This is a genomic window from Streptomyces sp. NPDC055103, assembly GCF_053607625.1.
The window spans coordinates 68339-112400 of the sequence record NZ_JBSGTX010000021.1 but is presented as its reverse complement, the minus strand read 5'-3'; the positions used below and the strand labels follow the sequence as shown (position 1 = coordinate 112400).

39 protein-coding genes and 1 pseudogene are annotated in these 44062 nt (G+C 73.1%); 20 read left to right on the top strand and 20 right to left on the bottom strand.

Annotated features, from left to right (window positions below; all coding sequences use genetic code 11):
• Window positions 1–278: 278 nt before the first annotated feature.
• Both ACWFR1_RS16090 and ACWFR1_RS16085 read left to right on the top strand, forming a co-directional pair.
• Window positions 279–491 (top strand): annotated as a pseudogene (locus ACWFR1_RS16090) (S8 family serine peptidase); the annotation flags it as partial.
• A 65-nt stretch (window positions 492–556) separates the two neighbouring features.
• Entirely contained in the window at window positions 557–2026 is a 1470-nt protein-coding gene (locus ACWFR1_RS16085; RefSeq protein WP_453551283.1) for a hypothetical protein, read from the top strand.
• 411 nt (window positions 2027–2437) lie between these two features.
• Here ACWFR1_RS16085 and ACWFR1_RS16080 read toward each other — a convergent pair whose 3' ends face one another.
• The 8 genes from ACWFR1_RS16080 to ACWFR1_RS16045 form a co-directional block, all read right to left on the bottom strand.
• On the bottom strand, window positions 2438–3202 hold the full coding sequence (locus ACWFR1_RS16080) for a class F sortase (RefSeq protein ID WP_453551281.1): 765 nt from the start codon (window positions 3200–3202) through the stop codon (window positions 2438–2440).
• Window positions 3189–3821: a hypothetical protein gene (locus tag ACWFR1_RS16075; protein WP_453551279.1), complete on the bottom strand. Its 633-nt coding sequence runs from the start codon at window positions 3819–3821 to the stop codon at window positions 3189–3191. The genes ACWFR1_RS16080 and ACWFR1_RS16075 overlap by 14 nt, the downstream gene beginning before the upstream one ends.
• 188 nt (window positions 3822–4009) lie before the next feature.
• On the bottom strand, window positions 4010–5443 hold the full coding sequence (locus ACWFR1_RS16070; RefSeq protein ID WP_453551277.1) for a CitMHS family transporter: 1434 nt from the start codon (window positions 5441–5443) through the stop codon (window positions 4010–4012).
• 147 nt (window positions 5444–5590) lie between these two features.
• The gene (locus ACWFR1_RS16065) at window positions 5591–7876 is read right to left on the bottom strand and encodes a molybdopterin oxidoreductase family protein (RefSeq protein ID WP_453551274.1); all 2286 of its coding nucleotides are present in this window, start codon (window positions 7874–7876) and stop codon (window positions 5591–5593) included.
• 105 nt (window positions 7877–7981) lie between these two features.
• Complete coding sequence (locus tag ACWFR1_RS16060) at window positions 7982–8788, bottom strand: TetR family transcriptional regulator (protein WP_453551272.1); 807 nt, start codon at window positions 8786–8788, stop codon at window positions 7982–7984.
• Between the two features lie 19 nt (window positions 8789–8807).
• Window positions 8808–10121, bottom strand: a complete 1314-nt coding sequence (locus tag ACWFR1_RS16055) for a hypothetical protein (RefSeq protein ID WP_453551269.1) — start codon at window positions 10119–10121, stop codon at window positions 8808–8810.
• Entirely contained in the window at window positions 10118–10963 is an 846-nt protein-coding gene (locus tag ACWFR1_RS16050; RefSeq protein ID WP_453551266.1) for a hypothetical protein, read from the bottom strand. Before ACWFR1_RS16050 ends, ACWFR1_RS16055 begins: the two co-directional genes overlap by 4 nt.
• Complete coding sequence (locus ACWFR1_RS16045) at window positions 10960–13095, bottom strand: right-handed parallel beta-helix repeat-containing protein (protein ID WP_453551264.1); 2136 nt, start codon at window positions 13093–13095, stop codon at window positions 10960–10962. The genes ACWFR1_RS16050 and ACWFR1_RS16045 overlap by 4 nt, the downstream gene beginning before the upstream one ends.
• 165 nt (window positions 13096–13260) lie before the next feature.
• Here ACWFR1_RS16045 and hmgA point away from each other — a divergent pair, with 165 nt between their 5' ends.
• Genes hmgA through ACWFR1_RS16030 form a run of 3 tightly spaced genes read left to right on the top strand, consistent with a single transcriptional unit; the run spans window position 13261 to window position 16618 of the window.
• Window positions 13261–14574, top strand: a complete 1314-nt coding sequence (gene hmgA, locus ACWFR1_RS16040) for a homogentisate 1,2-dioxygenase (protein ID WP_453551261.1) — start codon at window positions 13261–13263, stop codon at window positions 14572–14574.
• 47 nt (window positions 14575–14621) lie between these two features.
• Window positions 14622–15371: a GntR family transcriptional regulator gene (locus tag ACWFR1_RS16035; RefSeq protein ID WP_453551259.1), complete on the top strand. Its 750-nt coding sequence runs from the start codon at window positions 14622–14624 to the stop codon at window positions 15369–15371.
• Between the two features lie 14 nt (window positions 15372–15385).
• Complete coding sequence (locus ACWFR1_RS16030) at window positions 15386–16618, top strand: type ISP restriction/modification enzyme (protein WP_453551257.1); 1233 nt, start codon at window positions 15386–15388, stop codon at window positions 16616–16618.
• Between the two features lie 64 nt (window positions 16619–16682).
• Here the strand turns inward: ACWFR1_RS16030 and ACWFR1_RS16025 are convergent, their stop codons facing one another.
• The gene (locus tag ACWFR1_RS16025) at window positions 16683–17414 is read right to left on the bottom strand and encodes a TetR/AcrR family transcriptional regulator (protein ID WP_453551254.1); all 732 of its coding nucleotides are present in this window, start codon (window positions 17412–17414) and stop codon (window positions 16683–16685) included.
• A gap of 62 nt (window positions 17415–17476) precedes the next feature.
• Between ACWFR1_RS16025 and ACWFR1_RS16020 the strand changes: the two genes are divergently transcribed.
• The 3 genes from ACWFR1_RS16020 to ACWFR1_RS16010 all read left to right on the top strand — a co-directional run bounded on the left by ACWFR1_RS16020 (window position 17477) and on the right by ACWFR1_RS16010 (window position 20459).
• Window positions 17477–18415 carry an ATP-binding cassette domain-containing protein gene (locus tag ACWFR1_RS16020; protein WP_453551252.1) on the top strand — a complete coding sequence of 313 codons (939 nt, stop codon included), beginning with the start codon at window positions 17477–17479 and terminating at the stop codon, window positions 18413–18415.
• Window positions 18412–19188 (top strand): ABC transporter permease, encoded by a 777-nt coding sequence (locus ACWFR1_RS16015; RefSeq protein ID WP_453551250.1) that lies wholly within the window; start codon window positions 18412–18414, stop codon window positions 19186–19188. The genes ACWFR1_RS16020 and ACWFR1_RS16015 overlap by 4 nt, the downstream gene beginning before the upstream one ends.
• Window positions 19189–19262: 74 nt before the next feature.
• Entirely contained in the window at window positions 19263–20459 is a 1197-nt protein-coding gene (locus ACWFR1_RS16010; RefSeq protein ID WP_453551247.1) for a CaiB/BaiF CoA transferase family protein, read from the top strand.
• A gap of 254 nt (window positions 20460–20713) precedes the next feature.
• On the opposite strand, the gene ACWFR1_RS16005 is transcribed toward ACWFR1_RS16010, so the two are convergent.
• The gene (locus ACWFR1_RS16005; protein WP_125749544.1) at window positions 20714–20986 is read right to left on the bottom strand and encodes a hypothetical protein; all 273 of its coding nucleotides are present in this window, start codon (window positions 20984–20986) and stop codon (window positions 20714–20716) included.
• Between the two features lie 313 nt (window positions 20987–21299).
• Here ACWFR1_RS16005 and ACWFR1_RS16000 point away from each other — a divergent pair, with 313 nt between their 5' ends.
• Window positions 21300–22325 (top strand): protein kinase domain-containing protein, encoded by a 1026-nt coding sequence (locus ACWFR1_RS16000; protein WP_453551244.1) that lies wholly within the window; start codon window positions 21300–21302, stop codon window positions 22323–22325.
• Here ACWFR1_RS16000 and ACWFR1_RS15995 read toward each other — a convergent pair.
• Window positions 22309–23115, bottom strand: coding sequence for an SGNH/GDSL hydrolase family protein (locus ACWFR1_RS15995; protein WP_453551242.1), 807 nt, complete (start codon window positions 23113–23115; stop codon window positions 22309–22311). The two genes, ACWFR1_RS16000 and ACWFR1_RS15995, sit on opposite strands and share 17 nt — an antisense overlap.
• A 650-nt stretch (window positions 23116–23765) precedes the next feature.
• On the opposite strand from ACWFR1_RS15995, the gene ACWFR1_RS15990 reads away from it, so the two are divergent.
• From ACWFR1_RS15990 to ACWFR1_RS15975, 4 genes are all read left to right on the top strand, one after another.
• Complete coding sequence (locus tag ACWFR1_RS15990; RefSeq protein WP_453551240.1) at window positions 23766–24596, top strand: glycosyltransferase family 2 protein; 831 nt, start codon at window positions 23766–23768, stop codon at window positions 24594–24596.
• Complete coding sequence (locus ACWFR1_RS15985) at window positions 24593–25774, top strand: glycosyltransferase family 2 protein (RefSeq protein ID WP_453551238.1); 1182 nt, start codon at window positions 24593–24595, stop codon at window positions 25772–25774. Before ACWFR1_RS15990 ends, ACWFR1_RS15985 begins: the two co-directional genes overlap by 4 nt.
• A gap of 149 nt (window positions 25775–25923) precedes the next feature.
• Window positions 25924–26688, top strand: a complete 765-nt coding sequence (locus tag ACWFR1_RS15980; protein WP_453551294.1) for a polysaccharide deacetylase family protein — start codon at window positions 25924–25926, stop codon at window positions 26686–26688.
• Window positions 26689–26762: 74 nt separating this feature from the next.
• Window positions 26763–27881, top strand: coding sequence for a DUF5925 domain-containing protein (locus ACWFR1_RS15975; RefSeq protein ID WP_453551235.1), 1119 nt, complete (start codon window positions 26763–26765; stop codon window positions 27879–27881).
• Window positions 27882–27900: 19 nt separating this feature from the next.
• On the opposite strand, the gene ACWFR1_RS15970 is transcribed toward ACWFR1_RS15975, so the two are convergent.
• Entirely contained in the window at window positions 27901–28275 is a 375-nt protein-coding gene (locus tag ACWFR1_RS15970) for a GntR family transcriptional regulator (protein ID WP_453551232.1), read from the bottom strand.
• A gap of 74 nt (window positions 28276–28349) precedes the next feature.
• Here ACWFR1_RS15970 and ACWFR1_RS15965 point away from each other — a divergent pair, with 74 nt between their 5' ends.
• Window positions 28350–29273, top strand: coding sequence for an N-acetyltransferase family protein (locus ACWFR1_RS15965; RefSeq protein ID WP_453551229.1), 924 nt, complete (start codon window positions 28350–28352; stop codon window positions 29271–29273).
• Window positions 29254–29736 carry a DUF402 domain-containing protein gene (locus ACWFR1_RS15960; protein WP_453551227.1) on the top strand — a complete coding sequence of 161 codons (483 nt, stop codon included), beginning with the start codon at window positions 29254–29256 and terminating at the stop codon, window positions 29734–29736. Before ACWFR1_RS15965 ends, ACWFR1_RS15960 begins: the two co-directional genes overlap by 20 nt.
• A gap of 94 nt (window positions 29737–29830) precedes the next feature.
• On the opposite strand, the gene ACWFR1_RS15955 is transcribed toward ACWFR1_RS15960, so the two are convergent.
• From ACWFR1_RS15955 to ACWFR1_RS15940, 4 genes are all read right to left on the bottom strand, one after another.
• Window positions 29831–30250, bottom strand: a complete 420-nt coding sequence (locus ACWFR1_RS15955; RefSeq protein ID WP_453551224.1) for a DUF6299 family protein — start codon at window positions 30248–30250, stop codon at window positions 29831–29833.
• A gap of 161 nt (window positions 30251–30411) precedes the next feature.
• The gene (locus tag ACWFR1_RS15950) at window positions 30412–31908 is read right to left on the bottom strand and encodes a tripartite tricarboxylate transporter permease (RefSeq protein ID WP_453551222.1); all 1497 of its coding nucleotides are present in this window, start codon (window positions 31906–31908) and stop codon (window positions 30412–30414) included.
• Window positions 31909–31911: 3 nt separating this feature from the next.
• Entirely contained in the window at window positions 31912–32418 is a 507-nt protein-coding gene (locus ACWFR1_RS15945) for a tripartite tricarboxylate transporter TctB family protein (RefSeq protein ID WP_453551219.1), read from the bottom strand.
• Entirely contained in the window at window positions 32415–33398 is a 984-nt protein-coding gene (locus ACWFR1_RS15940) for a Bug family tripartite tricarboxylate transporter substrate binding protein (protein ID WP_453551216.1), read from the bottom strand. The genes ACWFR1_RS15945 and ACWFR1_RS15940 overlap by 4 nt, the downstream gene beginning before the upstream one ends.
• 132 nt (window positions 33399–33530) lie before the next feature.
• On the opposite strand from ACWFR1_RS15940, the gene ACWFR1_RS15935 reads away from it, so the two are divergent.
• Complete coding sequence (locus ACWFR1_RS15935) at window positions 33531–34199, top strand: response regulator (protein ID WP_453551213.1); 669 nt, start codon at window positions 33531–33533, stop codon at window positions 34197–34199.
• Between the two features lie 238 nt (window positions 34200–34437).
• Window positions 34438–35451 carry a lytic polysaccharide monooxygenase gene (locus ACWFR1_RS15930; RefSeq protein ID WP_453551211.1) on the top strand — a complete coding sequence of 338 codons (1014 nt, stop codon included), beginning with the start codon at window positions 34438–34440 and terminating at the stop codon, window positions 35449–35451.
• 3 nt (window positions 35452–35454) lie between these two features.
• Here the strand turns inward: ACWFR1_RS15930 and ACWFR1_RS15925 are convergent, their stop codons facing one another.
• From ACWFR1_RS15925 to ACWFR1_RS15915, 3 genes are all read right to left on the bottom strand, one after another.
• A complete protein-coding gene (locus ACWFR1_RS15925; protein WP_453551209.1) occupies window positions 35455–36216 on the bottom strand; it encodes a D-Ala-D-Ala carboxypeptidase family metallohydrolase in 762 nt (253 codons plus the stop codon).
• Window positions 36217–36365: 149 nt separating this feature from the next.
• Window positions 36366–37244, bottom strand: a complete 879-nt coding sequence (locus ACWFR1_RS15920) for an esterase/lipase family protein (RefSeq protein WP_453551207.1) — start codon at window positions 37242–37244, stop codon at window positions 36366–36368.
• A gap of 191 nt (window positions 37245–37435) precedes the next feature.
• Window positions 37436–38395 (bottom strand): DNA polymerase Y family protein, encoded by a 960-nt coding sequence (locus ACWFR1_RS15915; protein WP_453551204.1) that lies wholly within the window; start codon window positions 38393–38395, stop codon window positions 37436–37438.
• A 66-nt stretch (window positions 38396–38461) separates the two neighbouring features.
• Here ACWFR1_RS15915 and ACWFR1_RS15910 point away from each other — a divergent pair, with 66 nt between their 5' ends.
• Together ACWFR1_RS15910 and ACWFR1_RS15905 are read left to right on the top strand one after the other, a co-directional pair.
• Window positions 38462–38671 carry a helix-turn-helix domain-containing protein gene (locus tag ACWFR1_RS15910; protein ID WP_026058749.1) on the top strand — a complete coding sequence of 70 codons (210 nt, stop codon included), beginning with the start codon at window positions 38462–38464 and terminating at the stop codon, window positions 38669–38671.
• Window positions 38671–39225: a Clp protease N-terminal domain-containing protein gene (locus tag ACWFR1_RS15905; RefSeq protein ID WP_453551201.1), complete on the top strand. Its 555-nt coding sequence runs from the start codon at window positions 38671–38673 to the stop codon at window positions 39223–39225. Before ACWFR1_RS15910 ends, ACWFR1_RS15905 begins: the two co-directional genes overlap by 1 nt.
• Before the next feature lie 32 nt (window positions 39226–39257).
• Here ACWFR1_RS15905 and ACWFR1_RS15900 read toward each other — a convergent pair whose 3' ends face one another.
• Window positions 39258–42731, bottom strand: a complete 3474-nt coding sequence (locus ACWFR1_RS15900; protein WP_453551199.1) for a DNA polymerase III subunit alpha — start codon at window positions 42729–42731, stop codon at window positions 39258–39260.
• Between the two features lie 182 nt (window positions 42732–42913).
• Here ACWFR1_RS15900 and ACWFR1_RS15895 point away from each other — a divergent pair, with 182 nt between their 5' ends.
• Window positions 42914–43951, top strand: coding sequence for a DUF3533 domain-containing protein (locus ACWFR1_RS15895; RefSeq protein ID WP_453551197.1), 1038 nt, complete (start codon window positions 42914–42916; stop codon window positions 43949–43951).
• Window positions 43952–44062 lie beyond the last annotated feature (111 nt).

Below are 44062 nucleotides of genomic sequence, written 5' to 3'. Positions count from 1 at the left end.
GTTCAGACGAAGGCCGCTTCCGTGTACGGCGGTTACCGAACCGAGTGATCAAGTACGACGCACCGTTCGACGCCACACGTTAAAGATCAAGCTAGCGTCCCCGACCGAGCCCGCCCCACCTCCCCGAGGGCCTTCCCCCCAGATCCGCACGGGACTGCGGGGCGCCGGTTTCCCCCGTACCAGCGTTGGAGGAGCCACCCACATGCACCTGCCCCGCTCGCCGATCCGGCGCGGAACCATCGCCTGGGCCACGTCCGCCGCCACCCTCACGGCCTCCCAACATCGACTCGGGTGTGCAGTTCGACCACCCGGCCCTGAAGGGCAACTACCGGGGCAACCTCGGCGACGGCACCTTCGACCACGACTACAAGTACGACCCGACCGGCCAGTGCGCCGCCGGAGCGCCCTGCGACAACAACGGCCACGGCACCCACACCATGGGCACGATCGTCGGCGCGGGCGGCATCGGCGTCGCCCCCGGCACCAGGATCCACTGGCCCGACTTCTGGCCCGTGCCGTACGGGACGGGGACGAGCGGCCCAGCGCCCCGGAGGGCGTGCGGCAGTTGTTGGCGGAGCGCCTGGGCCGGCTGGGTCCCGCCGCCCGCCGGGTCGCCGACGCGGTCGCGGTCGCCGGGCAGGACGCGGCCCTCACCGAGGTCATGGACGTGGCCCGGCGCGGCGGACATCCGCGGCTCTCGGCGGCCGAGGCCACCGAGGCCGTGGAGGCGGCCGTCGCCGCGTCGGTGGTCGAGGAGCGGCGGGTGGTGAGCGAGGGCCGGCCCGTGGCCGGGCTCGCCTTCCGCCACCCGCTGGTGCGGCTGACCTGCTACGAAGGGCTGTCGGCGGCGCGCCGGCGGCTCCTGCACTCGGCGTACGCGGAGGCGGTGCTGCGCCGGCGGCCCGACGCCGTGGACACGCTCGCCGCCCATCTGACCCGGGCCGACGACCCGCGCGCCACCGGCTATCTGCGGCAGGCCGCCGAGCGGGCGGCGGCGCTCTACGCGAACGACGCCGCGGACCGCTACTACGCCGAACTCACCGCCCGACTCGACGCGCTCGCGGCCGAGTCCGCGCGGGCCCGGATCGACCGGAGCGCCGTGCTGCGCCGCCCGGGCCGCTTCGACGAGGCGGCCCGGCTGCTCGGCGGGGCCCTGGAGGAGTTGGGGAGGCGCGGGGACGCGGACGGCCGGGTGCTGGCGGCGGCGCGGCTCGCGGAACTGATGCCGAAGACCCGTGGCACGACGGAGGACGGTTTCCGGCTGCTCGACTCCTGCCCGCCCGGCCCCGGCACCCCGGCCGCCGTGGCGAGCGCCCACCATCTGGCCCGCGCAGTGCTCTGCTTCGTCGCGGGCCGGTACGAGGAGGGAGTGGTCGCCGCGCGGGCCGCGGAGGACGCGGCGCAGGCCGTGAAGGGCCCCGAGCGGCGTGGGCTGCTCGCCAGGGCGCTGGCCGCGCGGGCGACCTCGCTGGGGCTCGCGGGCCGGGTTCGGGCAGGCGGGTCCGGTGGCGGACCGGGCGATTCCGCACGCGGAGGCGTACGGCGATCCGCAGTTGCTGGCCTCGGTGCTCTCGGTGCTGCGCGAGACGGCGCGCCGGGCGGGGCGGCTGCGGGAGGCGATCACGACGGGCCGCCGGGCGCTCGCGCTCGCGGAGCGCTCGGTCGATCCGACGCGACGGTCTTCGAGCGGGCCAACCTGGCGGAGCTCCACCTCCTCGTGGAGGAGGTGGCGGAGGCGCGGCAGCTCGCCGAGACGGCGGTGCGGGGCGCGGAGTCGTACTCGGTGTGGTGCGCCCCGTACGCGCTGGTGGCGCTCGCCCGCGTCCGGATGCGGCAGGCCGAGCCCGGCGGGAGCGAGCTGCTCGACCCGGCCGAGCGGACGGCGGTGGCGCAGGGCGACCATCAGGCGGAGTACGAGGTGCGCTCGGCGCGGGCCGAGCTCGCGGTGCGGGAGGGCAGGCCGGAGGAGGCGCTGCGGCTGCTCGCGGGGTACCGGGAGGCGGGCACGGCCCATCTGACGGCCTAGGCGCTGCTGGCGTGCGGGCGGGCCGAGGAGGCCGCGGAACTGGCGGGCGCCGAGGTCGGGCGGGCGGAGCGGGCCGGTGAGCGGCTCGCGGAGACCGAGGCCCGGGCGGCGCGGGCCGCCGCGCTCGCGGCGCCGGGCCGGGAGCGGGAGGCGGCGGAGGGCTTCGCCCGGGCGGCGGCCCTGGCGGCGGAACTGCCGTATCCAGCGGGCGCACGCCGGGTGGCGGGAGCCCGCCGGAGCGGGGAGAACGGTCAGGACGGCTGACGAGGGGAGCGACGGACGCGGCTGGGGCCCGTCGGTCAGGTCGTCAGGTCGTCAGGTCATCAGATCGTCACGGCGTCGCTTCGTCACGTCGCCACGTCATTGCTTCGTCACGGCGTCGCCTTTCCACGTCGTCAGATCGTCATGTCGTCAGATCGTCCGGTCGATGTCGGTGAGGTGGGCGAAGACGACGATGTTCGCCTCGTAGCCCGTGCCTCGGTCGAATGCTCCGCCACAGGTGAGCAGCCGCAGTTCGGGCCGCCCGGTGGCGCCGTACACCTCCTTGTCGGGGAAGTCCGCCTTGGCGTACGTCCGGACGCGGTCGACCGTGAAGACGGCGACCCTGCCGTCGGCGCGGGCGACCCGGACGGTGTTGCCGGGGCTGAGCGAGTCGAGGTTGAGGAAGACGGCGGGCCCGCTGCGGGTGTCGCGGTGGCCGACGACGACGGCGGTGCCGCGCTCCCCCGGGGTGGCGCCCTTCGCGTACCAGCCGACGACCCGGGGGTTGTCGACGGGCGGGGTGGCGAGCCGCCCGGCGCCGTCGAGGCCGAGTTCGGTGACCGGGGCCTCGATGGTGATGGCCGGGACGGCGAGCGCAGTGGGGCGCGAGCGAGCCATCGGCGGGGGTGGCGGCGCCGGCCGGGGCGGGGGCGCGGCCTTGGGGAGCGCCCTGGGCTTCGCCTTGTGGTCGAGGGCGGCCGGGGCGCCGGCCGCCGCCGCTCCCGCCGCGGCCGGGCCGGGTGCGGCCGGTCCCCCGGCGCGCGGCGGGTCGGCCGGTTCCCCGTCCCCCGCCCACCAGGCGCCCCCGGCCACCAGGACGCACGTCACCGTGACGGTCCTGGTGAGCCGGAGGAGTCGCCGATGCCGGCGGGTGAGGTGGCGCCGGGGCGTGGGGCGGGACCTACGCGGCGCCATTGTCGCGGCGGCGCGAGCGACGGATCAGGACCAGTCCGGCCGTGCCGGCGAGGCCCGCCGCGACGGCCGCCCCGATGCCGAAGGTCGAGGAGTCCTCGGCGGCGATCGGCGCGCTGCCGCCGCCGCCCGCGCCGACCGGGCCGTGCGGGGGCTTGCCGTGGCCGTTACCGCCGGTGGTCGGTGGGTGGGTCGGGTTGGTGATGATGTCGCCGGGACAGTCGACCTTGAAGACCTTCTGCTTGCCGGCCCCCTGCTCGCCCTCGAAGGTCCACACGAGCTTGTACATGCCGTCGGCCAGCGACAGCGGTCCGGTGTGGCCCTTGCCGGTGGCGAGCGTGATGTGGCCGCTGAGGCTCGGGTCGTCGGCCTTCGGCGGCTGGGGGGTGATCTCCCAGTCGACTTCCTGGAGCGTGTCGAAGTTGAAGGCCGCAAGGTAGAACTTGCAGACCTTCGGCTCGTCGCGCTGGTCGTCGAAGGGCGTGCCGACCTTGTGGATCTTGACGTCGCCGTTGTCGCCGGGGGCGGCGTACGCCGACGGTGCGCCCGCGAGGGCGAGGCTGCCGAGGGCCAGGGTGGCCGCGGCGGTGGCGGCGAGAGGCCGGGCGGTACGAGCGGTCATGCGGGTTCCTCCGGAAGGAGTTCGTCGGACATTTCAAGCGATAATCCGACTATCAGTCACCACATGGACACGGAAGGTGGCGACATGCGTACACCACCCTCCGAAGTCGCCCGTCCGGCCGAGCCTCCGCGGCCGGCCCGTACAGCCGGCCCGCGCAGGCGGCCCGTACAGCCCGCCCGTGCCTCGGCTCAGATGATCCCGAAGAGGATTCCCGCCGCCAGGACGACCAGCGAGGTCAGCGCGGCCCACTTCACCGTGAACCGGGTGTGGTCGCCGAACTCCACCTTCGCCATGCCGACGAGGACGTACACGGCGGGCACCAGCGGGCTGGACATGTGCAGGGCCTGGCCGACCAGCGAGGCCCTGGCGATCTCCAGGGGGGAGACTCCGTGGGCCGCACCGGCCTCCGCGAGGACCGGCAGCACGCCGAAGTAGAAGCCGTCGTTAGACATGAAGTAGGTGAGCGGCAGGCTCAGGACGCCGGTGACCACGGCCATGTGCGGCCCCATGCCCTCGGGGATGGCGCCGACGAGCCAGTCGGCCATGTGCTTGACCATGCCCGTGCCGGTGAGGACACCGGTGAAGACGGCGGCGGCGAAGACCATGCCCGAGACATTGAGGACGTTGTCCGCGTGGGCGGCGATCCGGGCCTTCTGCTCGGCCATGTTCGGGTAGTTGACGGTGAGCGCGAGAGCGGCGCCGAGCAGGAACAGGACCGGGATCGGCAGCAGTTCCAGGATCATCGCGGTGAGCAGCACGATCGTGAGACCGGCGTTGAACCAGTACAGCTTGGGGCGGAGGGTCGCCCGGTTCGGGTCGAGCCCCTGGAAGCCGTCGGTGTCGCTCTCGTCCGCACCCGCGTCCGCGCCGGCACCGGCACCCGCACCCGTGTCGGTGCTCGCGGAGGAGCCGCCGAGCGTCTTCTTCGGCGCGTCCGCACCCGTCCCGCCGCCCGCCGCGACCAGCACGGTCTCGGTCTCCGGCACCAGGGCCTCGTCGAGCGTGAGGTAACCGATGCGGTTGCGCTCGCGGCGCCCGAGGACGTACGCCAGGGCGAAGACGAAGAGCAGGCCCACACCCAGCGCGGGGATCATCGGTACGAAGATGTCGGCGGCGTCCAGCTTCAGAGCGGTCGCGGCGCGGGCCGTGGGGCCGCCCCAGGGGAGGGTGTTCATGACGCCGTTGGCGGTGGCGGCGACGCCGGTCATGACGACCAGGCTCATGCCGAGGCGCTTGTAGAGCGGATACATCGCCGAGACGGTGATCATGAAGGTGGTGGAGCCGTCGCCGTCCAGGGAGACGATCGCGGCGAGCACCGCCGTACCGACGACGACGCGCACGGGGTCGGCCTTGCAGAAGCGCAGGATGCCCCGGACGATCGGGTCGAAGAGGCCGACGTCGATCATGACGCCGAAGTAGACGATCGCGAACATCAGCATCGCGGCGGTCGGCGCCAGCTTGCCGACCCCCTCGATAACGTAGTCGCCGAGCTGGGCCCCCTGCCCGACCGCGACGCAGAAGAGCGCGGGAATCAGTACGAGCGCCGCGATCGGCGACATCTTTTTCATCATGATCAGGACCAGGAACGTCGCGATCATGGCGAAGCCGAGGACGGTCAGCATGGAGGACACCTCACGTTCACCCTTGAACTGCCGCCGAGCGGCGGTCCGGATGACGGTAGGTGCCCTCTTCCGCCGTTAACAAGATGTTGACGCGTGAGCAATACGAGCAAAACCCCAGGTCAGAGCGGCGCCACGGCAGAGGTCCGGCTACGGGCCCGACGAGGGTTCCGGCTGGGGTGCCGGCTGCGGGTCCGACTGCGGGTCCGACTGGGGGTCCGACTGGGGGCCGACCGCGGGCGACACCTCGACGGGGAAACCGTTGAGGACGGCGGTGCCGGAGAGGGGGTCGATCCGGGAGCCGTCGAGGAGCTGGTTGACGTTGACGCCGGGGCGGGCGGCCGCCACGGTGAGCCGGGTGCCCGGCCGGTCGTGGCCCCAGCCGTGCGGCAGGCTCACCACCCCTGGGCGCACCGCGTCGGTGACCTCCACCGGCGCCTCCAGTACGCCGCCCTCCCCGGTGATCCGGGCGAGCCCGCCGTCCGTCAGCCGCAGTCGGGCCGCGTCCTCGGGGTGCACCTGGAGGGTGCAGCGGTTCGAACCACCTCCCAGGGCCGGGGTGTTGTGCAGCCAGCTGTTGTTCGAGCGCAGGTGTCTGCGGCCGACGAGCTGGAGGGTGCCCGGGGCCGGTACGGCGTGCAGCGCGGCGCGCAGCCGGGGCAGGTCGGCGGCGATGGGCGCGGGGAGGAGTTCGATCCGGCCGCTGCGGGTCTTGAGCACCTGCTGGACGCGCGGCTTGAGCGGGCCGAGGTCGATGCCGTGCGGGTGGGCCCGCAGCTCGTCGAGGGTGAGCCCGTACGGGCCGAGGCGCAGCATCAGGTCGAGCCGGCGCTCGGGTCCGGTGGCACCGGTGAGCCGGCCGGCGAACTCCTTGGGATCCGTGCCGTACGCGGGCGAGTGCTCCTGGGTGACGGCCTTGGCGAGGGTGGTGTCGACGGCGAGCTCGTCGACGGCGGACGGCGGCGCTCCGTGCATGCCGGACACGGCGAGGATCAGCCGGGCGTGGATCTCGCACTCGTCCATGGCGTCGGCTTCGAGGGGGACGGCCGCCGGGGTGTAGCGGGCCTGGTCGCGGACGGCGAAGCCGTTGAAGGCGAAGTCGAAGTGGGCGCTCCGGGAGGGCGGGGGCGGGGGCAGGAGGACGTCGGCGTGGCGGGTGGTCTCGTTGAGGTACGGGTCGACGGCGACCATGAGGTCGAGGGAGCCGAGGGCGGCGTCGAGCCGGTTCCCGTCGGGGGCGGAGAGGACGGGATTGGCGGCGACGGTGATCACCGCCCGGATGCGCCCGTCGCCCGGCGTCTCGATCTCCTCGGCGAGCGCGACGAGCGGCAACTCTCCCTTGGCCTCGGGGTGGTGCGAGACCCTGCTGTGCCGGCGGCCGAGGGCGAACCCCTTGCCGGGGCCGGCCGGGCGCGGGGCGGGTGCGGTGGCGGAGAGCGGGAAGAGCGCGCCGCCGGGCCGGTCGAGGTTGCCGGTGAGGACGTTGAGGACGTCGACGAGCCAGTTGCCGAGGGTCCCGTACGCGACCGTGGAGCTGCCCATCCGCCCGTAGACGGCGGCGGAGGGTGCGGCGGCCAGTTCGCGGGCGAGGGTACGGATGGTGGTGGCGTCCACGTCGCAGGCGGCGGCGACGACCTCGGGGCTGAACTCCCCCACCGCCGCCCGTACGTCCTCGACCCCTTCGACGTGGGCGGCGAGCGGGCCGAGGTCGGTGAGGCCCTCCTCGAAGAGGGTGTGGACGAGGGCGGCGAGGAGCAGCGCGTCGGCGCCGGGGCGGATGGCGACGTGGCGGTCGGCGAGGCGCGCGGTGCGGGTGCGCCGGGGGTCGACGACGGTGAGGGTGCCGCCGCGCCGCCGCAGCGCCTTGAGCCGGCCCGGGAAGTCGGGGGCGGTGCACAGACTCCCGTTGGAATCCAGCGGGTTGGCGCCGAGGATCAGGAGGTGGTCGGTGCGGTCCAGGTCCGGGACGGGCACGGCGAAGGGGTCTCCGAACAGCAGGCCGCTGGAGACGTGCTTGGGCATCTGGTCGAGCGTGGACGCGGTGAAGAGGTTCCGCGTGCGCAGGGCGCCGATGAGCAGGGGCGGGTAGAGGGCGCCGGCGATCGTGTGCACGTTGGGGTTGCCGAGGACAATACCCACGGAGTCCGGCCCGTACTCCTCGACCAGCGGCCGGATGCGGGCGGCGATGGTGTCGAACGCCTCGGCCCAGCTCACCTCCTGGAGTCTGCCGTCCTTCCTGACGAGAGGGCGGCGGAGCCGGTCCGGGTCGGCGTCGACCTCGGGGAAGGCCGCACCCTTGGGGCAGATGAACCCCTGGCTGAACACGTCCTCGCGGTCGCCGCGTGCTCCCGTGACCCCGGCGCCGTCGGGCGTCAGGGTCAGGGTCAGTCCGCAGGTCGCTTCGCAGAGGGGGCAGATGCGCAGGGCGGTGGGCATGACGTCTCCCTGGTGCGTGCGTCGGGTGGCGCCGAGCATACCGACTGGTAGGCATGTACGGGAGGGGTGCGCGGGAGCGGTGTCCGGGAGCCGCGGCGCGGGTGGCTAGGAAAGAGAGGGCGCCAGGTAGGCGTACAGGAGTTGGCGGGTCTCGTCGATCAGGGCCGGGTCGCCCTCGGGGTCCGTGCGGAAGGCGAGCCGGACGAGGGCGTCGGCGGTCTCGACGCCGACGAGGACCTTCCGGCGCAGGGACTCGTCGGCGGTGCGGCCGAGGTGGACGGCGAGCAGCCCGCAGAGCCGCTCGGCGACGAGGTCGTTGGGATGCCCGACGGAGCCCTCATCGGCGGCCTCCGCGTCGGCGGTGGCGGCCGCGACGCCCGGATCGGCATCGGCATCGGCATCGGCATCAGCCTGCGCTCCCACCTTCGCTCCTGCCGCTGCCTTTCTCCCGACCTCTTTCCCGGCCTCGTCCGCGGTATCGCCCGCCGCCTCGCCCGCCGTCTCGCCCTGCACGCCTCCCGGCACGCCGAAGTCGACGAGCGCGAAGCCCGGGACGGTCCGCTTCATGGCGATGAACTCGTCAAGGACGCCGTCGATGGCTCCGTACGCGTCAAGGAGGGGCGTCGCCGCGAAGCGGGCGGAGATCCGCTCGGCGTACTGGTCGAGGTTGCGGTGGGCGAGGGCGGCGACCATCGCCCGTTTGTTGCCGAAGAAGCGGTAGACGGAGCCGATGGGGACGCCCGCGCGGACGGCGACGGCGCGGGTGCTCAGCTGCTCGTAGCCGGTCTCGTCGAGGAGAACGGCACAGGCGTCGAGGATCCGGGCGAGCCGCTCCGCGCTGCGCTGCTGGACGGGGGTGCGGCGGAGCACCGGTGGGGTCTTCTTCGGGCGGGTCTGGGGCACGGGGACCATGATGCCGCTCCGATCAGGGTCAGGCGATCAGCAGGCCGATGCCTCCGAGGGTGTACGCGATCATCAGCAGGAACAGCGGCAGTTGGCCCGCGACGGCCCGGGCCGGCGGGAAGAGCCGGACGGACCGGTCGTGGGCGGCGACGACACCGAGGACGTGACCGGTGACGATCGCGGCGACCTGGAGGGTCGCGAGGCCGCCGGGACCCAGTGGTGGAGCGGGCGCGAGGGCGTTGTCAGTGCCCACTGCCATGATGACTGTACGTGGTCCTTCGGTAGCCAGAAGTGAGAAGTAGTGGGCGACGAGGTAGCCGAGGGCGATGGGCAGGAGCGAGTGCGCGAAGGAGGTGAGAGGTGTGGTGAGGGACCGGTCCATGAGGCGGAGGGCGCCCGCGCAGAGTCCGTAGCAGGCGGCGGCCAGGGCCACGACGGCGAGCAGGCCGAGGGTGGCGGTGACGGTGGGGTCGAGGGAGGAGGTCTGGAGGGTGGTGATCCAGCGGGGGTTGTCGGAGAGGCCGTCGTAGGCGGTGGAGCCGAGGAGGACGCAGACGGTGGCGACGAGACCGGGGGTCTGCGGGGTGGAGTCGAGGCTGTGGAAGGGGGAGCGCAGGACGAGGCGGCCGTCGGTGCGGCGGCCGAGCGGTGAGAGTCGGGCGAGGAGGGAGGAGTAGACCTCGAAGGGGTCGGCGTGGGCGAACCAGCGGGCGCCGTAGCGGGCGGCGCCGAGGAGTTGGACGCCGGCGTGGACGGCGAGGGCGATGAGGAGGGTGGTGGTGGAGGTGTTGTCGGGGGCGACGAGTTCGAGCCAGGTGAAGAGGAGGAGTCCGGCGGCTGCCGGCCGGATGCCGACCGCGGCGGGCAGCGGGCGCGGGTTCCGTGGCGGGCGGAGCGCGTGGAGGGTGCGGAGCGGGTTGAGGAGGCGCCAGACGGGGCCGAGGAGGAGGGAGGCGGGGACGAGTCCGACCCAGAGGAGGACGTAGAGGGCGCCGGGCGCGGGGTTGCGGTCCGGGTCGTCGGGGCCGAGGAGGAGGTGCAGGAGGAACAGCAGGGCGACGGCGGCGCCCAGGAGGCGGAGGGCGGTACGGGTGGCCGGCGCGTCGGCCACGCGCTGGACGGCCGCCGGGACGGGCCGCCCGGCCTCGTCGCCGCGGAAGCGGGACGAGGACCAGAGCAGGCCGAGGGCGAGGAAGGAGACGAGGAGTGCGGTGAAGGCGCCCGCGTAGGCGTAGAAGGGTGAGAGGGGGAGGTCGTGCTGCGAGCCGACGCCGTGGGCCAGCGGGAGGCCGGGGGTCGGGGTGAGCGCGAGGCCGGGGGCGGGGGCCGGGACGCCGGTCACCGGACGACGAGTTGGGTCAGGAGGAGCCCCGACTCGTGGGTCTCGACCTCGAAGAGGCCGGTGCGGTCGGCGGTGAGGGTGAGGGTGGCGGGGACGCCGGGAGTGAGGGGGAGTTCGCGGTCGTAGCCGTGCACGTGGAGCGTGTCGGCGCGGTCGCTGGTGACACGGAGGGTGAGGCGCTCGCCCTTCTTCAGCTCGATGCGGGAAGGGGGTGGTTGGAGGGTCCGGCCGGTGATGGTGAGCGCGACGGTCCGGCCGGTCTCGGACGGTCGGGGGCTCGGTGGCGCGGCGGTGGCCGTGGCGGTGCCGGACGGCCGGGGGCTCGGTGGGGCCGGGGCGGCGGGGGTGCCGTCCAGGCGGACGGTGGCCTGGACCGGGGCACCGGCGACGGCCCAGACCGTGTGGTCGTCCGCGTGGAGGCGGACGGTCAGGGTGCGGACGCCTGGCGGTACGTAGCCCCAGGCGCCGTACAGCCGGGCGGTCTCCTTGCCGTCGGCCAGGAGGCGGGCGTGGCCACGGCCGGGGAGGGCGGCGCCGCCGGTGCTGTCGGGGGTGAAGCGGAACCTCTCCACCGTGAGGTGGACGTTCCAGCCGCCCTCGGTGTCGGGCCTGGTCTCGATGCGGACGGTGGGGGCGTTCGCCGCGGGGACCTCCCGCAGCCGGTGGCCGGCCTCGTCACGGGCCGGGAGCAGGGTGCCGCTGCTCCCGGTGGCCTCCTCGTGGCTGGTGCCGGGGTTGTGGTGGGTGGTGGGCCGGTCGCCGCAGCCCGCGAGGGACAGTGCGGCGGCCAGGACGAGCACCAGGGAGAGGAGGGGCGTCGCCGCCCCGCGTGGGTGCGTCACGCCGTCCCCTCCTCGCGGGGCCGGGGGTCGGCGGACATGGGGGTGGGGGTGGAGGTGGAGGTGGAGGGGGAGGTGATAGCGGAGGTGGCGGCCTCGGGGGCGGCCTCGGGGGCGGGGGTGGCCATCGCCGGTGTGCGGGTGCCTGCGGCGATGACCGCCCAGAGGACCCAGACGACGCCGAGCAGCAGGCGGAACCAGGCCGGGCTGAGGGGGATGCCCGGGACCATCAGGACGGCCTTGTCGAAGGCGTCGAGCAGGGTGAGGGCGCCCAGGGCGACCGTGGTCCAGGCGAAGACGGGGCGGGTGGGCCGCAGAGCGAGGCCGATGAGGGTCCACCACACGCCGGTGAGGAGCAGTGCGAGGGCCGGGACGACGGTGGGGGTGAGGGCGAGGGTCGAGCCGGCCACGTCCAGGGTCAGGCCCGCGAGGCCGACGAGGGTGGCCAAGCCCGCGAGCCGGTGGCCGCGCAGACGGCGCCACCACAGGGCGAAGCCGGTCAGGGCGAGGACGAGGGCGCTGCCGAGGGCGAGTTGGGTCTCGACGCGCTCGATGCCGCGGGCGCCGTACCAGTCGCAGCCCGCCGGGAGGCGCCGCTCCGGGACGCTGTAGTCGGCGCAGACGAGGAGCTGGGCGAGCTTGACCGGCTCGCCGACGAGGCGGTCGGTGTTCCCGGAGACGTCGCCGCGGCGTTCCCCGCAGCCGGGCAGGGCGCCGGGGCTGGACGCGCCGGCGTCGGTCTGCCAGCAGTTGCCGCTGCCCTGGCCGTCCCAGGAGACGTCGGTGCGGTTGGGGCGGGAGTTGCCGGCCTTGTCGACGCCGAGATGGTTGGCGGCGTAGCGGTTGTGGTGGGAGGTGTCGGCCTGCTTGCCCCAGGCGGACTCGCCGCGGATGAAGGCGGGTACGGCGTTGAGGTAGAAGGCGGTGCGCTGGTGGCCGTACACCCAGTTGTTCTCGTAGAGGTTCCAGTTGCCGCCCGCGGTGATGATGCCGGTGCCGGGGGGCATGGAGATCTGGGGGCAGACGACGCCCCGCTCGTAGCCGCGGTCGACGGGCGGCTTGGCGCAGGTGCCGTCGGCGACGTACGGGTAGTAGTTCTCGTTGTTGTCGTGGATCAGGTTCCGCTCGAAGCGGGCGTGGTTCTGGGGCAGCCCGGGGTGGCCGGGGAAGGCGGAGTCCATGGAGGCGCCGCCCATGTTGTGGTCGAACTCGTTGTCGTGGACCCAGACGGAGTCTCCGGCGGTGCCGGAGTAGCCGACCATGTTGTGGTGGCTGCGGCAGCCGGTGATCTCGATGGAGTAGCGGGGGACGTCGTAGCCGCGGCCGTCGTTGATGTTCGAGGCCGAGCCGGGGTAGATGCCGGAGTCGCCGTTGCCGTACGACTCGCAGTTCTTGTAGAGGCCGTGGTCCGAGGCGAACGTGAGGAAGCCGTACTCGTCGTTCCAGCGGGTGAGGACGTCGTCAATGACGAAGCCGTCGGCGGCGAGCACGTACAGCGAGTTGAAGGTGGTGCGCTGGGCGGTGAAGTTGCGGAAGTAGACGCCGTCGGACCCGTCGGCCCTGACGCCGTTGAGCTTCTGGTACTTGGCGTCGATGACGACGTCCGTGCGGGTGGCGCCGGTGCCCTCGATCTGGAGGTTCTTCTTGCCGAAGATCGCGACCAGGTTCTGGTTGTGCGGGCACTGCCGCTGCTGCTCGTAGCTGAGGATCTGGTAGCCGAAGGAGGAGGTCGGCGCCTTGAGCGAGGCGCACGCGCCGGTGGGCGCGGGCAGCGAGGGCTCCTCCTCGTAGAGGCCGGGGAGGATCGCGATCGTCATGCCCGGCCGGTCGACGGCGTCGACGGCCTCCTGGAGGTGGCGGTAGCCGTCCCGCGCGCAGCGGTCGAGGAGGGCGAGGTTGCGGGCCTTGAGCGGGGCCGGGAAGGCGGATGTCCGGCGCGTGAAGTCGGCGCGGTCGGTCTTGCAGACGAGGAGGTCGGGTTCTCCGGTGCGGAGCGTCGGCACGCTGCCGGAACCGTCGGGGAAGGTGACGGGCCGCTCCTCGTGGGCCTGGGCCCCGGGCGCGGTGAGCAGGGTCGCGGCGAGGGCCGCGAGCACGGCCGAGAGGGCGAGGAGGAGTCTTCGGGTCCAGGACATGCGCGTGAGAGTAGAGCATTGTTCATCTTTTCTGACCCCCTCGCGCAGACACCAATTCGGGGCGCCTATGCGGAACGCCTCCCGCCATGCCCCGTTGACGGGAGCGCCGCGGAATCCTACGGTCATCCATAGGATTCCCTTGCGGGCTCAGGACAGGAGCGGGCGATGACCACGGAGCAGGCCAGGAAGACGGCCGAGGCGCTCACTTACAGCACCGGTTTCGGCAACGAGCACAGCTCGGAGGCGGTCCCCGGCGCACTGCCGCACGGCCGCAACTCGCCGCAGCGCGCACCCCTCGGCCTCTATGCCGAGCAGCTCAGCGGCAGCGCCTTCACCGAGCCGCGGGCGCACAACCGCCGCTCCTGGCTCTACCGGATCCGCCCCTCGGCCGCGCACCCGCCGTTCACTCGGATCGACGACGGCGCGCTGCGCGGTGCCCCCTTCACCGAGACGGTGCCCGACCCCAACCGGCTGCGCTGGAACCCGCTGCCCGAGCCGGCCCCCGGCACCGACTGGCTCGCGGGCCTGTGGACCCTCGGCGGCAACGGCGACGCGACCCAGCGCACCGGCATGGCCGTGCACCTCTACCACGCCAACGCCTCCATGGAGCGGGTCTTCGGCGACGCCGACGGCGAGCTCCTGATCGTCCCCGAGCGCGGCGGCCTCCTGCTCCGTACGGAGCTCGGCCTGCTCGCCGCCCACCCCGGCGAGGTCGCGCTGATCCCCCGCGGCGTCCGCTTCCGCGTCGAGCTCCTCGACGAGAGCGCCCGCGGCTACGTCTGCGAGAACTACGGGGCGCCCTTCCAGCTCCCCGACCTCGGCCCGATCGGCGCCAACGGCCTCGCCAACGCCCGCGACTTCCGGGCGCCCGTCGCCGCGTACGAGGACGTCGAGAGCCCGGTCGAGGTGGTCAACAAGTACTGCGGCCACCTCTGGTCGGCGACCTACGGCCACTCCCCGCTGGACGTCGTCGCCTGGCACGGCAACCACACCCCGTACGTCTACGACCTGCGTCGTTTCAACGTCATCGGGACGATCTCCTACGACCACCCCGACCCGTCGATCTTCACGGTCCTCACCGCGCCGTCCGACACCCCCGGACTCGCGGGCGTCGACTTCGTCGTCTTCGCCCCGCGCTGGCTGGTCGGCGAGGACACCTTCCGGCCGCCGTACTTCCACCGCAACGTGATGAGCGAGTACATGGGCCTGATCGAGGGCGCGTACGACGCCAAGGCCGAAGGCTTCGTGCCCGGCGGCGGCTCGCTGCACAACATGATGTCGGCGCACGGCCCCGACCGGGAGACCTTCGACAGGGCCAGCGCGGCGGAGCTGCGGCCGCAGAAGATCGACGACGGCCTTGCCTTCATGTTCGAGACCCGCTGGCCGGTGACCGCGACCCCCCAGGCCGCGAACGCCGACCATCTGCAGAAGGGGTACGACGACGTATGGCAGGGTCTTGAGCGCCACTTCCGGCCGTAGGGTCCTGGCCGTAAGCCCTTAGGCCCTGTCCGTCGTACGGAGAACACGTGACCGCCTTCGCTCCCGACTCGCTGGTCCTGAACCGCAAGCTGCCGCTCTGGTATCAGGTCTCGCAGTCCCTGCGCGCCTCGATACTGGGCCGCACGCCCGACGCCTCGCTGCGGCTGCCCACCGAGGAGCAGCTCGCCGCCCACTACGGCGTGAGCGTGCTGACCATGCGGCAGGCCCTCAAGGAGCTGGAGGAGGAGGGCCTGATCAGCCGGCACCGGCGGCGCGGCACCTTCATCGAGCCGGGTGCCCGCCGCTCCACCCCGCGCCGGCTGCTCGGCTCGATCGACGCGATCGTGGCCCAGCAGTCCGGCGAGCGGACGACGGTCCTCGGGCACGGCACCGAGCCGGTGCCGGGCGAGCTCACCGAGTACTTCCCGGACGTGGCGGAGGTCGTGTCGTACCGGCGGCTGCGCCGTGACGGGGAGAGCGGCGAGCCGACCAACTGGGTGGAGAACGCGGTGCTGCCGGAGCTGGCCGCCGCGATCGACCCGGCCGATCTGGAGCGCTGGCCGATGACGAAGGTGCTGCGGGACGTGGTCGGGGTCCGGATCAGCCGCATCACGGACACGGTCGAGGCCCGCCTCGCCGACCCGGAGACGGCGGGCCTGCTCCAGGTCCCGCTGCTCTCACCGATCCTCCACTACACCGGCGTGACCTACGACGCGGACGGCCGGGTCGTCGACGTGGCCCGCATCCGGTACCGCGGCGACCGCTTCTCCTTCACCGTGACGGTGGAGGCGCACTGACAGCGCTGGTTAGCATGCGGGGCGTGACGGAAGCCCCGGGTTCGAAGGACGCCCCACCCGCCCTCGACGACCTGCCCCTCCTCGACGACCTCATGCCCTGGTCCGTCGCGCCGCTGCGCTTCGGGCGGGCCTGGATCGTCGCGCCGGACGTCCGGACGCTGCGGGTCCGCTGGGACCGGCTGACCGCCGCCGAGGGGGCCGAGCGCGAGGCGCTGTTCCGGCCGAGCCGGGCGCGGACCCCGTCGAGCGCGGTGGCGGCGCTGCCCGGTCAGCGCACCGGGACCGGGCGCCTCGCCCGCGAGTCAGGACCGTGCCCGGAGCCGGTGCGCGTCGCGCACGGGCCGTTCGACGAGCAGTGGCTGCTCCCGGACCACCGGCTCATCGACACCGCACGCCCTGAGCTGTGGCGGGTCGCCGGGGCGCCGCAGGTCTTCGCCGTCGAGCAGGGGTACGTCCCCGGGGCGGCGGGCCCCGCGCTCCTGGTGACGGGCGCGCTCCCGGAGGGCCGCTCCCCGGCGGGCCGGCCGGGCAGGATCCGCCCGCTGTTCCGGCGCCCGGGCGGCCGGGAACCCAATCTCGCCCCCGGCCTGCTGCCCTTCCTCACCCATCGGTACGGGCACGAGGTCGGCGCCCTGGAGTGGCTGGCCTGGACGCTGGCGGCGGCCCTCCCCTCCCCCGCCGGCTGCCGCGTCCCGCTGCCCGCCGACCCCGGCGTCTGGGCGGCTGGCGTGGCACTCGGCCGCGAGCTCGCCGACGTGCAGCTGCGGGGCGCGCTGACCGGGTCGAAGCCGAGGCTGCCGGGCGGGCGCCGCCCCTACGTACGGGCGGCGGTCCCAACGCGGCCAGGGGCGGTGACGTACGACGCCGGGGACGAGGCGCTGTGCCTCGGCGAGGGCCGGATCTCTCCCGTGCCGCCGGAGGCCTGGGAGTTCCGGGTCGGCGGGGTCCGCGTGCTGGAGCAGTGGTTCGCGCACCGGACCGCGCCGGCGGAGCCCGGCTCCCTGGAGGCGCTCGGGCCGGCCGGCTGGCCCCAGGAGTGGACCTCGGAGCTGCTCGACCTGGTCACGGTCCTGGCGATGCTCGGCGCGCGGGAGCCGGAGCGCGCCGACTTCACGGTGTCCGGCGCCGTGTCGCGGGAGGAGCTGCGGGCGGCCGGGGTGCTGCCGGTGCCGGACCGGGCCCGCCGCCCCGCGTCCGTACTGGACCATCAGGAGGAGGGCCCGGAAGGCCAGTTCGCCCTGCTGTAGCCCCGGCGGCCACAAAGCCCGCAGCGCCCGCAGAGCCATAGCCGCAGCCACAGCCACAGCCGCTTCAGGCGGTCGCCGGGGCGAAGGAGTCGAGCACCCGTCCCAGGGTCCGCTCGAAGATCTCCTCGGGGTCGAGGGGCTCGATCCCGGACCCGGCCAGGACGGCGGCCAGCCGGGGGTAGCCTCCGCCGGCGATCTGCCGCATCAGATAGGCGGTGCGGACGGCCTGTTCCTGTTCGCCGGACCAGGGCAGGGAGCGGGCGCGTTCGGCGAGGGCGATCTCGTTGGCGACGAGGGTCATCACGGTGCCGTTGACGCTCGCGATCAGCTCCATCTTTGCGCCGCCGGGCAGGTCGAGGCCGTCGAGGCAGCCGAGGCAGTGCTCCAGGAACCGCAGGGCGTTCGGTCCGTAGGCGTAGCCGGTGGTCATCAGCCGGATCACCCAGGGGTGGCGGCGCAGGATCCCGCGCGCCTGCCGGCCCATGTCGAGCAGGTCCGCGCGCCAGTCGCCGCCGGACGTGCCGAGCGGGTCGGAGAGCACGTACTCGGCGCTGACGGCGTCGACCATCAGCTCGTACAGGTCCTCCTTGCGCGGGACGTAGTTGTAGAGCGACATCGTGCCGCAGCCGATGTCGCCCGCGATCCGGCGCATCGAGACCGCGTCGATGCCGTCGGCGTCGGCGATACGGACCGCGGCGGCCACGATGTCGCTCCTGCTGTACGCCGGCTTCGGGCCGCGCCCCGCGCGCTCGGGCCGCGCCCAGATCACTTCCGGTTCGGCCGCTCGGCCCGCCATGGATCATCACCTCGCCCCCATCCTAGTTACGTACACCGTACGCAGTCGGGTAGGGTCGCGCCATGACTACTACGTACGCTGTACTTAGTGAAGGGCTGCAGAAACGGTACGGGGAGGTCCACGCCCTGCGCGGGCTCGATCTGGCCGTGCCCACGGGCACGGTCTGCGGCGTCCTCGGCCCCAACGGCGCGGGCAAGACCACCGCCGTCCGGGTCCTGACGACCCTCGTGGTGCCCGACGCGGGCAGCGCGCGGGTCGCCGGGCACGACGTGGTGCGCGACCCCGCGGGCGTACGCCGCAGGATCGCGGTCACCGGTCAGTACGCCTCCGTCGACGGCGACCTGACCGGCGCCGAGAACCTCCGGCTCTTCGCCCGGCTCCTGCGCGCCCCGCGCTCCCGCGCCGGCGAACTCCTGGAGCGGTTCGGCCTGACCGCCGCGGCCGACCGGCCGGCGCGCACGTACTCGGGCGGGATGCGCCGCCGGCTCGACCTCGCCGCGAGCCTGCTCGTCCGGCCCGACGTCCTCTTCCTCGACGAGCCGACGACCGGCCTCGACCCGCACAGCCGGAACGAGATCTGGGACGCCGTAAGGGAGTTGGCGGCCGAGGGCACGACCGTCCTGCTGACCACGCAGTATCTGGAGGAGGCCGACCAGCTCGCCGACGACATCGTCCTGATCGACGAGGGCCGGGTCGCCCAGCGCGGCACGCCGGCCGAACTCAAGGCGCTCATCGGCAGCTACGCCGAGGTCGTCGTCGCCGACCCCTCGCTCCTGGAGGCGGCCGCCGCCGTCCTCGACCGGCTCACCGGCGCGGCTCCGACCCTGGACGCCGAGCGGCGCACGGTCGGCGCGGTGACCGTGGACACCACGCTCACGCTCCCCCGGATCGTCCGCGAGATCGACGCCGCCGGAGTCCACATCGTCGACGCGTCCCTGCGTCCGCCCACCCTCGACGAGGTGTTCCTGCGCCTCACCGACCGGAAGGAGCTCACCGCGTGAGCGCCCTCGTGCACGACGGGACCGCCGTCCTCGGCCGCCACCTCCAGCGGATCCGGCACGCCCCCGCCATCACCGTGATGACCCAGACCATGCCGATCGCCTTCCTCCTCTTCTTCGGGTACGTCTTCGGCAGCGCGCTCGCCGTGCCGGGCGCCCAGTACCGGGCCTTCCTGGTCCCCGGCATGCTCGTCGCGACGGCCGCCGGCGGCCTCATGACCGGTATGTTCCAGGCCGCGCAGGACGCGCACCGGGGCGTCATGGACCGCTTCCGGACCCTGCCCGTGAGCCGGGCCGCCGTCCCCCTCGGGCAGGCGCTCGCCGACCTGGTGGCGAGCGCGGTCGGCACGGTCCCGCTGATCCTCGTCGGCCTCGCGATGGGCTGGCGGATCGAGGGCACGGCCCTGGAGGCCCTGGGGGCCTTCGGCCTGCTGCTCCTCTTCCGCTTCGCGACGACCTGGATCGGCATCCTGCTCGGCCTGGCCTCGCAGAGCGAGGAGGCCGCCGGCCAGCTGGGCAGCGCCACCTTCATGCTGCCGCTGCTCTCCAACGCGTACATCCCGACGGACGGCATGCCGGGATGGCTGCGGACGGTCGCCGAGTGGAACCCGATCTCGGCGGTCACGACGGCGGTACGGAAGCTCTTCGGCAACGCGCCCGTACCGGCGGACGCCGCCTGGCCGGTGGCGCACCCGGTGGCCGGGGCGCTGCTCTGGTCGCTCGCCCTGATCGCGCTCTTCGCCCCGCTCGCGGTCCGCCGCTACGCTCGCCGCTGACCGCGCCGCGCCACGCACCGGGGTGACGCATCCCCTGATGACAGGGGCGGCCCGGCAGGGTAGGCAGGGCTGTCATGAGCACTCAGCCACTCCCCCTCGAAGGAATCACGGTCGTCGCCGTCGAGCAGGCCGTCGCCGCCCCCTTCGCCACCCGGCAGCTCGCGGACCTCGGCGCCCGGGTCGTCAAGATCGAGCGCCCCGACGGCGGGGACTTCGCCCGGGGGTACGACACGGCCGCCCGCGGCCTGGCCTCGCACTTCGTGTGGTGCAACCGCGGCAAGGAGTCCGTGGCGATCGACCTCAAGGACCCCCGGGGTCTGGCACTCGCCCGGCGCCTGGTGGCCGGCGCCGACGTCTTCGTCCAGAACCTCGCGCAGGGCGCCGCCGCCCGCCTCGGCCTCGACGCCGCGACGCTGTGCGCCGCCCACCCGCGGCTGATCGCCGTGGACGTCTCGGGGTACGGGGCGGCAGGACCGTACGCGCACAAGCGGGCGTACGACATGCTCGTCCAGTGCGAGGCGGGTCTCGTCTCGGTGACAGGCACCCCGGACCGGCCGGTCAAGTCGGGGATCCCGGCGGCCGACATCGCCGCCGGGATGTACGCCTTCTCCGGCGTCCTCGCCGCACTCGTCCGGCGCGCCACGACCGGTCGTGGCGGCCCGGTGGAGGTCTCCCTGCTCGACTCGCTGGCCGAGTGGATGGGGCATCCGCTGCACCACGGGTCACACGGAGGCACGGCCCCGGCGCGAACGGGGCTCGCGCACGCGGTGATCGCGCCGTACGACGCCTATCCGACGGTCGACGGGGGCCTGGTGCTGCTCTCCGTGCAGAACGACCGCGAGTGGCGGCGGCTCGCCGAACAGGTCCTCGGCCGCCCCGATCTCGCCGACGACCCGGCCTTCGCGACGAACACGGCCCGGGTCGCCGGGCGCGCGGCGACGGACGCGGTGGTGGCGGAGGCACTGGCCCCGCTCACGGCCCCGGAGGCGCTGGCGCGCCTCGACGCGGCGGGCGTCGCCTGCGCCCGGCTCAACTCGGTCGCGGAGCTCGCGGACCACCCGCAGCTGACAGCCCGGGACCGCTGGCGGCCGGTGGACTCCCCGGTCGGGCCGCTGCGTTCGCTGCTGCCCCCGATCGTCTTCCCCGACGGCCCGGAGCCGCGCATGGACCGGATCCCGGCCCTCGGGCAGGACACGGACGAGGTCCTCGGCGCGCTCGGGGTGCCCGAGGCGGAGATGAAGGAGCTCAGGAGCGCGGGCGTGATCGCCTGACCGTCACCCGGTGACACGCCAGGTCGGGCGGTGGGGCGGGCGGGCGGGCGGGCGATCAACACGGGCACGGACGCGGCACGGCGCGGTGCGGCCACAGGCACAGCGCGGGCGCAGGCACGGGTGCGGGTACGACGGAACGCCGGACGGGTGGGGACACGTCCGGCGTCGTCGCGAGCGGAGTCGTACGGGGCTGTGGAAAGCCGGGCGGAAGCGGGCGGGTACTCGGGGTACGCGACCGGCCCTCGCCCCCCCCCTTAGCGGCGCGCGCCGAAGAGCGAGCGGCGCAGGCGACGGAGCGGGGCGAAGAGCGAGACACGCGCGCTGCGGCCGCGGTGGCTGTGCACCGGCGCCTCCGGCATACGTGACGTCAGCTCCCGCATCAGCAGCGTGGCCTCGGCCACCTCGCGCTGAGGCACGGCGGGACCGCCGAGCACCGCGAGATGGCGGTCGAGTCGCGAACTCGTCGCGCTGCTCCCGCAGGTGATGGCAGGCACTCGCGGCCTGCTGCGCATTGCTATCTGTTCCATGTCACTCCCCACCCGTACAAGGGCACCCGGCCCGGGCAGGCTAACCCTATCGCTCCACCGTCACACCCGTGTATCCCGCCGACGGGATTCACCACACCCGTACGAGGGTTGACGGTCACTGTGCGAATCCATCTGATTCCAGGGTGAGTTGGACAGGCATCGAACACCTGTCGAACCGTCACGAACCATCCTGCACCCGAGGCCGTGACCTCCGGACACGAAGGCGTATGTGATCTCCGACACCAAGATCGTCACGCCACCCGGTCCCGTACGGACCGGAGTCGGAGGGACACCGCTCGGTTACCGTGGACGCATGACGGTGATCGCGGGTCGTTACCGGCTGCTGGACGTCCTCGCGGAAGGGGCGACGGCCACGGTCTGGCGCGCCCTCGACGAGACGCTCGTCCGCGAGGTGGCCCTCAAGGAGTTCCGCCCGCCGGCCGGACTCCCGGCCGACGAGGTCCCCCTGCTGTACGCGCGCCTGGAGCGCGGGGCGCGGGCGGCCGCCCGGATCTCCCACCCCTCCGTGGCGACGGTGCACGGTGTGGCCACCGAGGACGGCCGGCCGTGGATCGTGATGGAGCTGGTCCGCGGCCTCACCCTCGCCGAGACGCTGGAGGCCGGTGCGCCGCTGCCCCCGCCGGAGGCCGCGCGCGTCGGCGCCGCGGTGCTCGCCGCGCTCCGGGCGGCGCGCGAGGCGGGCGTCCACCACCGGGGCGTGGACCCGGGGCACGTGCTGCTCGCCAACGACGGGCGGGTCGTCATCACCGGATTCGGCACGGAACCCACCTCCGGCCCCCGGGAGGGCGCGCCGGACGTGGCGGCGGAGCTGCGGAACCTCGGGGCGCTCCTCGACGCGGCCACGGGAGGCCGGCCGGGGCCGCTGACCGCCGTGGTCGGACGGCTGCTGAGCGAGGACCCGGCGTCGGCCCTGACCGTGGATCAGGCCGAGCGGGAACTGCGGCGGGCAGCCCCTGGCGTGACCGCCGCACCGCCGGCCACGGGAACCGCGCGGTCGGCGCCTCCCCCGCCCGGCGGGAAGGACGGCAAGGACCGCGTGGACGGACCGCGAGCCGCCGGGAGTTCGCCGGCGACCCCCGTCGGGAGCGGGACTCCCCCCGCGCCCGCCTCGCCCCGGCGACCCGCACGGCCCCGCCGGGGCCCGGTCCTGGCGGCCGGCCTCGTCGGGACCCTGCTGCTCACGGGGGCGCTGACGTATCACTTCGTACGGGAGACGGAGCCGGGCGCCGGTCCCGGTCCTGGCGGGGTCACGAGCACCGCCCCGACCGGTCCCGGCGCCACGGAGACGGGCGGCGGCTCCGCTACAGCGCCCCGTTGAACGAGGGCAGGTAGCCGCCCGACTGGCCGGCGGCGGTCGGGTGGTAGGACTCCCCGATGTTGAGCCAGTTGACGCTGTGCAGCCAGGCGGATCCGGAGCAGATCTCATGGCCGGTGAAGGGCGGGACGACGCTGGCGAAGGTGTAGCCGTGGTCGGCCGCGCGCTTGGCGAGGGCGGCGTTGAGGTAGTCGGAGGCGCCGTTGATGGCGGTGCGCTCGTTCTCGCTCAGGCCGGCGATGCAGCTGCCGCCCAGCTTGTAGAAGCGGGGGTAGCCGAGGACGACGACCCGGGCGGCGGGCGCCTTGCCCCTGATGGCCGTGTAGACGGAGTCGAGCTTGCCGGGCAGCGTGGAGTCCACGTAGGCCTTGGCCTGATTCACACGGCTGATGCAGGTGGCCTCGGACTGCAGCACACAGGTCGTCATGACGTCGGCGAAACCGGCGTCATTTCCCCCGATCGTGACGGAGACCAGGTCGGTGGCGGCGGAGAGGGGGCCTAGCTGATTGGCGGTCACATCACCCGTTCGGGCGCCCGAGCACGCGGTGAACGCGAAGGACGAGGGGGCGTTGGCGTTCTTCCAGAGGACCGGAAACGCCTTCGTGGAGCGCTTGCAGTCGCCACTGGCGCTGTCGTAGCTGCCGGCGCCGACGCCGGAGGAGTACGAGTCCCCCAGCGCCACGTAGTCGAGGGCGGCGGTTTCGGCCGCCTGGGCCGCGCTCGCCCCGGTGAGGGCGAGGACGGCACCGAGCAGGAGCGAGGACGAAAGGGCCGCGAAGCGGGACAGTCTCATGGAACCTCCCTGTAGCAGGATCTCTGCGTTACCAGGTAGTAGCATCGGATCCGCTCGACCGGAAGTGTTCATGTCAAAACTGGGGATGAACTCCAGCACCGCTCAGGCCATCCTCCAGTGACGACCGTCGAGTTCCGGCCATGACGGGAAGCGGAACTTCCGCTCCCGATGAGTGATCGAACAAGATCGCGACACAGTCACACAACAAAACACAGAAGTGTGATCCCGCATCACCGTTCCCTGCATGCAAACGGATTGACCGAATCCGACCGGGACAGTTGCACATCTGACCGACGAAGCTTCGCCAAACTGCGGAAAGGCGGGCCACAGAACCGGGACTTGCCATACAGTCCCATTCATCAATACCGTCGTACATCTCACCCGCACAGGTCCATCAAGCAAAGCGGCTCAGGGGAGGGCTCTAGCGTCGCGATGGCTCCGGTGCGGGGCGCGGTAGGGGGGTGCCGTGCCGTGCTCGGCGTTCGCACGCATGCCGGGTCGCGGGACCGCGCGGCCAGTCATGCAACTCGCCGATCCTGCAAGGAGATCACTCCTGCGCGGGTCGAACGAGAACCCCCCTTTCGAACCGGACACACCATCGGACCGCCCAAGGGGTGGGCGGTCCACCGGACGAGAGGGAATCCAGACCCATGAGCTCGTTCCTGCGCCCGGCCACCACGGGCCAAGAAATGACCGAGCCGAGTCGAATAGCGGCCCAGTACCGGGCCATCACTTCGCATTTGGCGATCACTCCGCCAGTCAGCGTTGTCATTCCCGCGATGAATGAGGCCGAAAATCTTCCGTACGTCTTCAAGACGCTGCCGGAATGGATCCACGAAGTCGTCCTCGTCGACGGAAATTCCACCGACGACACCGTGAATGTCGCCCGCGAACTCCGGCCGGACGTGAAGGTGGTCAAGCAGGTCGGCAAGGGCAAGGGCGACGCCCTGATCAGCGGCTTCGCCGCCTGCACCGGCGACATCATCGTCATGGTCGACGCGGACGGCTCGGCCGACGGCCAGGAGATCGTCTCCTACGTGTCCGCCCTCGTCGGCGGCGCCGACTTCGCCAAGGGCTCGCGATTCGCCAACGGCGGCGGCACGGACGACATGACGACCATTCGCAGACTCGGCAACTGGGCCCTCTGCTCGCTCGTCAACCGCAAGTTCGGCGCCCGCTACACGGACCTCTGCTACGGCTACAACGCCTTCTGGCGCCACTGCCTCGACAAGGTCACGCTCGACTGCACCGGATTCGAGATCGAGACCCTGATCAACATCCGGGTCGTCAAGGCCGGCCTCAAGGTCCAGGAAGTGCCCAGCCACGAATACCTGCGCATCCACGGCGTGAGCAACCTCAACGCCGTGCGCGACGGGATCCGGGTCCTCAAGGTCATCCTGAAGGAGAAGGGCGTCCGGAAGGCGGCGCGCCGCCGGCCGGCCGCTTTCTCGGTCAACGTCCCCCGGGGAGAGGCGTCTTGAGCGACCGCACGTCCCCGCACGGCTTCTCCGTGGTGATCTGCGTCTACACGGAGGAGCGGTGGGAGGACATCCTCGCCGCCGTCGACTCCGTCCGGAAGCAATCGCTGCCCGCCCTGGAGATCCTGCTCGTGGTCGACCACAACGAGCGTCTCCTGGCCCGGCTCGCCGAGGAGTACGCGGACGAACGGCTCCGTGAGGAGGTGCGGGTGCTCGCCAACGCGGGCCCCCGCGGCCTCTCCTCCGGCCGTAACACCGGAATCGCCGTCTCCCGGGGCGAGTTCGTCGCCTTCCTCGACGACGACGCCGTCGCCGAGCGGGACTGGCTGCACCACTTCGCCGCGGCCTACGACGGACCCGAGGTCATGGCCGTCGGCGGCCGGACCCTGCCGGCCTGGGCCTCCGGCCGCCGGCCGGTCTGGTTCCCCGAGGAGTTCGACTGGGTCGTCGGCTGTACGTACCGGGGCCTGCCCCAGGGCCGGGCGCGGGTGCGCAACGTCCTCGGCGGCAACGCCTCCTTCCGCCGCACCGCCTTCGACGCGGCGGGCGGTTTCGCCACCGGCATCGGCCGGGACGGCGACCGGCGGCCCCTCGGCTGCGAGGAGACCGAGCTGTGCATCCGGCTCGCCAAGGCGCGGCCCGGGGCGATCCTGCTCATCGACGACCGGGCGGTCATCCACCACAAGGTGCCCGCCGTCCGCGAGCGCTTCGGCTACTTCCGTAGCCGGGTGTACGCCGAAGGGCTCTCCAAGGCGCTCGTCGCGCAGAGCGTCGGCGCGCAGAAGGGACTGGAGGCCGAACGGCGTTACACGACACGGGTGTTGCCATCGGGCGTCCTGCGCGGCGTGCGCGACGCGCTGCGCGGCCGGTCGGGCGGCGCGGGGCGGGCCGGGGCGATCGTGACCGGGGTGACGGTCGCGGCCGGCGGCTACGCGCTCGGCATGCTGCGGGCCCGCCGGGGCGGCCCGACGTTCTCCTGGTCACCGATCGAGCGGTCCGGGGACAGCGCGACGGCGGACGACGTGACGGCAAGCAGCCCGACGGCGGACGGCGCGGCAGCCCTCAGTGCGGCGGCCGTCGGCACGGCAGAGAACAGCGCGACGCAGAACGGCGCGACGAAGAGCGGGGCGACCCAGGTGCGGGTCGGGAAGGACAGCGCCACCGAGGGGGTGGCCCCGTGAGCGCGGAGACCGGAGCCGTACCCCGGCGGAGCGAGCCCGAGCAGCCCGTAACCGAGCTAGGCGTACCCGGGCACCCCGTACCCGAGCCAGGCGTACCCGGGCAGCCCGTACCCGAGCAGGGCGCCCGCTGGAGGGGGGTGCCCGTCCTCATGTACCACGCCGTCGACCGGGACCCCGCTCCCGCCACCCTCGGGCTCTCCGTCACGCCCGAGGCCTTCGCCGCGCAGATGGCGGTGGTCGCCGAGCGTGGATTCACCCCGCTGACGACCGCCGCGCTCGCCGCCGCCTGGCGCACCGGCGGCCGGCTGCCCGACCGGCCGCTCCTCGTCACCTTCGACGACGGGTACGAGGGCGTGCACCGGCACGCGCTGCCGGTGCTCGCCGCGCATTCCTTCGCCAGCACCGTCTTCGTCTCCACCGGCTGGCTGCGCGGCAAGCACGAGGAGGGCGGGGCGCTCGACACCATGCTCGACTGGGCGCAGGTGCGTGAACTGGCCGACGCGGGCGCGGAGATCGGCGGCCACAGCCACACCCATCCACAGCTCGACCAGCTCGACGCGCGGCGGCTGCGCTTCGAGACGCTGCGCTGCCGGGAGATCGTCGGCGAGGAGCTCGGGAGCGCTCCGGCCTCCTTCGCGTACCCGTACGGCTACTCCAGCCGACGGGTCCGGCGCACCGTCCGGGAGGCCGGGTTCACGCAGGCGCTCGCCGTCGGCAACGCCCTGGCCTGTCGCGGTCAGGGGCCGTACGCCCTGGAGCGGGTGACCGTGCGCAGGTCGACGGGGATCAAGGAGTTCACCCGGCTCGTCGAGGGCCGGGCGATCGGGTGGAACTTCGCGGCGGACCGGGCCGCGACGAAGGGGTACGCGCTCGTGCGGCGCGTCCGGGGTGCCACGCGGGGCCACTGGATCTGACGTACCGCCAGACCGGCGACCGGGGGGAACGTCCCCTTCAAAACACGGTGCACGGAATGCCCGGTTGCCGGATCATGGGCGCCATGGCTGACACCCCACCGGTACCGTCCGAGCCGCAGCGCTCGCTGCCGATCAGGCTCAACCTCGACGACAGCGACTCGCCGTCGGACGTCGTCGACGCGCTCTTCCTCGGCCGCTTCGCGACCGGCGAGCAGCCCCACTCGCACAGCACCACCCTGGACCGGGTCAAGGCCGAGGCGACGCTCCTCCCGGCGGACGCGCGGGTGCTGCGGGCCGCGAAGGACGACGACCGGAGCGCCGTACTCGCCGAGGGCGAGGGCTGGACCCTGCTGATCTCCCGCTGGAACCGGGGCGCGGACGTCACCGTCACGGCCTCGGACCCGGAGCTCGCCGAGCGGATCCTGAAGGAGGCGACCGACGGGGCGAAGGACGAGCCGGAGCCGCAGCCCGAGAACGTGACCATGGGGTTCTGGTACGTGTCCCCGCGGCGCGGCCCGCACCGCACCACCCGGCAGATCAGCGCCGGGACCTGGGACGAGGTCCGGCCCAACTACTCGGCGCCGGTGGCCGATTCCATGGACCGGCTGATGAAGATGACCCCCGAGTCGATCTCCGGGCGGCTCCTGCTGCTGCACGGGCCGCCGGGCACGGGCAAGACGTCGGCGCTGCGGACGCTGGCCAGGTCCTGGCGGGAGTGGTGCCAGGTGGACTGCGTCCTGGACCCGGAGCGGCTCTTCAACGACGTCGGCTATCTGATGGACATCGCCATCGGGGAGGACGAGGGCACGGCCAAGGGGCGCTGGCGGCTGCTGCTCCTGGAGGACTGCGACGAGCTGATCCGGGGCGAGGCGAAGCACACGGCGGGGCAGGCCCTGTCCCGGCTGCTCAACCTGACGGACGGGCTGCTCGGGCAGGGGCGCAACGTCCTGGTCGGGGTCACCACCAACGAGGACCTGGAGCGGCTGCACCCGGCCGTGGTCCGCCCCGGCCGCTGCCTGGCCCGGATCGAGGTCGGGCCGCTGACCAGGGCCGAGTCGGTCTCCTGGCTCGGTCGCGAGGAGGGCGTGCCGCGCGAGGGCGCGACGCTCGCGGAGCTGTTCGCGCTGCGCCGCGGCACGCCCTCGACGGAACTCCCGGAGCCCCGGACCGCGGGGGCGGGGCTCTACCTGTAGAACGGGTGGAGACGGTCGGTCAGTTGTCGTACGCCGCGCGCAGTGCCTCGCTCACCGCGGCCTCCGCGGCCGCGCGGTCGAGGCCGAGGCGACGGGCCTCCTCGGCGTACTGGGCGGCGGCGGTGGCGGCCCGGCGGGTGGCCGCGTCGCCGGCCGCCGCGACGAAGGTCCCGTGGCGGCCGCGGGTCTCGATCACCCCGTCCGACTCCAGTGCCTTGTACGCCTTGGCTACCGTGTTCGCGGCGAGGCCCAGTTGCTCCGCGAGTCCGCGTACCGTCGGCAGCTTGTATCCGACCGGCAGTCTGCCCGACCGGGCCCGCTCCGAGATCTGGGCACGCAGCTGTTCGTACGGAGCGGTGGTGGATTCGTGGTCCACGGCGATGGTGAGTGTCACCCCTCCGATTCTGCCCCCACCTCACCGGAAAATGGGAGGCGGCGGCAGACCCTGCGCCCGTAGCGTGCGGCCACATGACTGTGATCGTCCGTGATGCACGGGCCGAGGACGCCGAGGGTTTCGCCCGGGTCCGCCGCGCCGCCGTCCCCCTCATGCTCGCGACGCCCGAGCAGCTGTTGTTCGACTGGGCGCACGCCCACCCCGACAGCCACTTGCGACCGCTCGTCGCGGTGGCCGGGGACGGCGAGGTCATCGGGACCGTCCAGCAGCGGATCGCCCATGACGCGACGGAGCCGGGCATCGGCTCCGTCAACGTGTACGTGGACCCCGCGTGCCAGCGGCGCGGTGCCGGGACGGCGCTGCTGCGCGCCGCCGAGGAGCACCTCGCGGAGCAGGGCGCGCGGACCCTGTACAGCTGGGTCATGGACACGCCGGCGGACCGTGCGTGGGCCGAGCGGCGGGGCTACGCGCCGCGCCGTTCCGCGTACTTCCTCCGTCTCGACCTGACCACGGCCGAACTGCCGCCGCTCCAGGAGCCGCCGGCCGGTGTGGAGCTGCTGACGGCCGAGGACTTCGCGGCCGATCCGCGGCCGCTCTTCGAGCTGGACGCGGTGACGACCGCCGACGAACCGAGTGACGTGGCGTCCGAGCTGGACGACTACGCGCACTGGCTGGAGACGACCTGGAACCACCCTCTCTTCGACCGGGCGCTGACGACGGTCGCGGTGGTGGACGGGGCGCCCGCCGCGTTCAGCGCGGCGCAGACGGACGGCCTGGGCCGGTACGCCACGGGGATGACGGGCACGGCCCCCGCCTTCCGGGGGCGCGGGCTCGCGAAGCTCGTGAAGAACGCGTCCCTGCACCGGGCGCGTGCGGCGGGCTGCGGGGAGGCGTTCACGGGGAACGACGCCGGCAACGGGCCGATGTTGGCGATCAACAAGTGGTTCGGCTACTCGATCGGTGCGGTGGAGGTACGGCATGTCCGGACGATCGGTTGAGATCACCCTGGTGAAGGCGGGGCGGACGAAGATCCGTTACCCGGCGGAGGTCCTCGCGGAGGAGGTCGGCCGGCTCTCGGTCCGCGCCCCGTGGGCCGCGGAGGGGGTACGGGACTTCGGCTTCGTGCGGTTCGAGCCGGGCGACGTGTTCGTCGAGCACTACTGGCGCGACCGCTGGTACACGGTCAAGGAGGTGTGGTCCGCCGACGGCGCCCTCAAGGGCTGGTACTGCGACATCACCCGGCCGGCCGAGATCGGCGGCGCGGGGGTGGTGGTCGAGGACCTGGACCTGGACCTGTGGGTGTCGGCGGACGGCAGCGAGGTGCTGCGGCTCGACGAGGACGAGTTCGAGGCGAGCGGTCTCGCCGCCTCCGACCCGGAGGCGGCGGAGCGCGCCGTCGTGGCCCTCGACGAGCTCGAAGTGCTCGGCCGCGAGGGCCTGATCGACCTGCTGGGCCGGTGAGACCGGCGGGCGGTGGCGGTCAGCAAGCCGCTAGCGGCCAGTACAGCCGCTGACGGTCAGTTCAGCCACTGGCGGTCAATACAGGCGCTGGCGGTCAGTACAGGGCGACGTCCGATTCCTCCGTCGCGAGGAAGCCGGGCGTCGGCAGCCCCATCGGGCCGGCCGTGAGCTGCATGAGGTGCGCCTCGACGCGGGCGGCGCCCGGCCGGTAGGCGGGGTCCTTCACGACGGAGGTGTTGACCCACTCGTGGATCTGCCCGTCGCAGACGGCCCGGGTGCCGCCGATCCCGGCGGAACGGTTCCCCTGTCGGAGCGTGGAGCTGACGAAGACCGGGCCCGCGCTGTCGTCGACACAGCGGTACGTGCCGGACAGGGTGACGGTGCTGTCGGCGCCGACGGTTCCGTGTCCGTGGACGGAGAGGCCGTCGGCCTCTCCCGCGTGGGCGAGAGGGGCGACGGCGGCGGCGAGCAGGAGGCCTGCGGCGAGGGTGGTGAGGGTGGTGCGGACGCGCATGAGCGGGGTCCCTTCGGGGCGTGGGGGGATGGTGCTGCCCGCCAGGGATACCGGATCAAGCCGCTCGATGTCCGAAACTCACCCCATCAGGGGCGAGTTGAGGACTTTTCGGCAGGGAATACGATCGTACGGTCCGCTCGCGCGGCGCTCGACGGCATCTGTCATACCGTCACGGCACGGCGGCGCCTGATCACCTTCCTCAGCAGCGGCCAGGCGAGCAGGATCACGACGACCGCGTAGACCGTGACCGAGAACGGGGTGTTCACCAGGCCCGTCAGGGAGCCGTCGCTGATCTGGAAGGCGCGGCGGAGCTGCTGCTCGGCGGCCGGGCCGAGGATGACGCCGATGACGGCCGGCAGCACCGGAAGTCCGTAGCGCCGCATCCCGAGGCCGATGAGCCCGATGACGAGCAGGATGACGAGGTCGAGCGCCTCGCCACCCACCGCGTACGCGCCGACGGCGGCGAAGAAGAGGATGCCGGCGTAGAGGTACGGGCGCGGGATGCGCAGCAGCTTGGCCCAGACCGGCGCGAGCGGCAGGTTGAGGGCGAGCAGCAGCACCATGCCGACGAAGAGCGAGGCGATCAGGCCCCACACCAGGTCGGGTTCGCGCTCGAAGAGCAGGGGGCCGGGCTGGATGCCGTACTGCTGGAAGGCGGCGAGCATCACGGCGGCGACGGCGGTCGTGGGCAGGCCGAGGGTGAGCATCGAGACGAGCGTGCCCGCCGCGGAGGCGGAGGCCGCCGACTCGGGTCCGGCGACGCCCTCGATGGCGCCCTTGCCGAACTGCTCCTTGTGCTTCGAGAGCCGCTTCTCCGTGACGTACGAGAGGAAGGTGGGGATCTCGGCGCCGCCGGCCGGGATGGCGCCGAGCGGGAAGCCGATCAGCGGGCCGCGCAGCCAGGACTTCCAGGTCCGCTTCACGTCGTCCCTGTCCAGCCAGGGCCGTCCGACGGGGATGGCGTCGCCCGCGGTGCGCCGCAGGTGCGCGGCGACCCACAGGGCCTCGCCGATCGCGAAGAGACCGACCGCGACGATGACGACGTCGACGCCGTCGGCGAGCTGGAGCGAGCCGAAGGTGAGGCGCTGCTGGCCGGTCATCTGGTCGAGGCCGACGAGACCGATCGTGAGGCCGATGAGGAGGGACGCGAGGCCACGGATCCGGGAGGAGCCGAGGACCGAGGTCACCGCGATGAAGGCGAGGACCATGAGCGCGAAGTAGTCCGGGGCGCCGATGCCGACGGCGAGGGCGGCGACGGTCGGGGCGAGGACGACGAGGAGGATCGTGCCGATCATGCCACCGGCGAAGTGACCGATGGCGGCGGCGGCGAGCGCCTGCGCGCCGCGCCCGGCCTTGGCCATCGGATTGCCCTCGATGGCGGCGACGACGGCCGCGCTCTCGCCGGGGGTGTTGAGCAGGATCGAGGTGGTGGAGCCGCCGAACATGGCGCCGTAGTAGATGCCGGCGAACATGATGAAGGCGCCGGTCGGTTCGAGTCCGTACGTCACCGGGAGCAGCAGGGCGACGGCCATGGCGGGGCCGATGCCGGGCAGGACGCCGATGGCGGTGCCGAGGAGCACGCCGATCGCGGCCCACAGGAGGTTCATCGGGGTGAGGGCGGTCCCGAAGCCGTCGATGAGGGAGTTCAGGGAATCCATGGGTCAGATCACTCCCATCAGCGGGCCGCCGGGCAGCGGGACGCCGAGCAGCTTGTCGAAGACGCCGTAGGTGAAGAGGGAGAGGACGGCCGCGATCAGCGGGTCGCGGTGGAGGTGGCGGCTGCCGAGGGCGTAGGCCGCTCCCCAGAAGAGGAGGGCGCCGGCGATCGGGAAGCCGAGGGGGCCGATGAGGACGGCGAAGGCGAGGAAGACACCGGCGAGGAGCAGGACGGTGCGCCAGTCGGCGGGCTCGGACAGGTCGATGTCCTCGCCGGCCTCGGCCTCGCCGCGGCCGCCGCGCAGGACGTCGACGGCGAGGAGGACGGCGACGACGAGGAGGCCGCAGCCGACGACGAGGGGGACGGTGGAGGGGCCGACGGGGCCGCGGCCGGTGACGTCGGTGTCGAGGGTGAGGGCGTCGGTGAGGACGAGGACGCCGAGGAGGAAGAGGAGGACGCCGACGCCGAGCTCGGAGCGCTCGCGCAGCCGGCTCTTCAGAGTGCTGTTCACAGGCCGAGCTCCTTGAGGACGGAGGCGACGCGGCGGTCCTGGGCGGTGAGGAAGGTGCCGAACTCCTCGCCGGGCAGGAAGGCGTCGTTCCAGCCGTGGGTCTTCAGGGACTCGCGCCACTGCGGCGAACCGTGCAGCTCGGTGACGAGGCCGACGAGCTTCTCGCGTTCGGCGTCGGAGAGGCCGGGCGGGGCGACGATGCCGCGCCAGTTGGTGAACTCGGTATCGAGACCGGCCTCGCGGAGCGTGGGGGCGTCGAGGCCGGGGACCCGCTTCGGGCCGGTGACGGCGAGGAGGCGCAGCTCGCCCGCCTTGATCTGGTCGAGGTACTCGCCGACGCCGGAGACGCCGAAGCCGACCTTGTTGCCGAGGATGGAGGCGAGAAGCTCGCCGCCGCCGTCGAAGGGCACGTAGTTGACGTCCTTCGGGGAGATCCCGGCGGCCTGGGCCATCAGCATCGGGGCGAGGTGGTCGGGCCCGCCGGGCGAGGAGCCGCCGCCGACGGGCAGCTTGCCGGGATCCTTCTTCCAGACGGCCAGCAGCTCCTGGATCGTCTTGTACGGGGAGTCCTTCCCGACCACGACGATGTCCTGCTCCTCGGTGAGCCGGGCGATCGGGGTGGTGTCGGCGAGGGTCCTGGGGGTCTTGTTGGTGTGGACGGCGCCGACGACGCCGAGGCCCATGGACATGGCGAGGCGGCCGTTGCCGCGCTCGCCGACGAGCCGGGTGAGGCCGACGGTGCCGCCGGCGCCGGGCAGGTTGAAGACCTCGATGTCGCCGGTGAGGTCCGCCTCCTCGGCGTTCTTGGCGGCGGTGCGGGCGGTGATGTCGTATCCGCCGCCGGGGGTGTTGGGGACCATGAAGCGGAGTCCTGGTATCCGCGTGCCGGTGTCGGTGTCACTGCCGCTGGTGAGCAGCGGCGGACCGACGAGGACCAGCAACGCCGACCCGAGGAGAGCGAGGGGGGTGCGCAGACGCACGGGTGCCGCCTCTCAGGCAGGAGGGAAAGGGGGGGTGAGGTGGCCCACATGTTGCCGGTACGTGAAGAAGCTGTCTCTCTTCCGCAATCAATGGACGTTGTGGTCCTTGTGGTCGCGACCTAGCGTGTCGGCGTGACGAATGTGCTGGTGGTGGACGACGACTTCATGGTCGCCAAGCTGCACTGCCGCTATGTGTCGGCGGTGGAGGGCTTCTCCGTGTCCGGGGTCGCCCACAGCGGCGCCGAGGCGCTGCGCGCGGCCGAGCGGCTCCGGCCCGATCTGGTGCTGCTCGACGTCTTCCTGCCGGACATGGACGGCATCCAGGTGCTGCGGGAGCTCCGCTCGGCGGGCATGGGCACGGACGCGCTGTTCATCACGGCGGCACGGGACGTGGCCACGATCCGCGAGGCGCTCCGGGCCGGGGCGCTGCACTACCTGATCAAGCCGTTCAGCCAGGCGGCGCTGCACGAGCAGCTCCGGCACGTGGCCTCGCTGCGCAGCCGCCTCGACGACCTCGACGAGGCCCGCCAGGAGGACGTGGACCAGATCTTCGGTACGCGCCCGCGCGGCTCCCGCGAACTCCCGAAGGGCCTCGCCGCCCCCACGGCCGACCTGGTCGACTCGGTCCTCCGCGCCCACCCGGAGGGCCTCTCGGCCACGGAGTGCGCGGAAGCCGGCTCCCTGTCCCGGGTGAGCGCCCGCCGCTACCTGGAGTACTTCGCCCAGACGGGCCGCGCGGAGATCACGCTGCGGTACGGGGGGACGGGACGACCGGAGCGGCGCTACCGGCGGCTGGGCTAGGGCCTGTCCGGCGTCGCGGCTCAGGCGGGACTTTCCGGACACGACCCGGGGGCTCGTGGGGACGCCTCGCGTGCGAAGGGGGCGCATCCGGGGGTGTTCCTCAGCCGCCTCTTACCTCTGCCTTAAAGCGGTCCTAAGGATCGCCATCTCCCGCTCCCCATCGGCCTTTTCGCGGTTTCGGGCGGCTAGCTTGCTGGGCGACCCCCCACGCTCACCCTCGTGAAGGAGCTGTCCCCCCATGACTTCTCGCCGTACGGCCGCGGCCGTCACCGCCACCGCGCTGCTGGGCCTGTCCGGGCTCGCCTCCGGGTCCGCGTTCGCGCACGGGTCGATGACGGATCCGGTGAGCCGGGTCTCGGCCTGTTACGCGGAGGGGCCCGAGTCGCCGAGGTCGGCGGCCTGCAAGGCGGCCGTGGCGGCGAGCGGGGCGCAGGCGTTCTACGACTGGAACGCGGTGAACATCGCCAACGCGGCGGGCCAGCACCGACAGTTGATCCCGGACGGCAAGCTGTGCAGCGCCGGCAACGACAAGTACCGGGGGCTCGACCTGGCGCGGAGCGACTGGCCCGCGAGCCGGCTGGACTCCGGGGCGCACACCTTCCGTTACAAGGGGACGGCCCCGCACCGGGGTTCGTTCGAGCTGTACGTGACGAAGGACGGGTACGACCCGTCGAAGCCGCTGACCTGGTCGGACCTGGAGGAGAAGCCGTTCGCGACGGTGACCGACCCGCGGATGGAGAACGGCGACTACGTCTTCGAGGGGACGGTGCCGAAGAAGTCCGGCCGTCACCTGATCTACTCGATCTGGCAGCGCTCCGACTCCCCCGAGGCGTTCTACACCTGCTCGGACGTGGCGTTCGGGGCGGAGACCGGGGGGACCGCTCCGGCGCCGACCGCCTCCGCGCCGAGCGAGGAGCAGATCGAGGACGGGAAGGACGAGTCCTCCGTCGAGCACGGCGGGCACGGCGACGCCGATCCGTTGACCGGGGCGGAGGAGACGGCGGCCGCTCCGGCGCCGACCGCCGCCGAGACCGGGACCCCGGCCGCAAGCACGACCACGGGGCCGACCGCGAGCGCCTCTCAGGCGTCCAACGCGCCTGCCCCGGCCGCCGGTTCCGGCTCCGGCGAGCTCCTCGCCGAGACCGGGGGCGACACCACCACCCCGTACCTCGCGGTCGGTGGCGCCGCCGTGCTCGCGCTCGGTGCGGTCGTGCTCTTCGGGACGGCCCGGCGGCGCCGGACGAACCGATAGCCCTCAGATGCCGCAGCTGGAGGCGGACCAGTAGCGGCTGCCGCGGTGATCGACGTGGGTGTGGTCGCTGTGCCCGGGGTACCCGGGCCCGAGGATGCCGTTGAAGCCGTGGTAGCGGGCCTGCTGGGCGAGGCGGCACAGCGTGTGGGGGCCGGAGCCGAGGTCGGCCGCGTCGCCGTACAGATGGCGGCTCGACGAGGCTCCGCCGACCGCGTCGTTGCAGGCGTAGCTGCGGAAGCCGCTGGTGACCCGGATGGACTGGTCGCCGAGGGCGTGCCGGAGGGCCTCCAGCTTCCACATCGTGCGCAGCGCGTTGGCCTTGGCGGTGGTCGCGCTCACCGCGCCGCCCGCCCAGGTGGTGTTGCAGGTGTTCAGCTCGGCGTAGGAGAAGTGGATCGGTGTGCAGTCGTCGTCCTGGAGGCTGTAGATCTTGCTGAAGGTCGCGGGGCCCGCGATGCCGTCGGCGACCAGTCCGTAGGCGGCCTGGAAGCGTTTGACGGCCGCGGCGGTCCCGGGGCCGTAGGCTCCGTCGATCGCGAGGACCCCGGCGTAACCGGGGTAGCCGGCCACGCGGATCTGCAGTTGCGTCACGTCGGAGCCGGAGGCTCCCTCGGAGAGGGTGCGCGACCAGGTGTAGCAGGTGTCCGCGTGAGCGGTGCCGGCCGTGGCCACCACTCCACCCACGACGGAAGCCATGAGCATGACAATCGAGAGAAGCAGGCGGACGAGCGGGGAGCGGGCGGAACGTGCGGTGCGTCGGGGCATCGAGCCTCCATTGCCTCACGGGACCGGGGGTGACCCGTGGAGTCGGGCCACCCCCGAGACTGACCGTCAGGTCGACGCGCGTCAACCATGCCCGGCGAGCGTCATAGGTCGGACCTCTGAAGCCGTCGCTCGCCGGGCACCGCCGACCTTCAGCCGATCACCGAGAGACAGGTGGTCGGGGTCGCGTGGGCCGGGTCGAGTGCGTTGGCCACCTCATGGAAGGCGACCCGGTCCACCGTGCCGATCGCCACGTGCTCGGAGAGGTCCAGCGCGCACTTGTCCTGGATGAGGACGTTGGTGACGTTCGGGCCGGACAGGAACTGCGAGCGGTACGGGGTGACGACCTCGTCGTACTGACTCGCGATGACGTGGTAGCGGACCCCGGGGACCGTGTCGCCGCCCTCGTTCAACTGGGTGATGAAGGCCGAGCCGGCGATCTGGTCGGCGAGGCCGGGGGTGTTGGCGCTGATCAGGTCCTCGGCGCCGGGGAAGTACGGCAGGAGCTTGGTGAGGCCGAGGAGGGTGGTGCCGTGGTTGTCGGGGGCGATCCCGACGAGCGCGTTCACCTTCTCCGCGCCGCCGAGGAACTTGAGGTACCAGCGGGGCATCATGCCGCCCTGCGAGTGTCCGACGAGGTCGACCTCGGGGGCGCCGGTCGCGTCGAGGACCCGGTCCACGTAGGCGTCGAGCTGTTCGGCGGACTTCGCGATGGGGCCGAGACCGTGGAAGAGGGGCACGTTCGGCAGTTGGCCGTAGTCGAGCGAGAAGACGCAGTAGCCGCGGTTGACCAGGTACGGCGCGAGGACGAGCCAGTTGTCGACGGAGTTCCCGAAGGTGCCGTGGACGAGGACGACCGGGCGGGGGTGCGCGGCGGAGGGCGTGCAGGAGAAGTCGTTCCAGCCGCGGCCGGCGGTGACGGTCTCCGTCTGGGCCGAGGCGGTGGCGGTGGGGGCGAGCGTGGCGGCGGCGGTCAGCAGGAGGACGGACAGCGCTCTGACGGCGTGCTTCCAGGACTTCCGGGGCAGCATCGGGCGATCTCCTTGCGGCTCAAGGGGAATGACGGTGCAGTACGCCCTGCGGTCCGGACCACAAGTGGGGATGCGCGGTGGGGATGCGCGGTGGGGATGCGCTTCAGCCAAAGCTACGCACGGGTAGCCTCGACTGGGAAGTTACGCGTCGGTAAAAAGTGATGTGTCGTCAAAGACGCGGCGCGGCCACCTCAGGCCGCCAGCGATCCCGGCAGAATCGCCCTCGGGCCGAACTTCGCCCGTGCCCGGTCGGCCACCGCCTCGACCCGCCGGGCCTTCTCGTCCGCCGGATCCAGGGACAGCTGGTGCGCGGCCCCCTCGGCCCCCGTCAGCCCCTCGGCGCGCAGCGCGATCCCCCGCACGCGGGCCCGCTGGAGGCCGAGGGAGTCGTGGAGCGCGTACGCGAGGGTGCCGAGCGCCGCCGAGTGGGCGGTGGGTTCGGGCAGGGTACGGCTCCGGGTCGTCGTGCTCCGGTCCGCGTACCGCACGGTGACGGCGAGCCCCCGGCACACCTGCCCCTCGGTCCGCAGCCGGGCGCCCAGCTCCTCGGCGAGCGAGAGGAGGGCCCTGCGGTGTTCCGTACGGTCGGTCTCGTCGCGCGGGAAGGCGCGCTCGGCCGCGACGGACCGCGAGGCGGCGTGCCGGACGACGGGGGTGCGGTCGATGCCCCGGGCCCGTTCCCACAGGTCGCGGCCGGCCTTCGCGCCGACGAGCCGCTGGAGCACGGCGAGCGGCGCGGCCGCGACACGGCCGACGGAGTCGAGCCCGTAGCCGCAGAGGGTACGGGCGGTGGCGCGGCCGACGCCGTCGAGCGCGACGACCGGCCGGTCGCGCAGGAAGGCCTCGGGGTCGTCGACGACGAGCGTGACACCGGGCCGTGCCCCGCTCGCCGCCATCCGGGCCAGCATGGGGTTGGGCCCGGCGCCGATGACACAGTCGACGCCGTACAGGGCGAGCGCCCTGACCCGGATCACGGAGGCGAGTTCGGCGGGGCTCCAGTCGAAGTAGCGCAGCGCGCCGCGCACGTCGGCGAGCGCCTCGGAGGGCGGGGCGGCCTCGACGGTCGGGGTGAACTCTCCTAGCAGATCGACCAGTTGAGGGAAGAGGACTTCCCCCATGGGTTCGAGCCGGAACCGTATACAGAGGATCATGCCGCCCCTCCTCCGCCCCCGTCAACCAAGGTTGACGCGCGAGTACTGTCAACGTAAGTTGACACCATGACCGATGCGACCGATCTCGCCGCACGGGCCGGCGACCGCGACCCACGGGTCGGACTACGGGCCGTCTCCGCCCTGCGGCGACTACTGGAACAGCTGGAAGCCGTCCAGGTGCGCAGCGCGCGCAACCAGGGGTGGTCGTGGCAGGAGATCGCGGCCGAACTGGGAGTCAGCCGACAGGCCGTCCACAAGAAGTACGGGAGGCAGTGATGTTCGAACGGTTCACGAAGGCCGCACGCACTGCGGTGAAGGGTGCGGCCGAGCACGCGGAACGGAGCGGCGCGACGGTCGTCACCCAGGAGCATCTGCTGCTCGCCCTGCTCGACGGGGAGGGCACCCGGGCGACGGAGGCGCTGCGCACCCTGTGCCCGCCGGACCGCAGGCCGTCCCTGGTCTCCGCCCTGACCGACGCCCGGCGCCGGGCGGGGCTCTCCCGGGCGGACGAGGAGGCCCTGGCGGACCTCGGCATCGACGTCGGCGCGATCGTGGCCCGGGTGGAGGAGACCCACGGCGAGGGTGCGCTGGCCGGTGACCGCAAGGACTCCGGCTGGTGGTCCGGCCGCCGCTCCTTCTCGCGGGAGGCCAAGAAGATCCTGGAGAACTCCCTCCGGGTGGCGCTGGCCCGCAAGGACCGGGAGATCGGCGACGAGCACATCCTCCTGGCGCTCACCACGACCGGCGGGGTCGTCGCGGAGGCCCTGGCCGACCACGGCGTGACGTACGCCTCCGTCGAATCGGCGGTCGCCGGCGCACCGGCGCGCTGACCGCGACGGTCGCCGGAGGCCGGAAAGGCGGCTCATCCCGCGCTCCCCGGACTGCTGTGCCAGAGCTTCCTGGGCGGCTGCGCCGTGCCTTCGCCGGCCGGCTTGAGGTCCGCCCAGGGGTTCATCTCGTAGCCGGTGGACATCGTGATGCGGCGGCCGGAGTCGGCGTCCCCTCCGGTCGGTACGGGCTCCGCGAGCCGCGCCCCGACCGCCTCCAGGCCGCCGGACGCCCGCAGTTCGGCCAGTTCGGCGAGGTTCCAGGCGGCCGAGCCGACCACGCTGAGGCTGCGCGGGCCACGTCGCTGCACGACGCCCCGGACGAGGAGCAGCCAGGAGTGGAAGACGGTGTGGGCGCAGCGCTCGTGGGCGTCGTCGAAGAAGGCGAGGTCGACCAGGCCCGTACCGTCGTCGAGCGTGCTGAAGATGACCCGTTTCCCGGAGCGGATGGGCGGGGTCTGGGTGGCGGCCTTGGCGCCCGCGACCAGGACGGTCCTGCCGTGGGGGGTGTCGCGCAACCGCTGGGCGGAGACGACGCCTAGTTCGCGGAGGAAGGCGTGGTGGTCGTCCATGAGGTGGCGGGAGGCGTCCATCCCGAGGATGCCGAGCTCGGCGCTGAGGCGTTCCGTGTCGTCGAGGTCGGGGAGTCCGACGGGGGCGGTCTTCCCGCCCTGGGCGAGCGGGAGTTGGCCGCCATGGGAGGCGGCTCCCCGGTGGACGCGCCGGAGTTCGGTGAGGTGGAGCAGCAGGTCGCGGCGGTTGGCGCCGAAGGCGTCCAGCGCGCCGACCTGGGCGAGCCGTTCGGCGACGGGGGTGCGGGGGCGGGCCCGCTCCCAGAAGTCGAGGAGGGAGGCGTAGGGCTGTCCGGCCTCGATGCGGGCGCTCTCCGTCTCGCCGATGCCGTGGACGTCGGTGAGACCGAGCCGGAGCCCCCACAGCTCAGGACTACCGGACACCAGTTCGATACGGTGAGCGACCGCCGACCGGTTCACGTCCAGCGGCAGCACCGGCACCCCGCGCCGCCGCGCGTCCGCGAGGAGCAGCCGCTTGGGGTACATGCCGGGGTCGTGGGTGAGCAGCCCCGCGTAGAAGGCCGCCGGGTGGTGCGCCTTGAGCCAGGCCGACTGGTACGTCGGCACGGCGAAGGCCACCGCGTGCGCCTTGCAGAAGCCGTACGAGCCGAAGGCCTCCACGATCTCCCAGGTGCGGGCGACGGCCTCGGCCTCGTATCCGCGCACCGAGGCCCGCTGCGCGAACCAGACCTTGATCCGGCCCTGCGACTCGGGGTCCGAGAGCCCGCGCCGCACCTGGTCGGCCTCGTCGCGGCGGCAGCCGGTCATGATCCGGACGATCTCGATGATCTGCTCGTGGAAGACGACCACGCCGTACGTCTCCTTCAGCGGTCCTTCCAGGTCGGGGTGGGGATAGCGGACGGGGGCGCGGCCGTGCCGGGCCTCGATGAAGGGGCGGACCATGTCGGCGGCGACCGGCCCGGGGCGGAAGAGCGAGATGTCGACGACGAGGTCGTGGAAGGTCGCGGGCTGGAGCCGGCCGACCAGGTCGCGCTGGCCCGGGGACTCGATCTGGAAGCAGCCGAGGGTCTCGGTGGAGCGGATGAGCCGGTACGTCTCGGGGTCGCCCTCCGGGATCGCGTCGATGTCCGGCCGGGTGCCGGTGGCGCGCCCGACCTCGGCGACGGCGTGGGCCATCGCGGACTGCATGCGCACGCCGAGGACGTCGAGCTTGAGCAGCCCGAGGTCCTCCACGTCCTCCTTGTCGAACTGCGACATGGGGATGGGGGCACCTCCCATGCCCTTAAGGCTATGGGGGACCTCGCCGCTGGTGGGGACCACGGGGGTGCGGGCGAGCAGCGAGGCGTCCGAGAGCAGCACCCCGCAGGGGTGCATGGCGATGCCGCGCGGGAGGGCGTCGAGCGCCTCGACCAGCTCCCAGAGCCGGCCGTACTTCTCCCGCTCCCCCGCGAGTTCGCGCAGTTCGGGCAGTTCGTCGAGGGCGGCGAGCGCGTCCCTGGCGCGGATGTGCGGGAAGGCCTTGGCGATCCGGTCGGTCTCGGCCGGGTCCAGGGAGAGGGCCGCGCCGACGTCCCGTACCGCGTGGCGGACCCGGTAGGTCTCGGGCATGGAGACGGCGGCGACGCGCTCGGTACCGAAGCGGTCGATGATCGCCCGGTACACCTCCAGACGGCGGGCGGACTCGACGTCGACGTCGATGTCGGGCAGGGCGGTGCGACGCTTGGACAGGAAGCGCTCCATGAGCAGACCGTGCTCGACCGGGTCGGCGTGGGCGATGCCGAGGAGGTGGTTGACGAGGGAGCCGGCACCGGAGCCCCGGGCGGCGACCCGGATCCCCATGCCCCTTACGTCGTCGACGACCTGGGCGACCGTCAGGAAGTAGGTGGCGAAGCCGTGGTGGGCGATGACGTCCAGCTCGCGGTGCATCCGGTCCCAGTAGGCGCGCCGTTTCCCGTACCCCTTGAGGACCATGCCGGCGGCGGCCCGGGAGGCGAGGACGCGCTGGGCGGTGCGGTGCTCCGCGCCGACGAGGTACGGCTCGGGGAAGTGTGCGGAGCCGATGCCGAGGTCGTCCTCGGGGTCGACCAGGCAGGCGGCGGCGACCTCCGCGGTCCGGTCGAGGAGCCGGTGGGCGGCGTCCCGGCGGAAGCCCGCGGCCTCGACGATCCGCTCGGCGGCGGCCGTCATGCCGTCGGGTCCCTCGGCGCCCTTGAGCCAGGCCTCTCCGCTGTCGAGCTCCTTGCGGGGGTCGACGGGGACGAGGCGGCGGGCGGAGTCGAGGACGTCGGCGACGGGCCCCTGGCCGGGGTCGGCGTAGCGGACGGCGTTGGTGAGGACGGGCCGGACGCCCTGCTCGGCGGCGAAGCCGACGGTACGGGCGGCGAGCCGCAGGGAGCCGGGGCCGGTGCCGGTACGGCCGTGGTGGACGGCCTCCAGGCACAGCGCGTCGCCGTACCGCTCGCGCCAGGGGGCGAGCAGCCGGGCGGCCCGGTCGGGGCGGCCCGCGACCAGGGCACGGCCGACGTCGGACGCGGGGCCGAGCAGCACGGTCACGTCGTCGGCGCACAGGGCGGGCCGGGGCAGCAGGGGGCTGCCCCCTCCCCCGGCGTGGGCGGCGGTGATCATGGCGCAGAGGGAGGCCCAGCCGGTGCGGGAGCGGGCGAGGAAGAGGGCGCGGGGCGCGGACTCGTCGACGAAGGCGCCACCGCGCACGGGCACCCGGCGGGCGGAGCCCTGGCCCGTCCCGTTCACCGGCTCCGGCACCTCGTACGCGAGGTCCACGCCGAAGAGGGGGCGGACGCCCTCCTTCGCGCACGCCTTGGCGAAGCGGACCGCGCCGGAGAGGGTGTCGCGGTCGGTCAGGGCGAGCGCGTCCATGCCCCGCTCGGCGGCGCGCTTCGCGAGCCGTTCGGGGTGCGAGGCCCCGTAACGCAGGGAGTAGCCCGACGCGGCGTGCAGGTGCGTGAATCCCGGCATGGCGCACCTCCCGCACTCCCGCATCGAATTCGTACGTACGTTCCCACCCCCTCGTTCCCACCCTAACTCATTTCGAACGTCCGTACGATAACCCGTACGAGGGACACCCCTCCGCCCTCCGGCTCAGCCATTCGGACCCCTCCCACCTGCGGAAACGTCCTTCGCCCAGGAACCTGGGGGGCATGAGTCTCGTCGATGAACTGAAAAGCGCCGTCACCCCCCGAGCCGCCCTGCTCGTCGTCGGCGTCTTCGCCCTCCAGCTCCTGTTCATCACCTCGTACGTCGGGGCCCTGCACCACCCCAAGCCGACGGACGTGCCCTTCGGCGTCGTCGCGCCGCCGCAGGTCTCAGCCCAGCTCGTCGGGCAGCTGGAGAAGCTCCCCGGCACACCGATCAACCCCCGGACCGTCACCGACGAGGCCGAGGCGCGGAAGCAGATCATGAACCGGGACATCGACGGGGCCCTCCTCGTCGACCCCACCGGCCGCACCGACACCCTGCTCGTCGCCTCCGGCGGCGGCACCGTGCTCTCCTCCGCCCTGGAGACGATCTTCACCAAGGTGGAGGCGACCCAGCAGCGCACCGTGAGGACGGTCGACGTGGCCCCCGCGTCGGCGGAGGACTTCGACGGACTCTCCGCCTTCTACCTCGTCGTCGGCTGGTGCGTCGGCGGCTACATCTGCGCCGCGATCCTGGCGATCAGTGCGGGCTCCCGGCCCGCGAACCGCGAGCGCGCGATCATCCGCCTCGGTGTCCTGGCGCTCTACTCGGCCCTCGGCGGCCTCGGCGGCGCGATCATCGTCGGGCCGATCCTGGGCGCCCTGCCCGGCAGCGTCGCCGCCCTGTGGGGCCTGGGCACCCTGGTCGTCTTCGCCGTCGGCGCCGCCACCCTCGCCCTGCAGTCGGTCTTCGGGATCGTCGGCATCGGCCTGGCGATCCTCCTCATCGTGGTCGCGGGCAACCCCAGCGCGGGCGGCGCCTTCCCGCTGCCGATGCTGCCCCCGTTCTGGAAGGCGATCGGCCCCGCCCTGCCGCCGGGCGCCGGCACCTGGGCGGCACGCTCGATCGCGTACTTCAAGGGCAACGACATGACCGCCTCGATGCTGGTCCTCTCGGCCTGGGCGGTCGTCGGCGCCGTCGTCACCCTCGTGATGTCCTCGCTGAAGCGCAAGCCCGATGCCGAGCCGATCGCGGAGGAGCCGGCCGAGGCCCGTCCGTAAGGCACACGGAGGAGGCCGTAAGGCACACAGAGGAGGCCCCCCGCCGCGGCGGGGGGGCACCACGGGGCGGGCACCGAGGGCTTGGGGCCCGGCACGGCCATGGGCGGGAGG

Coding starts and splice junctions, on each gene's coding strand:
- ACWFR1_RS16080 (WP_453551281.1), bottom strand. CDS start 3,202: ATGGCGCCGCGTAGGTCCCGCCCCACGCCCCGGCGCCACCTCACCCGC.
- ACWFR1_RS16075 (WP_453551279.1), bottom strand. CDS start 3,821: ATGACCGCTCGTACCGCCCGGCCTCTCGCCGCCACCGCCGCGGCCACC.
- ACWFR1_RS16070 (WP_453551277.1), bottom strand. CDS start 5,443: ATGCTGACCGTCCTCGGCTTCGCCATGATCGCGACGTTCCTGGTCCTG.
- ACWFR1_RS16065 (WP_453551274.1), bottom strand. CDS start 7,876: ATGCCCACCGCCCTGCGCATCTGCCCCCTCTGCGAAGCGACCTGCGGA.
- ACWFR1_RS16060 (WP_453551272.1), bottom strand. CDS start 8,788: ATGGTCCCCGTGCCCCAGACCCGCCCGAAGAAGACCCCACCGGTGCTC.
- ACWFR1_RS16045 (WP_453551264.1), bottom strand. CDS start 13,095: ATGTCCTGGACCCGAAGACTCCTCCTCGCCCTCTCGGCCGTGCTCGCG.
- hmgA (WP_453551261.1), top strand. CDS start 13,261: ATGACCACGGAGCAGGCCAGGAAGACGGCCGAGGCGCTCACTTACAGC.
- ACWFR1_RS16030 (WP_453551257.1), top strand. CDS start 15,386: ATGCGGGGCGTGACGGAAGCCCCGGGTTCGAAGGACGCCCCACCCGCC.
- ACWFR1_RS16025 (WP_453551254.1), bottom strand. CDS start 17,414: ATGGCGGGCCGAGCGGCCGAACCGGAAGTGATCTGGGCGCGGCCCGAG.
- ACWFR1_RS16020 (WP_453551252.1), top strand. CDS start 17,477: ATGACTACTACGTACGCTGTACTTAGTGAAGGGCTGCAGAAACGGTAC.
- ACWFR1_RS16010 (WP_453551247.1), top strand. CDS start 19,263: ATGAGCACTCAGCCACTCCCCCTCGAAGGAATCACGGTCGTCGCCGTC.
- ACWFR1_RS16005 (WP_125749544.1), bottom strand. CDS start 20,986: ATGGAACAGATAGCAATGCGCAGCAGGCCGCGAGTGCCTGCCATCACC.
- ACWFR1_RS16000 (WP_453551244.1), top strand. CDS start 21,300: ATGACGGTGATCGCGGGTCGTTACCGGCTGCTGGACGTCCTCGCGGAA.
- ACWFR1_RS15995 (WP_453551242.1), bottom strand. CDS start 23,115: ATGAGACTGTCCCGCTTCGCGGCCCTTTCGTCCTCGCTCCTGCTCGGT.
- ACWFR1_RS15990 (WP_453551240.1), top strand. CDS start 23,766: ATGAGCTCGTTCCTGCGCCCGGCCACCACGGGCCAAGAAATGACCGAG.
- ACWFR1_RS15980 (WP_453551294.1), top strand. CDS start 25,924: ATGTACCACGCCGTCGACCGGGACCCCGCTCCCGCCACCCTCGGGCTC.
- ACWFR1_RS15975 (WP_453551235.1), top strand. CDS start 26,763: ATGGGCGCCATGGCTGACACCCCACCGGTACCGTCCGAGCCGCAGCGC.
- ACWFR1_RS15965 (WP_453551229.1), top strand. CDS start 28,350: ATGACTGTGATCGTCCGTGATGCACGGGCCGAGGACGCCGAGGGTTTC.
- ACWFR1_RS15960 (WP_453551227.1), top strand. CDS start 29,254: ATGTCCGGACGATCGGTTGAGATCACCCTGGTGAAGGCGGGGCGGACG.
- ACWFR1_RS15955 (WP_453551224.1), bottom strand. CDS start 30,250: ATGCGCGTCCGCACCACCCTCACCACCCTCGCCGCAGGCCTCCTGCTC.
- ACWFR1_RS15950 (WP_453551222.1), bottom strand. CDS start 31,908: ATGGATTCCCTGAACTCCCTCATCGACGGCTTCGGGACCGCCCTCACC.
- ACWFR1_RS15930 (WP_453551211.1), top strand. CDS start 34,438: ATGACTTCTCGCCGTACGGCCGCGGCCGTCACCGCCACCGCGCTGCTG.
- ACWFR1_RS15925 (WP_453551209.1), bottom strand. CDS start 36,216: ATGCCCCGACGCACCGCACGTTCCGCCCGCTCCCCGCTCGTCCGCCTG.
- ACWFR1_RS15920 (WP_453551207.1), bottom strand. CDS start 37,244: ATGCTGCCCCGGAAGTCCTGGAAGCACGCCGTCAGAGCGCTGTCCGTC.
- ACWFR1_RS15915 (WP_453551204.1), bottom strand. CDS start 38,395: ATGATCCTCTGTATACGGTTCCGGCTCGAACCCATGGGGGAAGTCCTC.
- ACWFR1_RS15910 (WP_026058749.1), top strand. CDS start 38,462: ATGACCGATGCGACCGATCTCGCCGCACGGGCCGGCGACCGCGACCCA.
- ACWFR1_RS15905 (WP_453551201.1), top strand. CDS start 38,671: ATGTTCGAACGGTTCACGAAGGCCGCACGCACTGCGGTGAAGGGTGCG.
- ACWFR1_RS15900 (WP_453551199.1), bottom strand. CDS start 42,731: ATGCCGGGATTCACGCACCTGCACGCCGCGTCGGGCTACTCCCTGCGT.
- ACWFR1_RS15895 (WP_453551197.1), top strand. CDS start 42,914: ATGAGTCTCGTCGATGAACTGAAAAGCGCCGTCACCCCCCGAGCCGCC.